This is a genomic window from Rummeliibacillus sp. TYF-LIM-RU47 (assembly GCF_008638315.1).
GTDB lineage: Bacteria > Bacillota > Bacilli > Bacillales_A > Planococcaceae > Rummeliibacillus > Rummeliibacillus stabekisii.
In genome coordinates, this window is sequence record NZ_VVIR01000001.1 from 860,108 (window position 1) to 917,778 (window position 57,671).

The 57,671-nt window shown below is 38.4% G+C and carries 59 protein-coding genes (2 of these 59 running past the window's edge); all 59 read left to right on the forward strand.

The annotated features are described in order from the left end of the window. Window positions 1–48, forward strand: the end of a protein-coding gene (gene fliJ, locus F0527_RS04180) for a flagellar export protein FliJ (protein ID WP_066785603.1). 402 nt of this gene lie to the left of the window's left edge; only the last 48 of its 450 coding nucleotides appear in the window; its start codon lies beyond the left edge, outside the window; it ends in the stop codon at window positions 46–48. Window positions 49–52: 4 nt separating this feature from the next. Continuing rightward, entirely contained in the window at window positions 53–667 is a 615-nt protein-coding gene (locus F0527_RS04185) for a MotE family protein (protein WP_150283900.1), read from the forward strand. A 44-nt stretch (window positions 668–711) separates the two neighbouring features. Beyond that, window positions 712–2,031, forward strand: coding sequence for a flagellar hook-length control protein FliK (locus F0527_RS04190; protein ID WP_150283901.1), 1,320 nt, complete (start codon window positions 712–714; stop codon window positions 2,029–2,031). A gap of 3 nt (window positions 2,032–2,034) precedes the next feature. Beyond that, entirely contained in the window at window positions 2,035–2,718 is a 684-nt protein-coding gene (flgD, locus tag F0527_RS04195) for a flagellar hook assembly protein FlgD (protein WP_150283902.1), read from the forward strand. Between the two features lie 12 nt (window positions 2,719–2,730). Beyond that, window positions 2,731–3,114 (forward strand): TIGR02530 family flagellar biosynthesis protein, encoded by a 384-nt coding sequence (locus F0527_RS04200; RefSeq protein ID WP_150283903.1) that lies wholly within the window; start codon window positions 2,731–2,733, stop codon window positions 3,112–3,114. Window positions 3,115–3,191: 77 nt separating this feature from the next. Next, a complete protein-coding gene (gene flgG / locus F0527_RS04205; RefSeq protein WP_150283904.1) occupies window positions 3,192–3,974 on the forward strand; it encodes a flagellar basal body rod protein FlgG in 783 nt (260 codons plus the stop codon). Window positions 3,975–4,042: 68 nt separating this feature from the next. Further along, on the forward strand, window positions 4,043–4,267 hold the full coding sequence (locus tag F0527_RS04210; protein ID WP_066785618.1) for a flagellar FlbD family protein: 225 nt from the start codon (window positions 4,043–4,045) through the stop codon (window positions 4,265–4,267). Next, window positions 4,254–4,682, forward strand: coding sequence for a flagellar basal body-associated protein FliL (fliL, locus tag F0527_RS04215; RefSeq protein ID WP_066785621.1), 429 nt, complete (start codon window positions 4,254–4,256; stop codon window positions 4,680–4,682). The genes F0527_RS04210 and fliL overlap by 14 nt, the downstream gene beginning before the upstream one ends. A 68-nt stretch (window positions 4,683–4,750) precedes the next feature. Further along, window positions 4,751–5,746 (forward strand): flagellar motor switch protein FliM, encoded by a 996-nt coding sequence (fliM, locus tag F0527_RS04220; RefSeq protein WP_066785624.1) that lies wholly within the window; start codon window positions 4,751–4,753, stop codon window positions 5,744–5,746. Beyond that, complete coding sequence (fliY, locus tag F0527_RS04225; RefSeq protein WP_150283905.1) at window positions 5,739–6,959, forward strand: flagellar motor switch phosphatase FliY; 1,221 nt, start codon at window positions 5,739–5,741, stop codon at window positions 6,957–6,959. The genes fliM and fliY overlap by 8 nt, the downstream gene beginning before the upstream one ends. 20 nt (window positions 6,960–6,979) lie before the next feature. Continuing rightward, window positions 6,980–7,342 (forward strand): response regulator, encoded by a 363-nt coding sequence (locus F0527_RS04230; protein WP_066785630.1) that lies wholly within the window; start codon window positions 6,980–6,982, stop codon window positions 7,340–7,342. Window positions 7,343–7,346: 4 nt separating this feature from the next. After that, the gene (locus F0527_RS04235; protein ID WP_150283906.1) at window positions 7,347–8,021 is read left to right on the forward strand and encodes a flagellar biosynthetic protein FliO; all 675 of its coding nucleotides are present in this window, start codon (window positions 7,347–7,349) and stop codon (window positions 8,019–8,021) included. Then, entirely contained in the window at window positions 8,014–8,682 is a 669-nt protein-coding gene (gene fliP / locus F0527_RS04240; protein ID WP_147194135.1) for a flagellar type III secretion system pore protein FliP, read from the forward strand. The genes F0527_RS04235 and fliP overlap by 8 nt, the downstream gene beginning before the upstream one ends. Window positions 8,683–8,695: 13 nt before the next feature. After that, on the forward strand, window positions 8,696–8,965 hold the full coding sequence (gene fliQ / locus F0527_RS04245) for a flagellar biosynthesis protein FliQ (RefSeq protein ID WP_150283907.1): 270 nt from the start codon (window positions 8,696–8,698) through the stop codon (window positions 8,963–8,965). A gap of 4 nt (window positions 8,966–8,969) precedes the next feature. Further along, on the forward strand, window positions 8,970–9,746 hold the full coding sequence (gene fliR, locus F0527_RS04250; protein WP_150283908.1) for a flagellar biosynthetic protein FliR: 777 nt from the start codon (window positions 8,970–8,972) through the stop codon (window positions 9,744–9,746). Between the two features lies 1 nt (window position 9,747). Further along, window positions 9,748–10,833: a flagellar biosynthesis protein FlhB gene (flhB, locus tag F0527_RS04255; protein WP_150283909.1), complete on the forward strand. Its 1,086-nt coding sequence runs from the start codon at window positions 9,748–9,750 to the stop codon at window positions 10,831–10,833. Window positions 10,834–10,853: 20 nt separating this feature from the next. Beyond that, window positions 10,854–12,887 carry a flagellar biosynthesis protein FlhA gene (flhA, locus tag F0527_RS04260; protein WP_066785647.1) on the forward strand — a complete coding sequence of 678 codons (2,034 nt, stop codon included), beginning with the start codon at window positions 10,854–10,856 and terminating at the stop codon, window positions 12,885–12,887. Then, entirely contained in the window at window positions 12,884–13,993 is a 1,110-nt protein-coding gene (gene flhF / locus F0527_RS04265; protein ID WP_150283910.1) for a flagellar biosynthesis GTPase FlhF, read from the forward strand. Before flhA ends, flhF begins: the two co-directional genes overlap by 4 nt. 2 nt (window positions 13,994–13,995) lie before the next feature. Continuing rightward, window positions 13,996–14,865 (forward strand): MinD/ParA family protein, encoded by an 870-nt coding sequence (locus F0527_RS04270; protein ID WP_150283911.1) that lies wholly within the window; start codon window positions 13,996–13,998, stop codon window positions 14,863–14,865. A gap of 27 nt (window positions 14,866–14,892) precedes the next feature. Continuing rightward, on the forward strand, window positions 14,893–16,008 hold the full coding sequence (locus tag F0527_RS04275) for a protein-glutamate methylesterase/protein-glutamine glutaminase (RefSeq protein WP_150284905.1): 1,116 nt from the start codon (window positions 14,893–14,895) through the stop codon (window positions 16,006–16,008). A 13-nt stretch (window positions 16,009–16,021) separates the two neighbouring features. After that, window positions 16,022–18,082 carry a chemotaxis protein CheA gene (locus F0527_RS04280; protein ID WP_150283912.1) on the forward strand — a complete coding sequence of 687 codons (2,061 nt, stop codon included), beginning with the start codon at window positions 16,022–16,024 and terminating at the stop codon, window positions 18,080–18,082. Between the two features lie 24 nt (window positions 18,083–18,106). Beyond that, window positions 18,107–18,553 (forward strand): chemotaxis protein CheW, encoded by a 447-nt coding sequence (locus F0527_RS04285; RefSeq protein ID WP_223823520.1) that lies wholly within the window; start codon window positions 18,107–18,109, stop codon window positions 18,551–18,553. A gap of 12 nt (window positions 18,554–18,565) precedes the next feature. Further along, window positions 18,566–19,198 carry a chemotaxis protein CheC gene (locus tag F0527_RS04290; protein WP_150283913.1) on the forward strand — a complete coding sequence of 211 codons (633 nt, stop codon included), beginning with the start codon at window positions 18,566–18,568 and terminating at the stop codon, window positions 19,196–19,198. Window position 19,199: 1 nt separating this feature from the next. After that, window positions 19,200–19,700, forward strand: coding sequence for a chemotaxis protein CheD (locus tag F0527_RS04295; RefSeq protein WP_150283914.1), 501 nt, complete (start codon window positions 19,200–19,202; stop codon window positions 19,698–19,700). After that, on the forward strand, window positions 19,700–20,032 hold the full coding sequence (locus tag F0527_RS04300) for a hypothetical protein (protein WP_150283915.1): 333 nt from the start codon (window positions 19,700–19,702) through the stop codon (window positions 20,030–20,032). The genes F0527_RS04295 and F0527_RS04300 overlap by 1 nt, the downstream gene beginning before the upstream one ends. Window positions 20,033–20,115: 83 nt before the next feature. Next, window positions 20,116–20,886 carry a FliA/WhiG family RNA polymerase sigma factor gene (locus tag F0527_RS04305; protein ID WP_150283916.1) on the forward strand — a complete coding sequence of 257 codons (771 nt, stop codon included), beginning with the start codon at window positions 20,116–20,118 and terminating at the stop codon, window positions 20,884–20,886. A gap of 18 nt (window positions 20,887–20,904) precedes the next feature. Beyond that, complete coding sequence (locus F0527_RS04310) at window positions 20,905–21,207, forward strand: hypothetical protein (RefSeq protein ID WP_066785668.1); 303 nt, start codon at window positions 20,905–20,907, stop codon at window positions 21,205–21,207. Between the two features lie 8 nt (window positions 21,208–21,215). Then, the gene (locus F0527_RS04315; RefSeq protein WP_150283917.1) at window positions 21,216–21,743 is read left to right on the forward strand and encodes a hypothetical protein; all 528 of its coding nucleotides are present in this window, start codon (window positions 21,216–21,218) and stop codon (window positions 21,741–21,743) included. 152 nt (window positions 21,744–21,895) lie between these two features. After that, entirely contained in the window at window positions 21,896–22,618 is a 723-nt protein-coding gene (rpsB, locus tag F0527_RS04320; RefSeq protein ID WP_066785674.1) for a 30S ribosomal protein S2, read from the forward strand. A 343-nt stretch (window positions 22,619–22,961) separates the two neighbouring features. Further along, on the forward strand, window positions 22,962–23,849 hold the full coding sequence (gene tsf / locus F0527_RS04325) for a translation elongation factor Ts (protein ID WP_066785683.1): 888 nt from the start codon (window positions 22,962–22,964) through the stop codon (window positions 23,847–23,849). 73 nt (window positions 23,850–23,922) lie between these two features. Beyond that, window positions 23,923–24,660: a UMP kinase gene (gene pyrH / locus F0527_RS04330; RefSeq protein ID WP_066785685.1), complete on the forward strand. Its 738-nt coding sequence runs from the start codon at window positions 23,923–23,925 to the stop codon at window positions 24,658–24,660. Beyond that, on the forward strand, window positions 24,660–25,217 hold the full coding sequence (gene frr, locus F0527_RS04335; RefSeq protein ID WP_066785687.1) for a ribosome recycling factor: 558 nt from the start codon (window positions 24,660–24,662) through the stop codon (window positions 25,215–25,217). Before pyrH ends, frr begins: the two co-directional genes overlap by 1 nt. A 242-nt stretch (window positions 25,218–25,459) precedes the next feature. Continuing rightward, the gene (locus F0527_RS04340; RefSeq protein WP_066785689.1) at window positions 25,460–26,245 is read left to right on the forward strand and encodes an undecaprenyl pyrophosphate synthase; all 786 of its coding nucleotides are present in this window, start codon (window positions 25,460–25,462) and stop codon (window positions 26,243–26,245) included. Between the two features lie 6 nt (window positions 26,246–26,251). Then, entirely contained in the window at window positions 26,252–27,046 is a 795-nt protein-coding gene (locus F0527_RS04345; protein WP_066785692.1) for a phosphatidate cytidylyltransferase, read from the forward strand. Between the two features lie 13 nt (window positions 27,047–27,059). Then, complete coding sequence (gene dxr, locus F0527_RS04350) at window positions 27,060–28,205, forward strand: 1-deoxy-D-xylulose-5-phosphate reductoisomerase (protein WP_150283918.1); 1,146 nt, start codon at window positions 27,060–27,062, stop codon at window positions 28,203–28,205. A 38-nt stretch (window positions 28,206–28,243) separates the two neighbouring features. Next, window positions 28,244–29,503: an RIP metalloprotease RseP gene (rseP, locus tag F0527_RS04355; protein WP_066785698.1), complete on the forward strand. Its 1,260-nt coding sequence runs from the start codon at window positions 28,244–28,246 to the stop codon at window positions 29,501–29,503. Between the two features lie 61 nt (window positions 29,504–29,564). After that, entirely contained in the window at window positions 29,565–31,271 is a 1,707-nt protein-coding gene (locus F0527_RS04360) for a proline--tRNA ligase (RefSeq protein WP_150283919.1), read from the forward strand. 96 nt (window positions 31,272–31,367) lie between these two features. Continuing rightward, window positions 31,368–35,702, forward strand: coding sequence for a PolC-type DNA polymerase III (locus F0527_RS04365; RefSeq protein WP_150283920.1), 4,335 nt, complete (start codon window positions 31,368–31,370; stop codon window positions 35,700–35,702). Window positions 35,703–35,832: 130 nt separating this feature from the next. Then, on the forward strand, window positions 35,833–36,315 hold the full coding sequence (rimP, locus tag F0527_RS04370; protein WP_066785707.1) for a ribosome maturation factor RimP: 483 nt from the start codon (window positions 35,833–35,835) through the stop codon (window positions 36,313–36,315). 20 nt (window positions 36,316–36,335) lie between these two features. Continuing rightward, the gene (gene nusA, locus F0527_RS04375; RefSeq protein ID WP_066785709.1) at window positions 36,336–37,490 is read left to right on the forward strand and encodes a transcription termination factor NusA; all 1,155 of its coding nucleotides are present in this window, start codon (window positions 36,336–36,338) and stop codon (window positions 37,488–37,490) included. Window positions 37,491–37,551: 61 nt separating this feature from the next. Further along, window positions 37,552–37,830, forward strand: coding sequence for an RNase P modulator RnpM (gene rnpM, locus F0527_RS04380; RefSeq protein WP_066785711.1), 279 nt, complete (start codon window positions 37,552–37,554; stop codon window positions 37,828–37,830). Next, a complete protein-coding gene (locus F0527_RS04385) occupies window positions 37,827–38,138 on the forward strand; it encodes a YlxQ family RNA-binding protein (RefSeq protein ID WP_066785714.1) in 312 nt (103 codons plus the stop codon). Before rnpM ends, F0527_RS04385 begins: the two co-directional genes overlap by 4 nt. A 14-nt stretch (window positions 38,139–38,152) precedes the next feature. Beyond that, on the forward strand, window positions 38,153–40,699 hold the full coding sequence (gene infB, locus F0527_RS04390; protein ID WP_150283921.1) for a translation initiation factor IF-2: 2,547 nt from the start codon (window positions 38,153–38,155) through the stop codon (window positions 40,697–40,699). Beyond that, entirely contained in the window at window positions 40,699–40,977 is a 279-nt protein-coding gene (locus F0527_RS04395; RefSeq protein WP_150283922.1) for a DUF503 domain-containing protein, read from the forward strand. The genes infB and F0527_RS04395 overlap by 1 nt, the downstream gene beginning before the upstream one ends. A 19-nt stretch (window positions 40,978–40,996) precedes the next feature. Further along, window positions 40,997–41,347 carry a 30S ribosome-binding factor RbfA gene (rbfA, locus tag F0527_RS04400; protein WP_150283923.1) on the forward strand — a complete coding sequence of 117 codons (351 nt, stop codon included), beginning with the start codon at window positions 40,997–40,999 and terminating at the stop codon, window positions 41,345–41,347. 89 nt (window positions 41,348–41,436) lie between these two features. Continuing rightward, entirely contained in the window at window positions 41,437–42,348 is a 912-nt protein-coding gene (gene truB / locus F0527_RS04405) for a tRNA pseudouridine(55) synthase TruB (RefSeq protein ID WP_150283924.1), read from the forward strand. 16 nt (window positions 42,349–42,364) lie between these two features. Next, window positions 42,365–43,315, forward strand: a complete 951-nt coding sequence (gene ribF / locus F0527_RS04410; RefSeq protein ID WP_150283925.1) for a riboflavin biosynthesis protein RibF — start codon at window positions 42,365–42,367, stop codon at window positions 43,313–43,315. A gap of 150 nt (window positions 43,316–43,465) precedes the next feature. Beyond that, window positions 43,466–43,735: a 30S ribosomal protein S15 gene (gene rpsO / locus F0527_RS04415; RefSeq protein WP_066785740.1), complete on the forward strand. Its 270-nt coding sequence runs from the start codon at window positions 43,466–43,468 to the stop codon at window positions 43,733–43,735. 315 nt (window positions 43,736–44,050) lie between these two features. Next, window positions 44,051–46,162 carry a polyribonucleotide nucleotidyltransferase gene (gene pnp, locus F0527_RS04420; RefSeq protein WP_066785742.1) on the forward strand — a complete coding sequence of 704 codons (2,112 nt, stop codon included), beginning with the start codon at window positions 44,051–44,053 and terminating at the stop codon, window positions 46,160–46,162. 105 nt (window positions 46,163–46,267) lie between these two features. Then, window positions 46,268–47,494: a M16 family metallopeptidase gene (locus tag F0527_RS04425; RefSeq protein WP_150283926.1), complete on the forward strand. Its 1,227-nt coding sequence runs from the start codon at window positions 46,268–46,270 to the stop codon at window positions 47,492–47,494. Window positions 47,495–47,569: 75 nt separating this feature from the next. After that, window positions 47,570–47,839 carry a YlmC/YmxH family sporulation protein gene (locus tag F0527_RS04430; RefSeq protein WP_066785752.1) on the forward strand — a complete coding sequence of 90 codons (270 nt, stop codon included), beginning with the start codon at window positions 47,570–47,572 and terminating at the stop codon, window positions 47,837–47,839. After that, window positions 47,836–48,642: a hypothetical protein gene (locus F0527_RS04435; protein WP_066785753.1), complete on the forward strand. Its 807-nt coding sequence runs from the start codon at window positions 47,836–47,838 to the stop codon at window positions 48,640–48,642. The genes F0527_RS04430 and F0527_RS04435 overlap by 4 nt, the downstream gene beginning before the upstream one ends. A gap of 1 nt (window position 48,643) precedes the next feature. Then, entirely contained in the window at window positions 48,644–49,231 is a 588-nt protein-coding gene (locus F0527_RS04440) for a dipicolinate synthase subunit B (RefSeq protein WP_066785757.1), read from the forward strand. Between the two features lie 80 nt (window positions 49,232–49,311). Then, entirely contained in the window at window positions 49,312–50,352 is a 1,041-nt protein-coding gene (locus F0527_RS04445; protein WP_150283927.1) for an aspartate-semialdehyde dehydrogenase, read from the forward strand. Between the two features lie 12 nt (window positions 50,353–50,364). Continuing rightward, window positions 50,365–51,258: a 4-hydroxy-tetrahydrodipicolinate synthase gene (gene dapA, locus F0527_RS04450; RefSeq protein ID WP_150283928.1), complete on the forward strand. Its 894-nt coding sequence runs from the start codon at window positions 50,365–50,367 to the stop codon at window positions 51,256–51,258. 209 nt (window positions 51,259–51,467) lie between these two features. Further along, window positions 51,468–53,141 (forward strand): ribonuclease J, encoded by a 1,674-nt coding sequence (locus F0527_RS04455; RefSeq protein WP_066785766.1) that lies wholly within the window; start codon window positions 51,468–51,470, stop codon window positions 53,139–53,141. Between the two features lie 144 nt (window positions 53,142–53,285). Continuing rightward, window positions 53,286–55,622 carry an FtsK/SpoIIIE family DNA translocase gene (locus F0527_RS04460; RefSeq protein WP_150283929.1) on the forward strand — a complete coding sequence of 779 codons (2,337 nt, stop codon included), beginning with the start codon at window positions 53,286–53,288 and terminating at the stop codon, window positions 55,620–55,622. Window positions 55,623–55,816: 194 nt separating this feature from the next. Then, complete coding sequence (locus tag F0527_RS04465; RefSeq protein WP_066785771.1) at window positions 55,817–56,545, forward strand: GntR family transcriptional regulator; 729 nt, start codon at window positions 55,817–55,819, stop codon at window positions 56,543–56,545. Window positions 56,546–56,608: 63 nt separating this feature from the next. Further along, a protein-coding gene (locus F0527_RS04470) for a BMP family lipoprotein (RefSeq protein WP_066785773.1) crosses the window boundary here: on the forward strand, window positions 56,609–57,671 show its 5' portion. The gene runs 5 nt beyond the window's last position; only the first 1,063 of its 1,068 coding nucleotides appear in the window; the start codon lies at window positions 56,609–56,611; its stop codon lies off the right edge, out of view.

Genomic DNA, 57,671 nt, shown 5'->3' on the forward strand with positions numbered 1-57,671 from the left:
TTGGACGAGCTATCTTCTATAGCTTATTACAACAAAGAAATCAGGTGAATATATGGCAAAGCAAAAGCCCAAAAAAAGAAGTGTACCTCAACAGAGCAATGAACAAACAATAGAAGAAAAAAACCCTGGTTTTTTCCAAAAGTTATTTTTTTGGGTCATTATTCCACTGCTATTTGTGTCTGCTGTGCTCCTGATTGTGGCAGAAGTTAGCGGAATTAATGTGTTTGAAAAAGCAAAAAATATGACAATTTCTTCTTCGCAAGACAATGAAGAGAATTTAACGAAAAGAAATTCACAAAATGAAAAGCAAATAGCCGATTTAAAAGCACAGCTCCAAGAAAAAGAAGCTGAAATAGCGAAGATGCAAGGTGAAATAGAAGATGCTAATAGTACAACTTCTAAAATGTCGATTGAAAAGCATCGTCTAGAAGTGCAATTAAAGAAGGCGGAAAACAATAAAAGTGAAACAACAAAGGAATTTGGCGATATTGTTACAACATACGAGAAAATGGCGCCAAAATCAGCTGCACCTGTTATAACAAACATGAAAGATAAAGATGCATTAAAAATCTTAACCAATCTTAAGCCGGATACACTCGCAGCTATTTTAGAAAAAATGCCAGCTGATAATGCTGCTCACTATACTTCGCTTTTATCCAAAAATTAGCACGAGCATGTTCCGCATGTTTTCGATGAGAGGAGGTGAACACATTGAATATTGACCGATTAGATTTAATTCAACCAGTAAAAGTAGAAAATGAAGGAACCAAACCTCAACAACAATCGGAGAGGAATTCCGGCTTTTTAAATGAACTGACCACAGCGACAGAAAAGACTGCAAGTAAAACTGAGTCAAATGTTGTTGAGATACCTAAAGAAGATGAAGAAAAAAATACTTTTCGTGTAAATTTGCAACAAGGTCTAGAAGGATTGTTAGGCGCAAGCCTAAAGCTTTCAAAAACACAGGCTCAAGTTGAAAGTAATGAAGTAAAACCAGATGATTTGATGCCAATTTTGCAAACAAACACGTTAGAAGAACTTGGTCAGCTCTTAAATGTAAAAATAGATGAAGATGAACTAACAAACGGACCATTAACGTTAGATAAAATACTTTCTTCACTAGGAATTCAAAATGAAGAGTTCCAAAAGACAATCAAACAATTAACAGAAGATGATGCAAAAGCACAGGACATTTGGGACTTGTTAGCTTCACTTGATCAGAACGCCTATTCTTTTATCCAAAAAATTGTCTCTTCTATTAATGGAGGAAAGGCTCCTGAATTGCCAAAGGCGCAAACATCAGAGTTACTCAAAGTTTTGAAAGTAGTAGCATTGGTTTCACAGAAAACAGATATGACGGTAAAGCAAGAATATTTAACATATCAAGCAAAAGAAATACTAAATGTTATTGCTGAAAAAGCAGGCCAACAAGCTGAACAAAGTAAAACTTCGAAGCTTACGTTGCCTAAATTGCAAAACACGCAAGATATGAATATAAAAACGAACTTAGAAGCGGCAGCAAATAATCAAGCAAGTACTGTTCAGCCGTTAACAAAAGAAATTACTTCTAACCATACAATTTCAATAGCTTTACCCGATAATAAAGCAGGGCAAGCTGAAACATTTGTGAAGGAATTCCAATCAATAATCGAACGAATGCAAATTTCAAAAAATATGGCTGGTACTAAACTGTTAATTAAGCTATATCCCGAAAACTTAGGATCCATTCGGGTAGAACTCTCTCAAAAAGATGGGTTACTGACAGCTCGTTTTCTAGCATCTACTGCTATTGGTAAGGACATGCTTGAAAGCCAAATACAGCAATTAAAGCAAGGGCTAGTCAATCAGCATATCCAATTAGATCGAATTGATGTGGCGCAAGCTTTGAGTGAGCCAGCAAGAAATGAAAAGGGCCAACAACAATTCCAGCAACAATCCTTTAAACAGCAAACAAATGACGATCAGCAGCAACCAGAAGAAAAAGAAGAGAGATCAAGCTTTGAGGATTTCTTAATGGAAATGGAGGTTTAATTATTGGAAGATGCTAAGGTGAATAATCAGTCTGTTAACACGAATTACTATTTATCCAATAAAAAAAATTCAACGAAGCAAACGGGTAATAGTTCATTAGACAAAGATGCTTTTTTGCAGCTTCTTGTGACACAGTTGCAAAATCAAGACCCGACAAGTCCAATGGATGATAAAGAATTCATCTCGCAAATGGCTCAATTTTCTTCATTAGAACAGATGCAAAATGTCGCCAAATCGATTGATTCTTTGTCAACCATCGCTCAACAATCGCAGCTTATGCAATACAACAGTTTTATTGGCAAAAGTGTTAATTGGCATGAAATAACGTCAAAAACGGATGAGGATGGCAAGCCTATCATCAATTCGGGTACGGGCGTTGTCAGTAAAATAACCTATGATGGTGATTCTGTGTTCTTAACTCTAGCAGACGGTAAAAAATTAACTCCTGCTAATATTTCTGAAGTAGTAGGTGATTCATCAACGGGTTCTGTTCCAAACTACTCAAGTTCCCTTGTTGAAGCTAGTATGCTAATAGGAAAAAATGTAACTTATAAAGATGAAAATGGTGATACAGATAAAACTGGCCAAATACAATCTGTGAAGAAATCAACTAATGGGGCTGTCATGTTTGTTTTATCTGATGGAAAAGAGATAAAAGAAGATCAGTTTACCTCTATCTCTGCCTAGGGAGGAGTAAATATGACGAAAATCAACTTTATCCCTCAACCATATCCGTTGCAAAAAGGTTTGCCGCCGAGAAATGTTCAAACAACAAAGCAAACATCAATCCAATCTTTTGGGGATCTTTTGGCAGAGCAGACAAATGGTCAGCTGAAAATTAGTAAGCATGCATCGAATAGGCTCAATGAACGCAATATTCATATTGATGAAAAGCAGTGGGCCAAAATTTCATCTAAAGTACAGGAAGCTAAAGCCAAGGGAGTCAATGAATCACTTGTTTTACTGAATAACGCTGCACTAATCGTCAGCGCGAAAAATGCAACCGTCATTACAGCCATGGACTTACAAGAAGCAGAAAATCAATTATTTACTAATATTAACGGAGCTATAGTGCTAAGCTAGGCAGGACCAGAAATGGATGCTTATGTATTGCCGAATGACAGAGGCAATACGCTTACTATGAAGGGAGAAAACATATTATGTTACGATCTATGTATTCAGGAATTAGCGGTCTTAAAAACTTTCAAACTAAATTAGATGTAATCGGCAATAACATTGCTAATGTAAACACGTACGGCTTTAAAAAAGGGCGAGTTGTTTTTAAAGACTTAATCTCACAAACTACTCAAGGAGCCACAGCACCTGGAGATAATTTAGGTGGTGTGAATCCAAAACAAGTAGGACTTGGCTCTCAAATCGCTACCATCGATACAATCCATGATGCAGGCTCTATGCAGACAACAGGTCGGACATTAGATGTCGCGATTGCAGGCGATGGCTACTTTGTCGTGAAAGATGGAGAAAATGAATATTATACAAGAGCAGGTAACTTTTATTTAGATAGCAATGGAACATTAGTAACAGGGGATGGGAAAAAAGTGGAAGTAGGAGGGGAAGTATCAATACCTACAACGGCAACACAGATAACAATAGGTAAAGATGGAACGGTCTCTTATATGGAAAATAATACACTGGTACAAGCTGGTCAAATTCAGATTGCTCGATTTGCGAACCCTGCTGGATTAACAAAAGTAGGCGGTAACTACTTCCAAGCGTCTAATAACTCTGGTGAAGCTCAAATCGGTAATCCGAACGAAGAAGGAAGAGGAACTATTGAATCTAGTTTCCTTGAAATGTCCAATGTAGATTTATCTGAAGAGTTTACGGAAATGATTGTAGCTCAACGTGGTTTCCAAGCAAATTCCCGTATTATCACTACGTCTGATGAAATCCTACAAGAACTAGTGAATTTAAAACGATAATATAGTTAGAACAATTTTAAAATGAGGAGGGGGCTGGGCCGGCTCTATTCACCCGGCCCTTATATCCTATGATTTCTTTAACAAAGCTTAATAAAAAAGCATTTTCATTGAATGCTTTATACATAGAATCGGTCGAAGAGTTTCCTGATACAACCATCACGTTAACAACTGGGCGAAAATATGTGGTATTAGAATCCAAAGAAGAAGTACAACGCAAAATAATCGCGTTTTACCGCTCGGTTCAACTTTTATCAAACCCGCATCTAAGAGGTGAGAAAGATGAAGAAGAATAAACTACTAACAATCATGTTGATTATCCTTGTTTCCATTACATTGTTAGGTGTTGTCGCTGTAGTTGTTGTGACACAATTAAATAAAGGGGCAGAGCCTAAAGTGGAAAGTATTGATGATGTCGTAGCATCATCGGTAGATATTGAAGAAATTACTACCAATATTAAAGAAGATAATTATGTTAAAATTGCTTTAAAAATACAAACATCAAATAAAGATGCAGCAGCAGAATTAACAAAACGTGATTTTCAAGTGAAAAGCATCCTTATTGATGAGCTTTCTGAAATGTCCAGAGAAGATTTGGAAGGTAAGAAAGGCAAAGAATTATTGGAAAGTACTTTAAAAACAAAAATTAATGAATTAATGCAAGAAGGAGAAGTTCAGCAAGTATATATAACTTCTTATATTATTCAATAAAATTTCTTAATTTACTTTGCCGGAAATAGACATTAAAAGCTTTATTTAATTTGTTTGGAGGTGATCGAATGGCAGGAGATGTGTTATCGCAATCTGAAATTGATGCACTGCTATCAGCTTTGTCTACAGGAGAGATGTCAGCAGATGATATTAAGAAGGAAGAGGAAGCGAAAAAGGTAAAAGTATATGATTTTAAACGTGCACTTCGTTTTTCGAAAGATCAAATTCGCAGTTTAACACGTATACATGAAAATTTTGCACGTTTGCTTACCACTTTCTTTTCTGCTCAGCTTAGAACATATGTACAAATTACTGTTGCATCCGTAGACCAAATCCCATTCGAAGAATTTATCAGATCCATTCCGAATATGACGTTGATTAATGTATTTGAGGTACCTCCGTTAGACGGTAATATCTTAATGGAGATCAATCCAAATATCGCATATTCTATGTTGGATCGTTTAATGGGAGGAAGCGGCTCAAGCCATAGTAATGTAGATAACCTCACTGAGATTGAAACGAAAATTATGACAAACCTTTTTGAGCGTTCTTTTGATAATTTAAGAGAAGCATGGGCCAATATAGCAGACATTGACCCCATATTAAATGAATTGGAAGTTAATCCGCAATTTTTACAAATGATATCACCGAATGAAACGGTGGTCGTCATTTCTTTTAACTCTATAATAGGTGAAACAAGTGGCATGATTAATATTTGTATACCACATGTTGTCTTGGAGCCCATTGTTCCAAACCTATCTGTCCGCTACTGGATGCAATCTAATAAAGCAGATGTTTCACCAGAACAAACCGCGATTATTGAAAAGAGGGTGAAACAATCTGAATTAGAAGTGGTAGCTCAGCTAGGTGATACTGATATTAGCATTGAAGATTTTCTCACACTTCAATATGGTGATGTGTTGCAGTTAGATCAAAAAATTAGCGATCCGTTAACTTTAAGTGTTGGAGGAATCCCTAAATTTACAATACAGCCTGGTACCATTAAGAAAAGAATGGCTGTCCAAATTATTGATTCTTTGAAAGGAGGAGACGACGATGAGTGATGACATGTTGTCGCAAGAAGAAATTGAAGCCCTACTGAGAGGTGAGTCAATTAATAATAACGATGATAACGTCGATAATGATGCTTCAGCGACCGAAACGTATAATGTGACAGACTATTTAGATCCAATGTCACAAGATGCGCTTGGCGAAATTGGAAACATTTCATTTGGTAGCTCAGCTACTGCCCTTTCATCATTATTGGGCCAGAAAGTTGAAATTACAACACCATCTATTACGATGATTAACCGCACGAATCTTGAAGCGGAATTCCCTCACCCGTATGTAGCTATTCAGGTCGAATATACTACTGGTTTAATAGGAATGAATTTATTAGTCATTAAACAATCAGATGCAGCAATTATTGCTGATTTGATGTTAGGAGGGGACGGGCAAGCACCCGCCGAAGATCTAGGAGAGATTCATTTGAGTGCAGTGCAAGAAGCAATGAACCAAATGATGGGTTCTGCTGCTACGTCAATGTCTACTATCTTTAATAAAAAAGTAGATATTTCACCGCCGATGATTGACCTCATGAATATCTCTAACAATGAGGGGACAGAAAATATTCCAACAGATGAATTGCTCGTAAAAGTCTCATTTAGATTAAAGATTGGCAATTTAATAGATTCAAATATTATGCAGTTACTGCCTTTAGAGTTTAGTAAATCTCTTGTCCATCAATTAATGAATCCTGAACAGGAAGAATCGGCTGTAACGGCGACAGAACTTCCCGAAACAACGATGCAGCATCAGCAAGAGGAAATTCATGCTGCACCAGTTAATACACAGCAAGAAGAACGACCAGTACAACAAAATACACAACCGCCGATGAATCATCAGCAGACACAAGAAGAGCCGTATATGATACAAGCGCGAGAACAGAGACAACCTGCAAACGTACAGCAAGCACAATTTGCTAGCTTTGAAAATACGAATTTGAAACAATCAGAAGCTAGAAATTTAGATATGTTGCTTGACATACCATTGCAAGTTACTGTTGAATTAGGTCGTACGAAACGTTCTGTAAAGGAAATTTTAGAACTAGCTAGCGGTTCCATTATAGAGCTGGATAAATTAGCTGGTGAACCAGTTGATATCCTAGTCAATAGTCGTCTAATTGCAAAAGGAGAAGTAGTTGTAATTGACGAGAATTTCGGTGTGCGTATTACAGATATCTTAAGCAAAGCAGACCGGCTCAATAATCTGAAATAGAAGTAAACGGGGGAATAAGAATGTCAAAACGTATTTTAATTGTAGATGACGCAGCATTTATGCGAATGATGATCAAGGATATCCTAACGAAGAATGGGTTTGAGGTTGTCGGAGAAGCTGGAGATGGAGCACAAGCTGTCGAAAAGTATGCCGAGTTAAAACCCGATTTAGTCACAATGGATATTACAATGCCTGAAATGGACGGCATTGCTGCATTGAAAGAAATTAAACAAAAAGATCCTAGTGCTATTATTATCATGTGTTCAGCTATGGGACAACAAGCTATGGTAATCGATGCAATTCAAGCGGGTGCAAAAGACTTTATCGTTAAGCCTTTCCAAGCAGATCGTGTAATCGAAGCTATCCAAAAAGCGTTAGGTTAAGTAAATGCGCTCTAAGTTACTTCTAAAAATAATGTTATATTTGACGGCATTATTTTTAATTACAAACCTTACTACGCCACATGTATCTATTGTTCATGCAGCATCGCATGATTCAGTTGATGATTGTTTGAAAAACCGGGATACATGTAAGAATGATACTTTGGCGCCTGTCTCGGATGATGATTCCGGGACAGCTGTCGGTTTGTCGGCATGGGATTATATTAAAATGATGCTAGCTCTCGGCTTTGTAGTAGTCCTCCTTTACGGGGTGCTAAAGCTTGTGAACAGTCGAAATAGTAAATATCAACAAAATCAACTTATGCAAAATTTAGGTGGCATTTCATTAGGGCAGCAAAAATCTGTACAGCTCTTAAAAGTTGGACAAGCGCTCTATATTGTAGGCGTTGGCGAAAATGTTAATATGCTGAAAGAAGTGACGGACCAAAATGAGAAAGAACGTCTGCTAGAACTATACAATGAACGGCAGGAACGTTCCTCACAAATGCCATATATACTGGAACTTTTAAACAAAAAAAAGGGACGGAAAAATAACCATCAAAAGGATCTTGCAAATCTGGACTTCAAAGGAGAATTAGAAGAACAGTTGCAAGAAATGAAAGAGCATCGCAATCAACAACTAGAAGAATGGAAACAAAAGGAGAGTAGAAAAAATGAATGATTTTATCCATTATTTCTCTGATAGTGATCCTTCCAATGTTTCATCTTCTGTAAAGCTATTGCTTACGCTGACAGTTTTATCTTTAGCACCAAGCATTTTAATTTTAATGACCTGCTTTACTAGAATCGTCATTATTTTATCGTTTGTGCGTACAGCTCTAGCCACACAACAAATGCCACCAAATCAGGTGATTGTTGGTTTAGCGCTATTTTTAACTTTTTTCATTATGGCACCTACATTTCAGGATGTTAATAAACATGCATTGCAACCATTATTTGATGAAAAGATAACATTAGATGAAGCATACTCAAAAGCTAGCAAACCATTTAAAGAGTTTATGAGCAAGCATACGAGACAGAAAGATTTAGACCTATTCTTAAAGTATTCTGGTGCGAAGGAACGTCCAAAAACGATTGAGGATATTCCACTTACAACAATGGTGCCTGCTTACACCATCAGTGAATTAAAAACAGCCTTTCAAATGGGTTTTATGATCTTCATTCCGTTTTTAGTTATTGATATGATTGTTGCAAGTATATTAATGTCCATGGGGATGATGATGTTACCGCCAGTTATGATTTCATTGCCATTTAAGATATTGTTATTCGTTTTGGTAGATGGTTGGTACCTGGTAGTAAAATCGCTTTTAGAAAGTTTTTAGGGGATGAGTATATATGTCAGCTGAAATGGTAATTAAAGTCGCGGAAGAATCAATTAAAATCATATTGCTCGTCTCAGGACCACTTTTGCTTGTAGCACTTGTCACAGGGCTTTTGGTTAGTATTTTCCAAGCTACAACCCAAATACAAGAACAAACGCTAGCTTTTGTGCCGAAAATTGTCGCTGTGTTAGTGGCCCTTATTTTTTTTGGCCCTTGGATGCTTACAAAAATGACATCCTTTACGAAAGACATTATTGCAAATCTCGGCCGCTTTATAGGGTGATTTGATGGAAGAACTATTACCTAAAATAAGCGTATTATTGCTCATACTTGTTCGGATATCTTCTTTTTTTATGATTGTGCCTTTTTATTCTTACCGCACAATTCCTGCGAAAGTAAAAATTGCTATTGCATTAGTACTTTCATGGATGATGTATTACACCATGGACATTAAGCCTTTTGAGATCAATGGAGACTACGTATTGCTGATATTAAAAGAAGCTGTTGTTGGCCTTTCTATAGGTCTAATGGCTTATATAATAATGACGGCAATTCAAATTGCAGGCGGTTTTATCGATTTTCAAATGGGTTTTGCAATCGCGAATGTCATAGATCCTCAAACAGGTGCACAAACACCACTAATGGGACAATTTTTTAATACACTTTCACTCTTAGTTCTTATCGGCACAAATGGACATCATTTAATATTAGACGGAATTTATTATAGTTATCAATATATACCGATGGACAGTGTGTGGCCGGATTTCGGAGGAAATAATACGCCGGTGTTTGTTATGAAAACATTCGCAAGTGCATTTGGGATTGCTTTTCAAATGTCCATTCCAATTGTTGCTACACTATTCCTTGTAGATATTGCATTAGGTATAACAGCGAGGACTGTTCCACAATTAAATATATTTGTGGTTGGTTTTCCAGTTAAAATAGGTGTAAGTTTTATTGTATTAATTGTCACGATGAGCGTAATGGTTATGGTTATGCAAAGGCTATTTAATATGATGCTTATTGCAATGCGAGAATTTATGGCGTTATTAGGTGGGGGATAGAATGGAATGGCTTCAATTAGACTTGCAATTTTTTGCAGGTGAAAAAACGGAAAGAGCAACACCTAAAAAAAGACAAGATGCCAGAAAGAAAGGACAAGTACTAAAGAGCCAAGATGTTACCAGTGCTATCGTCCTGCTATCTGTTTTTCTATTTCTACTCATTGGTGCTGGATCCATGCGCGATAGAATCCTTTCTTTTTTTAAACAAACCTTTTCTAAATACATGCTTATGGATTCTTTATCAATAGAGGTTGCCATACAGATTTATAAAGATGTAGTTGTCGAAATGGCATATGTTTTATTGCCGATTATGGCCATTGCTGTTGTAGCAGGAGTAGCAGGAAACTTTTTGCAATTTGGCCTACTCTTTACGACAGAGCCATTAAAATTTGACTTAACAAAGTTAGATCCTATTAAAGGTTTAAAAAGAATTATTTCCGTAAGGTCAATAATTGAATTACTAAAATCTATTTTAAAAATTTCTTTGATTGGTTCAGTAACAACAGCCATTCTCTGGATGAATATTGATGAAGTATTAAGTCTTTCTTTTAAATCGGCAGGAGCAACCTTAAGAACAATAGCAAAACTGACTGTACTAATGGGGATTGCTGCTTCTACCGTTTTATTAATTATAGCTATACTTGATTATCTTTATCAGAAATTTGACTATGAAAAAAACCTAAAAATGTCTAAGCAGGACATTAAGGATGAATATAAAAATTCAGAAGGTGATCCGCTTATTAAGTCCAAAATTAAGCAAAGACAGCGCGAAATGGCTATGAGGCGGATGATGCAAGAAGTACCGCATGCCGATGTGGTGATTACTAACCCGACACATTATGCTATTGCATTAAAATATGATGACCAAACAATGGATGCACCGCAAGTCATTGCTAAAGGAACAGATTTGATCGCCCAAAAAATTAAGTTAATCGCGAAAGAAAATAATGTTGTGATGGTAGAAAATCGCCCGCTCGCACGTGCAATGTACGATCAAGTAGAAATCGGAAAGCATATTCCAGATGAGTTTTTTAAGGCCGTAGCTGAGGTGTTAGCGTATGTATATAGAATTAAGCAAAAAATTTAAGGGCCAGAGGGAGAGATAATATGAAATTTCGCGATATTGCGGTATTAGCAGCGGTTATTATGATTGTAGCGATGCTCATCATCCCTTTGCCGCCATGGTTATTAAGTTTTTTAATCATTGTGAATATAACACTTGCATTACTTGTTCTGTTAACAGCTATGAATATGAAGGAAGCATTAGAATTTTCTATTTTTCCTTCGCTCTTATTATTGTTAACGTTATTCCGATTAGGACTGAACGTCTCCACTACACGTGCAATTCTAACTGGTGGAGATGCAGGAAACGTAGTAGAAACTTTCGGAACATTCGTTGTCCGTGGTAATGTTCTGGTAGGGTTAGTGGTCTTTGTTATTTTAGTTATTATTCAGTTTATCGTTATTACAAAAGGTTCAGAACGTGTATCAGAAGTAGCAGCACGTTTTACATTAGATGCAATGCCTGGTAAACAAATGGCAATTGATGCTGATTTGAATGCAGGTTTAATTTCTGAAACGGATGCAAGAGAACGCCGTGAAAAAGTGAGTAATGAAGCTGACTTCTATGGATCAATGGATGGTGCCACTAAATTTGTAAAAGGTGATGCCATTGCAGCGATTATCATCGTAATGATCAATTTAATTGTCGGATTAGTAATCGGTATTGTACAAATGGATATGGAATTTTCGGATGCAGTCCATTTATTTACGACTTTAACGGTTGGTGATGGACTAGTTTCGCAAGTGCCAGCATTATTGATTTCAACTGCGACTGGTATCGTTGTTACTCGAGCAGCATCAGAGGGTAATCTAAGTACAGATATTACTGGACAGCTCTTTACAAATCCTACATTGATTTATATAGCAGCTGGTACTATTTTTACTTTAGGCCTAGTAACGCCGATAAAATTTATCTATACCGTTCCTGTGGCTGCTATTCTTGCATTTATCGCCTATCGACTGAAAAATGCACACAAAGAAGATATTGAAGAATTAGAACAAATCGAAGAAGTAGAAACAACAGACAATTTAAAAAGCCCTGAAAATGTTGTTAATCTATTAAATGTAGATCCCATTGAATTTGAGTTTGGTTATGGGTTGATTCCTCTTGTTGATGCAACGCAAGGTGGAGATTTACTAGATCGTGTTGTTATGATTCGAAGACAATTGGCCCTTGAATTAGGGATTGTCATTCCAGTAGTCCGAATTCGCGATAATATTCAGCTTCAGCCTAATGAATATCGAATTAAGATAAAAGGCAGTGAGATGGCACATGGAGAATTGCTTCTTGACCATTATCTAGCAATGAGCCCAGGCGATGATGATTCGATTGAAGGAATTGATACAGTAGAACCGTCATTTGGGTTACCAGCTAAATGGATTACAGAACAAGTGAAGGAAGAGGCTGAGATGCTTGGTTATACAGTTGTTGACCCGCCTAGTGTTGTCTCTACGCATTTAACGGAAGTGATTCGTGCAAATGCAGCTCAATTATTAGGCAGACAAGAGACTAAACAATTGATAGACCATTTACAAGAGACAGCACCAATATTGGTTGAAGAAACAACGCCAACTCCGCTGTCTATAGGTGAGATCCAAAAGGTTTTAGCGAAGCTTTTGGCGGAAAATGTATCTATACGGAATTTGCCCATTATATTTGAAACATTGGCTGACTACTCCAAGTTAACATCTGATGTGGATGTATTAACAGAGTATGTAAGGCAGTCATTAGCACGACAGATTACGACGCAGTATTCAAATGGCGAGCAAGAGCTGAAAGTGTTGACTGTTTCAGCTAAAGTAGAAAAAATGATTGCAGATAGTATCCAACAAACAGACCATGGAAATTATTTGGCAATGGATCCGAATGACTCTCAAGCTATATTAGAGTCCATTGCAAAAGAAGTGGAACGTATTGCTTTGTTTGAGCAATCACCTCTTATCCTTTGTTCGCCTGCTGTACGCATGTATGTAAGGCAGCTAACAGAAAGGTATTTTCCACAAATTCCAATCCTATCATATAACGAATTAGAAGCATCGATTGAGATTCAAAGCGTTGGGGTGGTGAATGTAGAATGAAAATGAAGAAATATACTGCATCAACGATGGCTCTTGCAATGAAAAAAGTGGAGCAAGACTTAGGCGATGATGCAATCATTGTAAGTTCGAAAGTTGTCTATTCAAAGGGCTTCTTAGGAATGTTTAAAAAAAAGAGTATAGAAGTCATCGCGGGTAAGGAACCAATAAGAAAGACTACAAGCGTTTCTATTCCTGAAATAGACGATTTGCCGAAAGATGCAGTACTTCCTAATGAACAATCAGAGAAAATTAATAAAGAGCTGGCAGATTTAAAATCTTTAGTTAAAACGATACAAAGACAATCGGTCAGTTACCAATATCCTGATGAATATGAGGAAATCATTCAACGACTAGAGCAGCAAGAGCTAAATCCTGAGCTCATCACAGCAGTAGGTGATGAGCTCTTTCAAGTGAAGAAAAATGGAAACGAGAAATTAGCGAAAAAGGACTATAAAGAGCTAGCTAAAGAAGAGCTTATTAAATTATTACAGGGGCTCCCATTTGGAGGACTCTCGTATAACAAAAAATATATCAATGTTTTAGGTCCGACTGGTGTCGGCAAAACGACAACCATTGCGAAAATGGCCGCACTTGCTGTTTTGCAGAAAAAGAAGAAAATTGGTTTTATTACAACAGATACTTATCGGATTGCAGCGATTGAACAATTAAAAATCTATGCGAACTTACTTCAATCACCAGTAGAAATAGTTTATAGCAAAGAAGATTATGAACAAGCACTAGTCAAATTTGATTCATTGGATATTGTTTTTATTGACACAGCGGGAAGAAATTATCGAGAGGCAAAATATATCAATGATTTACGTGAACTAATAAATATAGAAGATAATATGGAAAATTATCTGGTGCTCTCTTTGACAGCGAAAGAACAGGATATGACAGAGATTGTAGATCAATTTTCAGAGATACCTATTGAAAAGTTCATATTTACTAAGATGGATGAGACAATTTCCATTGGCTCAATGCTCAATTTAATGGTTAAATATAAGAAGGGACTTGCTTACTATACGAATGGTCAGGAAGTACCAGAGGATATTGAGGAAGCTACTGCTGAAAATATAGTCGAATTGCTCATTCAAGGAGATTAGTTATGAAAGATCAAGCTCAATCATTAAGAATGAAAATGCAGCAAAATGCCCGGTTAGGAAAATCAATTGCCGTTGTGAGCGGAAAAGGTGGGGTAGGAAAGAGCAATTTTACTACTAACTTTTCTAATATGCTAATGTCCTATGAAAAAAAAGTGATTATTATTGATATGGATATTGGAATGGGAAATGTCCATATTTTATTAGGTAGAAGTGCCCGCTATAGCTTAAAAGATTACTTGCAAAGCGAAGTGACACTTGAAGAAGTGATATATGATGGACCCAATAATTTGAAGTATGTCTCTGGAGGGACGGGATTAGCAAGCATTTTAGAATGGACAGATGAAATGGTTGATCGTCTGCTTCTTGCTTTTGCAAAACTGCAGAAAGACTATGACTATATCTTATTTGATATGGGAGCTGGCGCCACTAACTGGTCTTTAGATTTACTAAATGCGGTGGATGACATTATTGTCATTTCTACCACAGAGCCGACATCCATAACAGATGCATATTCTATGATGAAGTATATTCATTTTAAAGATCGAGAAAAAAATTTCTATTTGCTTTGTAATAGAGTAATAACAAATGAGGAAGGAACCGATACATTAATTAGACTTAAACAAACAATGGCGCGTTTTTTGTCAAAAGACGTAACAATATTAGGATCCTTGCCTGAAGATCCTATAGTTCCGAAAGCTGTAAAACAACAAGAGCTTTTTACAATCTTATATCCCAATAGCAAGATTGCTAAAATAATGGAAGATATTACGAAGCGATATATAGAAGGGCATGCTTATGACGGTTTTATAACGCAACAGCCAAATAAGTTTATTTCTAAATTAAGAAGTATTTTTTTAAAAGGGCGTGATTAGTTGTCTATTATTCATTCCAAATCATTAATGATTGTCGATGATTCAGCATTTATGAGAAAGTTGTTGTCTGACTTTTTTGCAGATCATCCATATATTCGGGTTGTTGGCACAGCGAGAAACGGAATGGATGCAATAAAGAAAATTCAAATGCTGAAGCCTGACATTGTCACAATGGATATTGAAATGCCATTAATGAATGGCCTTGAAGCTTTAAAAATTATTATGAAAGACCACCCACTGCCTGTGATTATGTTGTCTAGCGCTACCCAAAGCGGGGCAAAAAGCACGTTTGAAGCGATGGATGCCGGTGCAGTAGATTTTATTCCAAAGCCAAGCGGCGCTATTTCACTTGACTTAAAAGATATTAAATCGGACATTATCCGTATTGTAGAAAATGCAGCTACTGTCCATGTGTCTAAGTTGACGAAAAAAAGAGAACCAATAGGTGAAAAAATCAACATTTCAAAAAATTTATTGGGAGATCAAAAAACAGTAAAGCCTTTAAATGAATCAAATGTTAAAACCCAAACGATAACATCATCAACACAAAAAAGTTGGCATACCAATGCTAAAAAAATCGTATTGATTGGCACTTCAACAGGAGGACCGCGTGCACTGCAAGAGGTCATCCCCTATTTGCCTCAAGATATGAAAGCACCTGTCATAATCGTTCAGCACATGCCGATGGGCTTCACCAAATCATTAGCTAACCGGTTGGATCAATTGTCCAAAATACGAGTGAAGGAAGCAGAGCAAGGAGACATTTTGCAAAACGGTGTGGCATATATAGCTCCTGGAGGTTATCATCTTCGCCTTAGGAAAGTCGCGAAAACATATGCAATTGAACTTGACAATGTAGAACCACCAAATGGAGGTCATCGTCCTTCTGTCGATATTATGTTCGATAGCGTCAGCCAGTTTAATGATCTCGACAAAATAGCTGTCATCATGACAGGCATGGGGTCTGACGGGACAAAGGGCTTGCAGGCTCTAAAAAGAAACGGAAATGTGAAAGCAATCGCCGAATCAGCTAATACAAGTGTTGTATATGGGATGCCGAAAGCTGCCTATGCGACAGGTTTGGTAGATGAAGTAGCAGATTTACACGATATTTCAAAAACAATAATGAAATATTTGACTTAAGGGAGGACTCTTCATGGATACAAATCAATATTTAGAGGTCTTTATAGATGAGAGTAAAGAACATCTTCAATCATGTAACGAAAATTTGCTGGCTCTAGAACAAAATCCACATGATTTAGCTATCGTAAATGAAATTTTTCGGAATGCCCACACATTAAAAGGGATGTCTGCCACAATGGGATTTGAAGACCTAGCAGACTTAACTCACAAGATGGAAAATGTATTAGACGGTATCCGCAATGAAAAAATTACAGTAACGCCGGAAATTCTGGATGTGGTATTTGAATCCGTGGACCATCTTGAAGCAATGATTGATGATATCTCTGGCGGAGGTAATGGAAAAAGAGATGTTACGAGCACTGTACAAAAATTAAAAATGATTGAGAATGGTGAAGAAATCGTACAAGCTTCTGAAGCGAAAGAGGAAGTACAAGAATCTGGAGCATCTTCAAATGATGCTTTGCAATTCGATGAATTTGAATTAACAGTGCTTCAGCAATCTCGCGAGCAAGGTTTTCATACATATGAGATTACCGTCTTGCTACGTGCTGACTGTCTTTTAAAGGCTGCCCGCGTTTATATGGTATTTGATATTCTTGAAAAATTGGGTGATGTGGTGAAATCTTCGCCATCTGTAGATAAGTTGGAAGAAGAACAATTCGACCAAGAATTCCACGTTGCATTTATAACTAAAGAGCCAGTTAACGACTTACAAAGTAAGCTAATGAAGGTTTCTGAAGTTGAACAGATTACTATCACACCAATTGATGAATCAAAGGCGAATGAAGAGGCGGCAGCTACAACGGTAGCAGAAACAGCAGAAGTAGTTTCTAAAGATGAAAAACCAACCAAAGAGACTACGGCCCAAAAAGCAGCAAACTCAGTACCAAATAATAAGGTTTCAGAGAAGAAAAGTGCCCAAGGTAGTAAAACAATCCGTGTTAACATTGAGCGATTGGATATTTTGATGAACTTATTTGAAGAGCTTGTAATCGATCGTGGGCGTTTACAATCAATTGCTGGTGAATTAAATCATGGCGAGTTGAATGAAACCGTAGAAAGAATGGCACGCATTTCTGGCGACTTGCAGAATATTATTTTAACCATGCGCATGGTGCCAGTTGAAACAGTATTTAATCGTTTCCCCAAAATGGTACGTCAGTTAGCCCGTGATTTGCATAAACAAGTCAATCTTGAAATCATCGGGGCAGAAACTGAATTGGATAGAACAGTTATTGATGAAATAGGTGATCCGCTTGTCCATTTAATTCGAAATGCTTTAGATCACGGTGTAGAAGATCCAGAAGTACGTAAGAAAGCTGGCAAAACAGAACAAGGCAATATCGTTTTGCGCGCTTATCATAGTGGTAACCATGTGTTTATCGAGCTTGAAGATGATGGTGCAGGAATCAATAGAGAACGAGTTTTAGAAAAAGCGATTGCTAAAGGAATTGTTACAGCTGATGCTGCAGAATCAATGTCAGATCAACAAGTGAATGAATTAATTTTGTCTTCAGGCTTTTCAACAGCTTCGGTTATTTCTGATATATCTGGTCGTGGAGTAGGTTTAGATGTAGTTAAATCTACAATCGAGTCATTAGGCGGTAATATTACGATTGAATCTGTAGAAGGCAAAGGTTCATTATTCTCTATACAGTTACCACTGACTCTATCGATTATTTCAGTGATGCTTGTTGAAATTGAAAAAGAAATTTATGCTATTCCGCTTTCATCTATTATTGAGACATCAATTATTCGGAATTCTGACATTATGAATGCGCATAATCAAAAAGTAATCGATTTTCGCGGGAAAGTTGTGCCGTTATTATTCCTTGATGAATTCTTTGATGTACCTCGCCCAGAACCAAAGGATGATGAATTCCATTCTGTAGTTCTTGTGCGAAAAGGAGAAAAAATGGCAGGATTAGTGGTCGATTCGTTTATAGGCCAGCAAGAGATTGTGTTGAAATCATTAGGAAATTACTTAACAAATGTATTTGCCATTTCGGGGGCTACTATCCTTGGAAACGGCCAAGTAGCATTAATTGTAGACTGTAATTCACTAATTAAATAATGTTTAGAAGGTTAGGTGAGCACTTTGGAAAAAGCAGTAGATATGGATAGTGTGAAAATTATTGTGTTTCAATTAGGGGAAAAAGAGTATGCCATTCCAGTGAACCAAGTGCAAGGCATTGAAAAAGCGATGCATATTACGCGCGTACCCAAAACGCCCAGCTACGTTAAAGGTGTCATTAATCTAAGAGGTGTGGTAACACCAATTATTGATTTGCGCGACCGGTTCAACGTGAAATCAACGGTAGAAAATGATGACACACGCATTATAATTATATCCCTAGATGATATGGAAGTAGGTTTTATTGTAGATGCTGCCAATGATGTGATGGATATCCCGACGAGTTCAATTGAACCTCAGCCTGAAGTGGTCGGCTCATTCGAGGAAGAATTTATATCAGGCGTAGCAAAGACAGATAAAAGGCTTCTTATTCTATTAAATTTAGAGAAAGTACTTCACACCTTAAAATAAGGGGGCATTTTCTTGTCTTTTAAAAATAATATTACCTCCGTTCATTTAGATGTATTGAAAGAGATTGGAAATATAGGAGCAGCGCATGCAGCTACTGCTCTTTCTAATTTATTGAATACAAAGATTGATATGAAAGTTCCATATGTTAAAATGGCTTCATTTAATGAAATTATGGAATTTGTTGGCGGTGCAGAAAGTGTTGTTGTAAGCATTTATCTTCGAATCGAAGGCGATGCAACCGGAGGGATGTTCTTCGTCCTAACAGTTGAACAAGCCAACCATTTTATTCGTAAATTAATACACGATGACAAGTTTGACTTTCAAGATACAAATGTATCGGATATGGGCATTTCAGCTATGCAAGAGCTTGGCAACATATTATCAGGTTCTTATTTATCATCCTTATCTGATTTTACAGGGTTAAAGATTCAGCCTACCCCACCTGCGCTGACAGTAGATATGTTCGGTGCCATTATAAGTTATGGGTTAATTGAACTTTCGCAAATTGGCGACCATGCAATAGTCATTGATACGACGATTTTTGAAGAACATATGGAAGGCTCAGAATCCGTACATGGACATTTCTTTTTATTGCCGGATCCTGAATCTTTCGAAACAATCTTTAGTGCATTAGGGGTTTTGTAAAATGATAGAAAGCGTGAGCACCGTAATAAAAGTTGGAATTGCACAAATGGATATAGTCAAGTCGCCTCACACGATCCGCACATCAGGGCTAGGTTCATGCGTTGGCGTCGTTTTATACGATGAATTTAAGGGTATTGCTGGGTTAATCCATGTAATGTTGCCGGATTCATCCCTTTCACGAAGCGATTCTCTAAATGTAGCAAAATTCGCTGATACGGCAATACCAGCCATGCTTGAGCAGTTAAAAAGAGAGGGCGTTTATCCTTTTCGGTTAAAGGCCAAAATTGCAGGAGGCTCCCAAATGTTTCAATTCGCTACAAATAGAGAATCAATGCGAATCGGGCCAAGAAATGTAGAAGCAGTCAAACAACAACTGAAAAATTTCTCTATTCCTATTGTAGCTGAGGATACAGGCGGTAACAGCGGCAGAACGATTGAGTTTAATACAGCCAATTCATTATTGCAGATTCGCACGGTCAACCAAGGAGTGAAGGAGATTTAATGGCGGGTTCTATTTTTTACAATTGGTGGGCAGCACTAGTTGCTTTCACGATTTACTTTTTTTACAACCTTCAATCGGGTGATACACCCACTCAAATTCTTATCCAAACATTTATCATTGCGTTAGTCGTTTTTGTTGCTTCTTTTCTTGTGCGTTATTTGATCGCTTTTGTTATGTACACACCAACTGAAATTGAACAAGAAGAAAATCCAAGCGATGAACAAATTGAAGTCAATGAAGATATGGAAAAAGCTGATCTAGAAGTAAATACAGAAAGCCAAGCAGAGGAGCTGGCGAAAGCCGTGAAGACTATGATGGCGCAAGATGAATAATATTAAAAAGGGAGCATATAATTTGGCTCCCTTTTATAGTAAGTATTTGATATAATATGGTTAAATATTAGGGGGGATACGAAATGCAAACAACCACACAAGAAGAACAGAAACTTTGGCAAAACTGGGTAGCAACACGCGATCCTCATGCAGGTGATCTACTAATAAAAAAATATACACCCCTCGTTTCGTATCATGTACAGCGAATAGGTACAAATCTACCAAAGAATATCTCAAAAGATGAATTAACGAGTCTTGGAATGATGGGGTTGTTTGATGCACTTAATAAATTTGATATTAACAGAGATTTAAAGTTTGATACATATGCCTCTTTTCGTGTTCGTGGCGCGATTATCGACGGCCTACGAAAAGAAGATTGGCTTCCACGCTCTGCGAGGGAAAAGTCTAAAAAAATGGAGCTGCAAATTGAGGCAATGGAGCAACAATTAGGGCGCCATGTTACCCCTGAGGAAGTTGCAGAGCAATTAAATATAAATGTTGATGATGTGTATCAGACGATGCAAGAACATTTTATGTCTAATATATTGTCAATTGACGAACATAACACAGACCAAGATGATACTGAGATAAAGTCTTTTGCGATCAGGGACCATCTTACAAAAACACCTGAAGAGGAAGCTGTACGAACAGAACTTTTACAGGATTTAGTTGAAAGTATTTTAAAATTAAATGAAAAAGAACAGCAAGTCCTTAGCTTATTTTACACAGAGGAATTGACACTTACTGAAATTGGGGAAATGCTTCATCTCTCCACTTCCCGCATTTCACAAATCCATTCAAAAGCAATCTTTAAGTTGCGCAAAATATTATCTGGAGAAATGCCAAATGAATAGCCGATAGGGGACAGAAGGATGAGTTTAAAATTTGTTGAGTTGCAAATAGCCTTGCCTAAAACCTTTGAAGCGGGCAAAGTATCGGAACAACACCAGCAGCAAGCCCTGTTAGGACAGGAATTAGCAAGCAGAGCACATCAAAAACAAGAAGCTAGAAAGAGGACATCTGTCTCAGAATCCAGTCCAACTGGAAAAGCTAAAAAGGAAGCTGTCGCTCATAGAACTGAGTCTGCCTCCCAGGAAAATAATGAAAAAAATAGCGCTAAGGTCAATGATTTAACGCATCCTTTTGCAGGACATTTAGTAGATTTTAAAGGGTAGGTAAAAATATGGTAATAGGTATAGTCTTTTTGTTTATCACTCAAGTTTTAAGCTTTTATTTTATTGCATTGCTTTATGTCAAAATTTCTCGTTTAAGAGATATAGAAACTCATCAGACAAAAGTGAGAGATGAATTGGAGGCTTCCCTTGGTGCTTATTTAGCGGAGATAAGAGATGAGAATGACCGTCTCATTGCAGAGTTGGCAACCAAAACACATCAAACGTTTGAAAACAGTACGAGCATTGAAAAAGAAGCTCAGAAGAAGGAACACCCTCTAGTAGAAGAAAGTAACTTCAATAACTTTAAAATGCCACGGAATAGCGTGGCAAAGGCCTACCAAAAAAATACTAAAAAAAATACGCCAAAAGCAACTTTTCAAGATCATTTGGCCGTAAACATGGAACAGCCCAAACCATTAACAATGGAAGAAACGGTAAAAGAATATTATCGTAACGGGAAGTCTGTGGATGAAATTGCAAAGCTCCTTCAAAAAGGAAAAACTGAAGTAGAGTTGCTTTTAAAGTTTGGGCAATAATATTTCTTGCAGAATACCAGGTGATATGATATATTATCAAATGGTGTTACATTACACACGTATTCTGATATAGGAGAAGGTGCTCGAATCTCGAGTTGCTCTTATAAAGGACGAATGCGGCGGACAAAAAAACCATATCAGGAGGAACTATCATGTCAGTAATTTCAATGAAACAATTACTAGAAGCTGGTGTACATTTCGGTCACCAAACACGTCGTTGGAACCCAAAAATGAAAAAATATATTTTTGTGGAACGTAACGGAATTTATATTATCGACTTACAAAAAACAGTTAAAAAATTAGAAGAGGCTTACGACTTCATGCGCCAAGTTGGCGAAGACGGCGGTAAAGTACTTTTCGTTGGTACTAAAAAACAAGCTCAAGAAGCAATTAAAGAAGAAGCAGAACGTTCAGGTAACTACTATATCAACCAACGTTGGTTAGGTGGTACTCTTACAAACTTCGGTACAATCCAAAAACGTGTTGCACGTTTGAAAGAGATCGAAAGAATGGAAGAGGACGGAACTTTTGAAGTTCTTCCTAAAAAAGAAGTTGTTCAACTTAAAAAACAACACGAACGCCTTGTTAAATTCTTAGGTGGTATCCGTGACATGCACGCTCTACCTGACGTTATGTTTGTTGTAGACCCTCGTAAAGAACGTATTGCAGTAGCGGAAGCTCGCAAATTAAACATTCCGTTAGTAGCAATGGTTGATACAAACTGTGACCCAGATGAAATCGACTACGTTATTCCTTCAAATGACGATGCGATCCGTGCTGTAAAATTAATTACTTCAAAAATGGCAGATGCTTTAATCGAGTCTAAACAAGGCGAAGAAGAAGCAGTTCCAGCTGAAGAGGTTGCAGCTGAGTAATTTCTGATTAAAAAACAGGTGATAAGCGGCTAAACCCTCTTATCACCTTTTTTTGAGAATAATAAAAATAAAGTGGAGCTTTGCTTGCTTTATAAACCAATGAACGCCTAATAGAAAACGGTCGTTACTTTTTTGGTAAGGGTACCAATCTATTAAAGCAGAAAGTTGGTTTAATGCTAATTATTGGGGTATTCTTAAATAAACACACAGTGTACTGATGTCTCTTTATTTGCTGGATTATATAATTTAAGGAAATATTGCATTAGCATCTACACCGGACGTTGGACTTAAGTTCCCTATATAGCTGGAATAATTCATGTGAATTTATAAGGAGGAATTTTCAATGGCAGAAGTAACTGCAAAAATGGTTAAAGAATTACGCGAAAAAACTGGTGCTGGTATGATGGATTGTAAAAAAGCATTAGTAAAAGTAGATGGAGATATGGAAGCGGCAATCGACTTCTTACGTGAAAAAGGTCTTTCTTCGGCTGCTAAAAAAGCAGATCGTATCGCAGCAGAAGGTACAACTTACATCGAAGTAAAAGGCAATGACGCTGTACTTTTAGAAGTAAATGCTGAAACAGACTTTGTTGCTAAAAACGAAGGATTCCAAAAATTAGTTAAAGAATTAGCGGATCACTTATTAGCTGCAAAACCAGCTACTCTAGAAGAAGCTATGGATTCAAAAATGGAAAACGGTGCAACTGTTGCTGAACATATTTCCCAAGCAATAGCTACTATCGGTGAAAAAATCACTCTTCGTCGCTTTACAGTTGCTTCAAAAACAGATGCAGATGCATTCGGCGCTTACTTACACATGGGCGGACGTATCGGTGTGTTAGCTGTTCTTGAAGGTACTACTGATGAAAACGTAGGAAGAGATGTTGCAATGCATATTGCTGCATTAAATCCAAAATACATCGCTCATGATCAAGTTTCTGAAGAAGAAATCGCTCATGAACGCAAAGTATTAACTGAACAAGCACTTAACGAAGGTAAACCTGAAAACATCGTAGCAAAAATGGTTGAAGGCCGTCTTCGTAAATACTTCGAAGAAATTTGCGTACTTGACCAAGCATTCGTTAAAAACCCAGATCAAAAAGTGGGCGACTACATCAAATCTGCTGGCGCTACTTTAACTTCTTTCGTGCGCTATGAAGTTGGCGAAGGAATTGAAAAACGCGAAGACAACTTTGCAGAAGAAGTAATGAGCCAAGTAAAAGGCAAATAATATATTCGTATGAATAGCAAAAAAGCAGGGAGCACATCTTTTTCGTGTTCCCTCTTTTTCAAGAAAAAGCATGATGGAGGTTCCAAAGAGTATGCAGCAGTACAAAAGAGTAGTCATTAAACTTAGCGGAGAAGCGCTTGCCGGAGAAGAAGGATTTGGCTTATCTCCTAAAATCGTCAAATCAGTTGCAGAGCAAGTGAAAGATGTAGTAGAGCTTGGAGTAGAAGTAGCATTAGTAGTAGGTGGCGGAAATATTTGGAGAGGCAAAATTGGTGCTGAAATGGGCATGGAGCGGGCAAATGCTGATTATATGGGCATGTTGGCCACTGTAATGAATGCTTTAGCATTGCAAGATTCACTTGAAAATCTAGATGTACCTACTCGCGTACAATCATCAATTGTTATGACGCAAGTTGCTGAACCTTATATTCGCAGAAAAGCAGTTCGCCATTTAGAAAAGAAACGTGTTGTCATTTTTGCAGCAGGAACAGGAAATCCTTATTTCTCTACTGATACTACTGCAGCTTTACGTGCAGCTGAGATTAATGCAGATGTCATTTTAATGGCTAAAAATAATGTAGATGGCGTATACTCTGCAGATCCAAGAATAGATACAGAAGCAGTGAAATATGAACAACTAACATACTTAGAAGTTATTCAGCAAGGACTACAAGTAATGGATTCAACAGCATCCACTCTTTGTATGGATAATGATATCCCACTTATTGTGTTCTCTATTACTGAAAACGGTAATATTAAGCGCGCTGTGTTGGGAGAAAACATTGGAACAATCGTGAGGAGGAACCCATAATGTCGAAGGAAGTTTTGGCGAAAGCTGAAGAGAGAATGGACAAAGCAATACAAGCATTTAGCCGCGCACTAGCAACAATTCGTGCAGGCCGTGCAAATGCTTCTTTACTAGACCATGTAAATGTAGAATACTACGGTGCTGCAACACCTATTAATCAGCTTGCTGGCGTCTCTGTGCCAGAAGCACGCCTTCTAGTAATCCAACCATACGATAAATCTGTACTAGGCGAAATTGAAAAAGCTTTATTGAAGTCTGACATTGGCATTACACCAACTAACGATGGTAACGTCATCCGTCTTTCAATTCCTGCTTTAACAGAGGAACGCCGTAAAGATCTTGTGAAATTAGTAAAAAAAGAAGGCGAAGATGCGAAAGTTGCTATTCGTAATGTACGCCGCGATGCAAACGACGATTGCAAAAAACTAGAAAAAAGTGGCGAAATTACTGAAGACGATTTGCGTGGATATTCTGAGGATATCCAAAAATTGACTGATGCTAATATTGAAAAAGTAGATCAAATTGCTAAAGAAAAAGAAAGCGAAATCCTATCCGTTTAATCATAGAACCTTGTCTTTTTCAAGGCGTCCTATAACTCAGGGACGTCTTTTTTGTTTTACATGCTCCTTATGAAGAAAGCGCATTTAAGTGATACATAGCTTTCCCTAAAACCTATCCATTTAGATTGGCTCTAAGTTTTAGGCTAAGCATCTTTTTTGTTTAGATTAAGGAAATTAATTGTTATTTTTGGTATGATAGAGGAAGTATACGTTCCGATTTGTAAGTTAGTGGAGGATTCTAAATGTTAGATAAATTCGGATGGAAGAAAACTGAAAAAAAAGACCTGTCATTGCAAGCGCAAATGGAACTGATTCAAATGCAAGAGGTGCCAAAGCATATCGCGATTATAATGGATGGTAATGGTCGCTGGGCAAAAAGCCGGGCTTTACCACGCTTTATCGGGCATCGTGAAGGCATGCATAATGTACGTGTGATTACAAAAGCTGCGAACGCCATTGGGGTTGGAGCGATTACACTATATGCTTTTTCTACAGAGAATTGGAAAAGACCATCAACTGAGGTAGATTTCTTAATGCGTTTACCTGAAGAATTTTTGGCTGACTTCCTGCCCGAGTTAATGGAGTTAAATATTCGGGTTGAAATGATTGGCGAAATGGATGGGTTGCCTTCGCATACAAGTCGAGCTGTGCAAAATGCAATGGATAAAACGAAAGATAATACAGGCATGGTGCTTAATTTTGCATTTAATTATGGTAGCCGCAGGGAAATGGTTCTTGCAGTACAAAAGATCGCAAGCCTTGTACAGCAAGGTGATCTTAACATGGCATCAATAACTGAAGAAACAATTTCTGAACAATTAATGACGTCAAGTATTGGAGATCCAGATTTACTAATACGTACAAGCGGTGAATACCGAGTAAGTAACTTTTTATTATGGCAACTCGCATATACGGAGTTCTTTTTTTCTGATATACACTGGCCAGAGTTTAAAGCGGAGCATTTGTACAGTGCAATAATTGATTACCAAAAACGCAATCGCCGTTACGGGGGATTGAAAGGAGAATAATGAAAGTTGAAACAGCGGATTATCACAGCAATTATTGCTGCGCTTTTATTTATTCCATTCGTGGTATACGGAAATTTGCCGTTCACACTATTAGTGTATGTGATGGCAGCGATTGGATTATATGAAGTTTTAAAAATGAGAGGAATAGCTTTACTGTCAGTTCCCGGCATTATTACGTTACTGCTACTATTTGTAGTCTTAATGCCGAAACAATGGAGCTTAGAACTACAAGAAGCTACTTCTTTTTCGCAAATGGAATACATGTTTATAGCAGCAATTCTATTGCTGATTTATACTGTCTTTGTAAAAAATAGTTTTACTTTTGATGATGTAGGATTCTTGGTAATCAGTGCATTGTATGTAGGGATTGGCTTTCATTACTTCATTACTGCAAGGGTGGAAGGATTGGCATTTGTTGTTTATGCATTGGTCATCGTGTGGACAACGGATTCTGGCGCCTATTTTGTCGGAAGAAAATTAGGCAAACGTAAATTATGGCCGGAAATTTCACCGAATAAGACTGTTGAAGGCTTTTTGGGTGGCATTGTGGTTGCAGTCATTGCAGCTTTAATATTCCAGGCAATTGTAAAGCTAGATTATTCATATGTCACAATTATACTTGTTTCCATTGTTGCGTCCATATTTGGCCAGTTAGGGGATTTAGTAGAATCCGCTATTAAACGGCATTATGACGTGAAGGATTCCGGTAAAATCCTTCCTGGACACGGTGGCATTTTGGATCGTTTTGATAGTATCTTATTTGTTTTGCCACTGCTTTATTTTTTACACTTTATTGGTTAAGGGTGATTAGTAGATGAAACGTATCAGTTTATTAGGCGCAACAGGCTCAATTGGATTACAAACATTAGACATTGTGAGGGAACATCCTGATCAATTTTCAATTGTAGCTTTTGCTGCTGGTAAAAATATCGAGCTTACAAAGGAAATAATAAAAGAGTTTAAGCCTAAGTTGGTATCTGTTCAACTAGAGGAAGATGCACAAAAACTTGCAAAAGAATTTCTAGACTCAGAATTCACGTATGGTGCTCAAGGGTTAATAGATGTAGCTACATATACTGACAGCGATATACTATTGAATGCTGTCTTAGGCAGTATTGGACTAGAAGCTACTTTGGCAGCGATCCAGCAAAGAAAAATGATTGCAATTGCGAATAAAGAGACACTTGTCACAGCAGGACATTTGGTCATGAGTGAAGCTAAGAAATACGGTGCACCGATTTTGCCAGTAGATAGTGAGCACTCAGCACTTTGGCAATCAATGCAGGGTGAAAATCCAAAAACTGTCTCAAGACTTATCTTAACGGCTTCTGGCGGTAGTTTTAGAGATCAAACACGTGATGAATTGGCGAATGTTACAGTTAAAGAAGCTCTAAATCATCCAAATTGGTCTATGGGAGCAAAAATTACAATTGATTCTGCTACATTGATGAATAAAGGTTTGGAAGTCATTGAAGCAGCGGTGTTGTATGATATGCCATACGATAAAATTGACGTATTAATCCATCGAGAAAGCATTATTCACTCGATGGTTGAATATCATGATACAAGTGTGATGGCACAGTTAGGTACACCGGACATGCGTACACCAATCCAATATGCTTTAAGTTATCCAGATAGGTTGCCGCGCTCTAATGCTGAAAGGCTGGATTTAGCGAAAATTTCTCAACTGCACTTTGAAAATGTTGACTTAAAGCGTTTCCGCTGCCTTGATTTTGCTTATCAAGCAGGTCGGATGGGAGGCTCTATTTTAACGGTTATGAACGCTGCGAACGAAGCAGCAGTGGGTGCCTTCTTACAAGGAAAGATCAAGTTTCTTGAAATAGAAGACATCATCGACAGAATGATGAACCAACATGAGAATATTAGCAACCCAGATTTAGAAACTATTTTACAAGTAGATAAAGAAACGAGAAAAACGATTCAAACCATGCTAAAATAGCAATAGTAATTTTATAATGCATAAAAAGGTGGGATTACATGCAATCAATCATTGCATTTATTGTGGTATTCGGTTCCATCGTGTTTTTCCATGAACTTGGTCATTTCATCTTCGCAAAGCGTTCAGGCATATTAGTGCGTGAGTTTGCAATTGGTTTTGGTCCTAAAATAATTGGGATCAATAAAGGCGAGACATTATATACTGTTCGTCTATTGCCAATGGGTGGTTATGTCCGTATGGCGGGAGACGATGCAGATGTCATTGAATTGCAACCAGGTTATCGTATTGGAATGCTTCTAAACAACCAAAACGAAGTAACTAAAATCGTTTTAAATCAAAACAAACAATTGCCGGACATGCTATTTTTAGAAGTAGAAAAGGCAGACCTTCAAAAAGAATTATGGGTAGAAGGTTATGACGAAGATGAAAAACTTGTCCGTTACCATATTGCCCGAAATGCAGTAATTGAAGAGAATGGCAGCGAGCTGATCATTGCTCCATACGACCGCCAGTTTAATTCAAAATCGGTCGGCAAACGTGCGATGACTATTTTTGCAGGTCCGTTGTTTAATTTTATTTTATCTGTTTTCATTTTTATCATTATTGCTTTTATTACAGGTGTACCGACATATGAACCTGTAATAGCGGGTGTTGTAAAAGACAGCCCAGCAGCTGTAGCAGGGATGCAAAAGGGAGATGTTGTGACATCCATTGATGGCAAATCAATCGATTCATGGCAAGAACTTTCAGATGCCATCCAAAAAAATCCAAAGAAGGATCTAACGTTGGATGTAACACGTGGAGATTCTCATAAAACTCTTACAGTGACGCCAGAAAAGAAAGATATTGAAGGACAGTCAATCGGTCAAATTGGCGTACAATATCAAAGCCCTGTCGAAAAGAATCCAGTCAAAGCATTATTGTTTGGATTCACTGAGACCTACCACTGGATTATCAAAATATTTACGATACTAGGTGCCTTAATAACTGGCGGTTTTACGATTGATGCCTTGTCGGGTCCTGTGGGTATCTATAAGGCAACCGAAGAAGTGGCTAAATATGGTGTTGTCAATATTATGAATTGGGCTGCAGTATTAAGTATTAACTTAGGAATTATGAACTTGCTTCCACTACCTGCTCTAGATGGAGGACGCTTACTATTCTTCGGATTTGAAGCATTACGGGGCAAGCCTGTCGATCGTCAAAAAGAGGGCATGGTTCATTTCGTAGGGATCGTTTTATTAATGATTCTTATGATTGCTGTAACTTGGAATGATATTCAACGCTTTTTCTTTTAGCGTATTAAATAGAGCTTCAATATAATAGACAATTAAACAGAGCTCAAAGTGAGGTTAAATCATGAAACAAAGTAAAACATTTATACCAACTTTGCGCGAAATACCTGCTGATGCTGACGCCTTGTCGCATCAGCTCTTATTACGTGCGGGTTTTATCCGTCAACATGCGAGTGGAGTATATTCATATCTGCCACTAGGTTTTAAAGTGTTGCAAAAAATAGAGGAAATAGTTCGTGAAGAAATGAATGAAGCTGGCGCTGTTGAATTGTTATTGCCATCCTTGCAACAAGCTGAGTTATGGCAAGAATCCGGTCGCTGGGATGCTTATGGACCAGAGCTTATGCGTTTAACTGATCGTCACGAACGACCTTTCGCTTTAGGGCCAACACATGAAGAGGTAATTACTTCATTAGTACGTGATGAAATAAATTCTTATAAGAAGCTGCCATTGACTTTATATCAAATTCAAACAAAATTCCGGGATGAAAAGCGCCCACGTTTTGGATTACTGCGCGGTCGAGAATTTATCATGAAGGATGCATACTCCTTCCATTCAACTGAAGAAAGCCTTGATGAAACCTACCAGGATATGGTGAAAGCTTATACAAACATTTTCACTCGTTTAGGATTGAACTTCCGTGCTGTAATAGCTGACTCCGGATCAATTGGTGGTACGGACACACATGAATTTATGGTGCTGTCTGAAATAGGAGAAGATACGATCGCATATTCAGATGAAACTGATTACGCGGCAAATATAGAAATGGCAGAGGTGAATGTTGAATACACGCATTCAGATGAAGAGATGGGTACACTTGAAAAAGTGGAAACGCCAGATCAAAGAACAATAGAAGAAGTAGCAAACTATTTAGAAGTTTCACAGGAGCAATGTATTAAAACACTTGTTTTTAATGTTGATGATGAGTTAATAGTGGTTCTTTCCCGTGGAGATCATGAGATTAATGAAATAAAATTAAAACATGCACTAAATGCAGAGTCAGTGGAACTAGCTGAGGAACAAGCTGTATTTGAATTATTAAATTGTCATGTGGGATCACTTGGACCTGTGAAACTGCCGGTCAACGTGAAAGTAATAGCCGACCATGGAATTAAATCAATTCGCAATGGTGTTTGCGGTGCAAACGAAGATGGCTTCCATTACAAAAATGTGAACCCAGGAAGAGATTTTGCTATTGACCATTTTGAGGATATCCGTTTTATCCAAGTAGGTGACCCTACACCTGATGGACAAGGAACAATCAAATTTGCTGAAGGTATTGAAGTAGGGCATGTCTTTAAATTAGGTACAAAATACAGTGATGCAATGAATGCTGGCTTTTTAGACGAGAATGGACGTAAGCAACCATTTATCATGGGTTGTTATGGAATCGGTGTTTCTAGATTACTAGCAGCAGTTGCAGAGCAATTCCAAGATAACTATGGCTTTATGTGGCCGAAACAAATTGCGCCATATGATATACATCTCATCTCAGTTAATGAAAAAGATGAAGCGCAAAAAACATTAACAGATGATCTTTATAAATTGCTTCGTTCTTATCGTTATGATGTATTATATGACGACCGAAAAGAACGAGCTGGCGTTAAATTTGCGGATGCGGATTTAATTGGCTTGCCTGTGCGTGTCACAGTAGGCAAAAAAGCTTCTGAGGGTATCGTTGAAGTGAAATTCCGCCAATCTGGTGAAACGTTTGAATGGGCAAAAGAAGAATTGGTGGATCGTTTGAACAACTTCTTTCATGCCGAATAGTAGTATGTGACTTGCGTTTTAGGGAGAAAGTACAAATTGTACTTTCTTTTCTTTGTTTCAAAGAGTGTTAATAAAATTTAACAAAGAGGTGAAATGATGGCTAACGAACAGGATGCAAGACAAAGATTTCAATTGCTCTTGCAACAAATCAATATGACGGAAGATGTGGTTATGCCATTTTTTGAATCAGCTGAGCTAGAACGCTTAACTGTGCATAAAAAAGACAAAGTTTGGCGTTTTTCAATAAAGCTTCCGCATATATTGCCGTTTCAACTGCTACGCGATTTCCAAATGCGTTTAAAACAAGCTTTTTCATCTATCGCAGATATCCAGATAACCATTGAAGCAACAAACCAACAGTTAACACAAGATTTAATTTCTGATTATTGGTTGATGATTGTAGAAGAAATAGACGAAATGTCTCCTCCGCTTCGTGAAGGTCTCGCGAAGCAGGTCCCAGAATGGAATGGACAGAAGATTATGCTCAATTGTCAGCATGAGTTTCAATTAATGACATTGAAGTCAAAATATGCAGATGTTTTATCCATGACCTATAAACAGTATGGGTTTCCTCATATGGCCGTTGATTTTCAGTTAGTCGAATCGACTGAGGACTTGGCAGAACAGCAACGCCAGTTCCTAGAACAACGGCAGCAAGAAGAGATAGCTTTTGCAAAAAAAGCTGTTATGGATATGCAAAAACGTGAGAAAGAGCGTCAGCATAATCCTGAGGGAGTGGATTTATCCGATAGACCATTCCAACTAGGCGTTCCTATTAAGCACGATGAACCGATTATGGACATTCATCAGATACAAGATGAAGAACGGCGTGTAGTAATCGAAGGATATGTATTTGATGCGGAGGTCAAAGAATTAAGAAGTGGACGATCACTTCTTACATTGAAAATGACTGATTACACAGATTCTATCTTAGTCAAGATGTTCTCTCGCGATAAAGAAGATGCAGCCTTGATGCAGTGTGCAAAAAAAGGAATGTGGCTAAAAGTACGCGGCTCTGTGCAAAACGACACATTTGTCAGAGATTTAATCGTCATGGCCCAGGATATGGTAGAGATTAAACCCGTTTTGAAGAAGGACCAGGCAAAAGAAGGCGAAAAACGTGTTGAGCTTCATCTACATACGCCAATGAGCCAGATGGATGCAGTATCTTCAGTAGATGCTCTTGTCGGTCAAGCTGCAAAGTGGGGGCATGAAGCGATTGCCATTACAGATCATGCAATCGTCCAATCTTTCCCTGATGCCTATAATGCTGGGAAAAAACATGGGATAAAGATTATCTATGGATTAGAAGCAAATTTAGTGGATGATGGCGTACCTATAGCATATGATGAACAACATCGTCTACTAGAAGATGACACTTATGTTGTTTTTGACGTAGAAACAACCGGTTTGTCTGCAGCGTATGACACTATCATTGAGCTGGCAGCAGTAAAAATCCGAAATGGTGAAGTAATAGACAAGTTTGAAAGCTTTGCGAACCCTCATCATCCACTATCAACAACAACAATAGAGTTAACAGGTATTACGGATGATATGGTCAGAAATGCTCCAGAAGTGGTTGAGATGATTAAAGAGTTCCATGCTTTTATCGGTGACACCATATTAGTAGCACATAATGCATCTTTTGATATAGGCTTTCTATATGAAGCATATAAGAAAGCGGGCGTTGATGAGTTTCATCACCCTGTAATCGATACATTAGAGCTGGCCCGTTTCTTGCATCCTGAGCTTAAGAACCACCGTTTAAATACATTGTGTAAAAAATTCGGCATTGAATTAACACAGCACCACCGCGCTATTTATGATACAGAAGCAACGGGATACCTATTACTTCATTTATTAAAAGAAGCAGATGCAAAAGGTATCACATATCATGATGATTTTAATAAATATATCGGTGAAGGAGATTCTTACAAAAGGGCACGTCCAACACATTGTACACTCCTCGCTGTTGATAACGACGGTTTGAAAAATTTATTTAAACTTGTCAGCGAATCGCATGTCAATACATTTTATCGTGTACCCCGAATCAAGCGGTCGTCGCTTCAACGGTTGCGGAAAGGTTTACTAGTAGGTAGTGCCTGCGATAAGGGTGAGTTTTTTACAGCTGTCATGCAAAAGTCTATGGAAGAAGCGATGGAAGTAGCGAAGTTTTATGACTATTTAGAAGTCCATCCAAAAGGAGTATATTCTCCGCTTATCGAAGCAGAGCTAATACGAGATGAATGGAATTTAGAAGATATTATACGAAAAATCGTTAAAATCGGTAAAAAATTAGGCAAACCTGTAGTTGTAACAGGAAACGTTCATTATTTGACTGAAAATGATGCGATTTTCCGGCAAGTGCTCGTTCGTTCTCAAGGTGGAGCTAACCCACTAAATCGCTATAAATTGCCAGCAGTTCATTTTAGAACTACAGATGAAATGCTAGAAGACTTTGCTTTTTTGGGAGCAGATGTGGCAAAAGAGATTGTCGTAACCAACTCCCAAAAAATCGCCAATATGATTGGTGATGTTGTGCCAGTTAAAGATGAGCTATACACACCAAAAATTGAAGGTGCTGACCAGACAGTACGTGAAATGACGTATAAAATGGCTCATCAAATATATGGTGAAACGCTACCGGAAATAGTTGAAGCCAGATTAGAAAAAGAATTAGGTTCTATCATTGGCCATGGCTTTGCGGTTATCTATTTAATCTCACATAAGCTGGTAAAAAAATCATTGATTGATGGCTATTTAGTGGGCTCCCGGGGCTCCGTAGGCTCTTCGCTTGTAGCGGCTATGATGGAGATTACAGAAGTAAATGCATTGCCTCCACACTATATTTGCCCGAACTGCAAGCAATCAGAATTCTTTAACGATGGCTCTGTTGGCTCAGGATTTGACTTGCCGAACAAAGATTGCCCGTCATGCGGAACTCCCTATAAAAAGGATGGACACGACATACCTTTCGAAACATTCCTTGGGTTTAAAGGGGATAAGGTGCCTGATATTGACTTGAACTTTAGTGGTCATTATCAACCCCGGGCACATAACTATACTAAAATATTGTTTGGAGAAGATTATGCATATCGTGCCGGAACTATTGGTACAGTTGCCGAGAAAACGGCTTATGGCTATGTAAAAGGCTACGCATCAGACAACAATTTAAATTTTAGAGGTGCAGAAGTGGATCGGCTTGTCCAAGGATGCACAGGCGTCAAAAGAACAACCGGTCAACACCCAGGCGGCATTATAGTCGTACCTAACTATATGGATATCTTTGATTTTTCACCATTCCAATATCCTGCTGATGCGCAAGATTCTGAATGGAAAACAACTCATTTTGATTTCCACTCTATTCATGATAATATACTGAAACTGGATATTTTGGGACACGATGATCCGACTGTTATCCGTATGCTACTTGATTTAACAGGAATTGATCCAAAATCTATTCCGACAGATGATCCTGAAGTAATGAAAATATTTACAGGTCCAGAATCGTTAGGCATTACGCCCGAGCAAATTAACTGTAAAACCGGTACATTGGGCATTCCAGAGTTTGGTACGCGATTTGTACGGCAAATGTTAGAAGAAACGAAACCGTCTACGTTCTCTGAGCTTGTTCAAATTTCCGGGTTATCACACGGGACAGATGTATGGCTCGGTAATGCAAGTGAGCTAATAGAAAATGGTACTTGTGTGTTATCGGAAGTAATCGGCTGCCGAGATGACATCATGGTGTATTTAATTTACCAAGGACTAGAACCATCGTTAGCATTTAAAATTATGGAGAGTGTGCGTAAAGGGAAAGGGCTAACAGAAGACATGGAAGCAGCAATGCGGAAAGAAAGTGTTCCGGAGTGGTACATTGATTCATGTAAAAAGATAAAATATATGTTCCCTAAAGCGCATGCTGCCGCATATGTATTAATGGCTGTTAGAATTGCCTATTTTAAAGTTCATTTCCCGATTGTATACTATTGTGCATATTTCTCAGTCCGTGCAGACGATTTCGATTTAATCGCTATGGTCAATGGTTCACAAATGATAAAATCACGCATTGAAGAAATCGAAAGCAAAGGTTTGGATGCTTCTCCAAAAGAGAAAAACTTGTTGACTGTTTTAGAACTAGCGCTTGAAATGTGCGAAAGAGGTATGGCGTTCCAGAAGGTAGATTTATACAAATCAAAGGCAACGGAGTTTGTTATAGAAGGCCAGACGTTAATTCCGCCATTTAATGCTATTCCAGGCTTAGGGAATAACGTGGCATATGCTATTGTCAAGGCAAGAGAAGATGGTGAATTTCTTTCAAAAGAAGATTTACAAATTCGAGGTCGTGTTTCCAAGACATTGATTGAGTATATGGATAAATTGGGCTGCTTAGAAGGAATGCCAGATGCCAACCAGCTGTCCCTCTTCTAGCCCTAGTTGCATTCAAGGTGCGATTGTGTTATAATTTAGACAATTATTTGTTGATAGAACGACAGCAAAAGAGTGGGATATCCCGCTCTTTTCTCTTGTTATGACAACAAACTTTAGTCAGGAGGATTGTATGAGCAAGGTTACAACAGAAGTGGAACAATTAGTAACACCAATAGTAGAAAGCCTGAACCTTGAATTAGTCGAGATTGAATTTGTGAAAGAAGGCAGAGAATGGTTTCTACGCGTTTATGTGGATACTCCTGAAGGAAGCATAGATATAGAACAATGCGCACAAGTAAGCGAATTGTTGAGTGAGAAACTGGATGAAGTGGACCCGATTGAACAAAATTACTTTTTGGAAGTTTCCTCACCAGGAGCGGAACGTCCATTAAAAAAAGAAGCGGATTTTGTAAAAGCAGTTAATCAGTTTGTGCATATAAAATCATATGAGCCGATTAATGGCATGAAGGAATTTGAAGGTTATCTAGAATCATACACAGATGAAGGCGCTGAGCTTGCAGTAAAAATTAAAACTAGAAAAATAAAAGTTCTCATACCGAAAGATAAAATTGCCAAAGCCCGTTTAGCAATTGACTTTTCAGCAGAACGTTAACTTAGGAGTGAAATTGGACAATGAGTAAGGAATTAGTCGGTGCGTTCGCTGCACTTGAAGCAAAAGGTATCTCAAAAGATGTCATCGTTGAGGCGATTGAAGCGGCACTCATTAATGCGTATAAAAAGAACTTCAATCAAGCGGCAAATGTCCGTGTAGATTTAAACTTAGATAAAGGCTCAGTACGTTTGTTTACACGTAAAGACGTTGTAGAAGAAGATGATATAGAAGACGATCACCTACAAATTTCTATAGAAGAAGCGCAGAAAATTAACCCGGCTTATGAAATTGGGGATGTAGTGGAAGAAGAAGAAACACCGCGCAATTTTGGTCGTATTGCAGCTACAACTGCTAAACAAATTGTGACACAACGTTTCCGTGAAGCAGAACGCGGTATTGTCTATGAAGAGTATGTAGACCGTGCTGATGACATTATGAACGGTGTAGTCGAACGTTTAGATCCTCGTAATATCTATGTGGGAATTGGCAAAATTGAAGCGGTTCTTCCGCAAAGCGAGCAAATTCCTGGTGAAGTATACAAACCGCATGATCGGATAAAAGTATATATTACAAAAGTAGAACGCACATCCCGTGGACCACAAGTATTCGTTTCACGTACGCATCCTGGATTGCTACGTCGTCTATTTGAACTTGAAGTGCCGGAAATTTTTGAAGGCACAGTAGAAATTAAATCGATTGCCCGCGAAGCAGGCGACCGTTCTAAAATTTCGGTTGTGGCACATAACGAAGAAGTGGATCCTGTGGGTTCATGCGTTGGTGCAAAAGGAGCGCGCGTACAAACGATTGTCAATGAACTACACGGCGAAAAAATCGATATCGTGGAGTGGTCTGAGGATCCAGTGGTATTTGTAGCAAATGCACTAAGCCCTTCACAAGTACTAGATGTCCAAGTAAATGAAGAAGAAAAATCTACTACAGTTGTTGTGCCAGATTACCAGTTGTCTCTAGCAATCGGTAAACGTGGTCAAAACGCAAGATTAGCAGCTAAATTAACTGGCTGGAAAATCGATATTAAAAGCGAAACAGATGCGACTGAATTAGGCATTTATCCACGTTCAGAAGAGCAAATTGTCCAAACTGCTGATATCTATGAACAAGAGATAGATGAAGAGCCACTAGAAGAAATTGAAGTGGATCTATACAAAGAAGACTAACAAGGGATTTTGACGTCAGTGTCTTCAATTAACCCAAATGTCAAAAGAAAGGTGAATTCTGATGCCGACCAATCGTAAAATACCTTTAAGAAAATGTATTGCTACCGGAGAGATGTTTCCGAAAAAAGAAATGATTCGCGTGGTCCGTTCCAAAGAAGGAGAAGTAACTGTTGATCCGACTGGAAAAAAATCGGGGCGCGGCGCATATGTTTCGAAATCGGCTACAGCGATTCAAGCCGCAAAAGATAAAAATGTGTTTGAACGCCAACTTCAAGTGGAAATTCCAGCACATATATACGATGATCTATTAGCAATTGTTCAAAAGGAAACTCGAATATGAATCAAGAACAAGCAATTTTAAATTTGCTAGGTATAGCCGCAAGCGCACGCAAGGTGGTAACCGGCGAAGAACAGGTAGTAAAAGAAGTAAGAAATCAGCAAGCTAAGCTGGTTATTTTATCGACAGATGCTTCGAAAAATACTAGAAAGAAGCTAACCGATAAATGCCATTCTTTTCACGTTGAGCTACACGAATTTTCAACAAGGGATGTTCTCGGACACGCCCTTGGTAGGGAGGCGAGAGTTTCCGTAGCAATAATGGACAGCGGTTTTGCAAGAAAGCTGTCTCAGCTACTCAACGAAATCTAACCGGGGGTGAGTACATGACAAAATTACGCGTTCATGAATATGCGAAACAAGTAAGCCAGTCAAGTAAAGAAGTGATTGATCAGTTATCTAAGCTCCAAATTGATGTGAAGAATCATATGTCCATGTTAGAACCAGAAACGATTAGCAAATTAAATCATGTATATAAAAAAGGCACTCAACAACAGAGTGTACAGTCAAACCCAACAAAAGGGCAGCCAGGAACTCGTCCTGCAGCAAGAAAAGAGCAACCCTCTTCTAGTCCTGCTCAAACAAAACAAAATAATAACCAAGGAAGTACTATGAATAATAATTCAACTTCAAAAGACAACTCAAAACAAAGACCATCAACAAATAATAATCAAAACCGAAGCCAAACGAATAATCGTGGTGGCCAAACAAGCAACACGCAAGGTGGCAACCGTCCAAACAATAATTCAAGAGGTGGTAGCCAAACGAGCAACACGCAAGGTGGCAACCGTTCAAACAATAATTCAAGAGGCGGCAGCCAAACAAGCAACACGCAAGGTGGCAACCGTCCGAATAATAATACAAGAAGCGGTAGCCAAACAAGCAATACGCAAGGTGGCCAACGTTCTAACAATAATGCTAGAAGCGGTAGCCAAACAAGCAACACACAAGGTGGCAACCGCCCTAATAATAATGCAAGAGGCGGCAACCGAAGCAATAATGCACAAGGTGGCAACCGTAACAACAACCAACGACGCAAACCGGGCATTCACGGTGGACAACGCCGCAAGAATCGTCCACAGCCAGCACCACAACCAGCAGTTAAAAAAGAATTGCCAGAAAAAATCACGTTTTATGAATCACTTAGCGTTGGTGAATTAGCTAAAAAATTAGGCCGTGAACCATCTGAAATCATTAAAAAATTGTTCATGCTTGGTGTTATGGCTACAATCAACCAAGAACTTGATCAAGATGCAATCGAATTAATTTGTGCAGACTATGGGGTTGAAGTAGAAGAAGAAGTACGCATTGACGCTACAGATTTAGATACTTACTTCGAAGAAGATGAGAATGAAAATACTGCAGACATTAAAGAACGTCCGCCAGTAGTTACAATTATGGGTCACGTTGACCATGGTAAAACAACATTGCTTGACTCTATCCGTAACACTAAAGTTACAGAAGGCGAAGCGGGTGGTATTACACAACATATCGGTGCATATCAAGTGGTTGTCCAAGGCAAAAAGATTACTTTCCTAGACACACCTGGACATGCTGCTTTCACAACTATGCGTGCGCGTGGAGCTAAGATTACCGATTTAACAATCCTTGTTGTGGCTGCTGATGATGGTGTTATGCCTCAAACGATTGAAGCAATTAACCACGCAAAAGCTGCTGAAGTTCCAATCATCGTAGCAGTAAACAAAATGGATAAACAAACAGCAAACCCTGATCGTGTTATGCAAGAATTAACAGAACATGGTTTGGTTCCAGAAGCTTGGGGCGGGGATACTATCTTTGTACCGATTTCTGCTTTGTCTGGCGAAGGTATTGACCAATTGCTTGAAATGATTTTGCTTGTTTCTGAAGTAGGCGAATTAAAAGCAAATCCTAAACGTCATGCTATTGGTTCTGTTATTGAAGCACAATTAGATAAAGGCCGTGGCTCTGTAGCAACATTATTAGTTCAAAACGGTACATTAAATGTAGGAGATCCAATTGTTGTTGGTCATACGTATGGTCGTGTACGTGCAATGGTCAACGATCTTGGTCGCCGCGTGAAAAGCGCAGGTCCATCTACGCCTGTAGAAATTACTGGCTTAAACGAAGTACCACAAGCAGGAGATCGTTTCGTTGTATTTGAAGACGAAAAAACAGCTCGTCAAGTAGGGGAAGCTCGCGAATCGACTGCTATCCAAGAAATGCGTACTGAAAAACAACGCGTTACACTTGATAACTTGTTTGAACAAATGAAACAAGGCGATATGAAAGAATTAAACTTAATTGTCAAAGCAGATGTTCAAGGTACAGTTGAAGCAATGGCTGCTTCATTGATGAAAATTGATGTAGAAGGCGTTAATGTGAAGATTATTCATACAGGCGCGGGCGCTATTACTGAATCTGACATTTCACTTGCAGCTGCTTCAAATGCAATTGTAATTGGTTTCAATGTTCGTCCTGATGTCAATGCAAAACGTGCTGCAGAAGCTGAAGGCGTAGATATTCGTCTTCACCGCATTATTTATAAAGTAATTGAAGAGATTGAAGCTGCGATGAAAGGCATGCTAGATCCTGAATATGAAGAAAAAGTAATCGGTTCTGCAGAAATTCGCGAAACCTTTAAAGTTTCAAAAGTTGGTACAATTGCCGGCGGTTATGTAACAGAAGGTAAATTAACTCGTGACAGTGGTGTACGTGTGATTCGCGAGGGTATTGTTATCTTTGAAGGTGTGTTAGATTCTTTAAAACGTTTCAAAGATGATGCAAAAGAAGTTGCAAGAGGGTATGAATGTGGTTTTACTATCAAAGACTACAATGACCTTAAAGTAGGCGACCAAATCGAAGCCTTCGTCATGGAAGAGATTAAACGCTAATGATGGCGTATGCAGAGTGTGAATTTTTTGTTCCTGCTGCACATTCGCTAAAAGAAAAACGTGCTGTTTTGCAGTCTATGACTATGCGTGTAAAACAGAAATACAATATCTCTATTGCAGAGATAGAACATCAAGATGTTTGGCAAAGAACGCTTCTAGCTATTGTTTCTGTTGCTTCTTCACAACAAGCAGCGGAAAGAGAGCTAGAGCGGGCTATCGCTTTTCTTGAGTCAAATCCGGAATGGCAATGCCTTCACATTGATCGGGAGTTTATATAAGAAATTGAGGTGAACGTTTATGTCAATGCGCTCAACACGTGTCGCTGAACAAATGAAAAAAGAATTGGCAGATATCATTAGCCGTAAAATCAAAGATCCAAGAGTTGGATTTGTAACTGTAACGGATGTAGAGGTAACTGGTGATCTTCAGCAAGCGACGGCATATATTACTTGCCTAGGAACTGAAAGAGAACGCCAGGATACGTTAAAAGGGCTTGAAAAGGCGAAGGGTTTTATTCGCTCTGAAATTAGCCACCGCATTCGTCTGCGAGTTACACCTGAACTTTCTTTCGCTTTTGATTCTTCAGTAGAATATGGCAATCGAATCGATTCATTGCTGCGCCAACTGAACGATTCACAAGACCAATAGACAAAAGCCTGCAATTAGAGCTTGCAGGCTTTTTCTCTTAAAAAATGTATTAAATTATTTGGTGTAATGTTGGCAAAGGAGTGAGTTACATGCATGGTATTTTACCATTATGGAAAGAAAAAGGCATGACTTCACACGATTGTGTATTCAAGGTGCGAAAAATTTTACATACAAAGAAAGTCGGGCATACCGGCACATTAGATCCCACTGTTGAAGGTGTGCTGCCAATTTGCATAGGAAATGCTACAAGGCTTGCTGAGTATTTGACGAATGCCGGAAAAACCTACGAGGCTGTAATTGAAATTGGCGTTTCTACTACTACAGAAGATGCCGAAGGAGAGATAGTGGAAGAAGATTTATCGGAAAAGCAAATTAGCCGCAATGAGCTGCTTCAGGCTTTACAATCGCTTACCGGCACAATCAATCAAACCCCACCTATGTATTCTGCCGTAAAAGTAAATGGGAAAAAGCTTTATGAATATGCAAGACGGGGCGAAACTGTTGAACGCCCAACAAGGCAAGTGACCATTTATGAATTGGAGTTATTAGACCATTCTACAGAATATAAGGGTGAAAAAATTCGATTTGCTGTTCGTATAAGCTGTAGCAAAGGGACCTATATTCGAACGCTTGCTGTGCAGATTGGTGAAGCGTTAGGATATCCTGCTCATATGGCTTCATTAGTACGCATTAAATCAGGTACCTTTACAAAGGACGATTGTGTTACATTATCCGAATTACAAGAAAAAGTGGATGCAGGCTTGCTTCAAGAGTGCATGAAGCCATTGGAATTTGCACTTTATGAATATCCACAGATAGAACTTACTGGGTCTATTGAAAAGTCCATTAAAAATGGACAAGTTCTGCTAATGCATCCTGCGCTTAATGAAAATGATAAAATTGTTTATATGAAAGACAATTCTGCAGTTGCTGTGTATATAAAGCATCCAGAAAAAGATGGATTCATGAAACCAGAAAAAATGTTTCCAAACGTGGATTAGGTAGGAGGAAATTGTTATGAAAGTGATTCATCTCATGTATCCGCATCAAATCAATTCGCCGGAAGTTCAAGGCCCTTACTCACTAGCCATTGGTTTTTTTGACGGGATTCATCTTGGTCATCAAGCGGTTATAGAAGAGGCAAGAGCACAAGCAAAAGCGAAAAACCTAAAATTAGCTGTGATGACATTTGATCCACACCCTTCCATTGTGTTGGGAGGCCGAAAAGAACAAGTGTTTTATATCACACCTTTGAAACAAAAGCTTGAAATCCTGAAAAAATTGCAGGTTGATACTGTGTTTGTTGTTCGCTTTACCTCTGATTTTGCCAATTTAAATCCATCTGAATTTGTTGATATATTTATTCGCGAGTTAAATATTAAACATGTAAGTGCTGGCTTTGATTATTCTTTTGGCAAAAAAGGTAGCGGCAAAATGGAAGATATGAAACAACTTAGCAATGGCGATTACGAGGTATCTATTGTGGATAAAAAACAGTTTGAAGAAGATAAAATTAGTTCTACACGGATTCGGAGTGCCTTAAAAGAAGGAGATATGGAATCCGTTCGCCACTTGTTGGGACGACCATATCAAATCCCTGGCATTGTGGTTCATGGGGATAAGCGAGGCAGAGAAATTGGATTTCCAACTGCCAATGTTCAAGAAGCAGAAGGTACTTTCATACCGGCAACTGGTGTCTATGCAGTAAAGATTGAAGTACAGAATGAGTGGCATAATGGTGTATGTAATGTCGGCTATAAACCGACTTTCAAAAATCCAGATGAAAAGAATTTAACGATTGAAGTGTTTATTGACCAGTTTGATAAAAATATCTATGGTGAAGAAGTGAAAGTGGATTGGTATAAGTACTTGCGAGGCGAAAGAAAATTCAGTGGAATTGAGGCATTGAAAACCCAAATTGAAGCTGATAAACAACAGGCATTAGAATACTTGCAATCATTAGTTTAAATCAATTATAGTTGCATGAGTAACCTGTTTATGTTACTATTTTCTAAGTGATCCGCTTCTAGCGGCGCTGAACCATTACTTGGCTCTACGAATCACCAACGAGTTGCTCAGTAATAGGGGATATTTTTTAATCAGTAGGAGGTGAATAGGATGGCACTAACACAAGAACGCAAAAACGAAATCATTGCTGAATACCGTACACACGAAAGTGATACTGGTTCACCAGAAGTTCAAATCGCTGTCCTTACGGAAGAGATTAACAACTTAAACGAACATTTACGTGTTCACAAAAAAGACCACCACTCACGTCGCGGTCTATTCAAAATGGTCGGTCGTCGCCGTAACTTATTAAAATATTTACGTGAAAACGACGTACAACGTTACCGTGAAATTATTACAAAACTTGGCTTACGCCGATAAAATGAAACAACAAACAGCGAGGGATTCTGCCCGCGCTGTTTGTTAGTTCAATCATTCGAAACTTACTCCATCTTCATTGTGTACAAGTTGCACAATTGAAGTAAAGTAGGAGCCGAGATTAAATGCATGAGATGAAAGCGGGCTTGTCCCGCTTTTTCTTTATGTTTAATAAAATTCCAGCCATCTATAGCGAATAAAAGCGGAATGTAGAGAAATGTTTCGCAAAGCGCATTTATTTTTGATAAACTACAAGTAACTACATAACATAAGCTTATATGTAATTTAGGTTTTCTTTTTAAGAGAGGAGTTCAATAGATGAACGAAAAAAAAGTTTTTACCTATGAATGGGCAGGACGACCATTGCAAATCGAAGTCGGCCAGCTTGCAAAACAAGCAAACGGTGCAGTAATGGTACGTTACGGCGAAACAGCTGTACTATGTAATGCTACTATGTCTAAACACCCAAAACAAACAGATTTCTTCCCTTTAACTGTGAACTATGAAGAAAAACTTTACGCAGTCGGTAAGATTCCTGGAGGTTTTATTAAAAGAGAAGGCCGTCCATCTGAACGTGCTGTTTTAACATCTCGTTTAATTGACCGTCCAATCCGTCCATTATTCCCAGACGGTTTCCGTAATGAAGTACAAGTTACCTCAATGGTTATGTCAGCAGATCCAAACTGCAGCAGCGAAATGGCGGCTATGGTTGGTTCATCATTGGCTCTTATGGTATCTGATATTCCATTCGACGGACCAATTGCAGGTGTACAAGTTGGTATGATTAATGATGAATTTATCGTTAATCCTACTGTTGAACAATTAGATCAATCATTGATTAATCTTACTGTAGCAGGTACCAAAGATGCGATCAACATGGTGGAAGCTGGTGCACTAGAAGTACCAGAAGAAACAATGCTTGAAGCAATCATGTTCGGTCATGAAGAAATCAAAAAGCTTATTGCCTTCCAAGAAGAAGTAACGAAGGAATCAGGTAAAGAAAAAATTGAAGTAACATTGCATGAGTTAGATCCACAATTGACTGAAAGCATTACTTCTCAATTTGAAACTCAAATGAACGCAGCGATTCAAACGCATGAAAAACATGCGCGTGATGAAGCGATTGAAGCAGTAAAAGCTGAGGTAATCGCACAATTTGAAGAACAAGAAGCAGACGATGCTACATTGAAACAAGTTGGTCAAATTTTAGATAAGATGGTCAAAGAAGAAGTCCGTCGATTGATTACCGAAGAAAAAATCCGCCCAGATGGCCGTAAATTAGACGAAATCCGTCCATTATCTTCAGAGACTGGATTGTTGGCGCGTGCTCATGGTTCAGGATTATTTACACGAGGACAAACACAAGCGTTATCAATCTGTACGCTTGGCGCATTAAGCGATGTTCAAATTATTGATGGTCTTGGTGTAGAAGAGTCAAAACGCTTTATGCACCATTATAATTTCCCTCAATTCTCAGTAGGGGAAACAGGACCAATGCGTGGTCCAGGACGCCGTGAAATCGGTCATGGAGCACTTGGAGAACGTGCATTATCCGCGATTATTCCAGACGAAAAAGATTTCCCTTACACAATTCGCTGTGTATCAGAAGTATTGGAATCAAATGGTTCAACATCACAAGCAAGTATCTGTGCATCTTGCCTAGCATTGATGGATGCAGGTGTTCCAATTAAAGCCCCAGTAGCAGGTATTGCGATGGGTCTTATTAAAAAGGGCGATTATTATTCCATCTTAACGGACATTCAAGGTATGGAAGACCACCTTGGCGATATGGACTTTAAGGTAGCTGGAACAGCAAAAGGTGTAACAGCACTTCAAATGGACATTAAAATTGATGGATTATCTCGTGAAATTCTAGAAGAAGCATTAGTGCAAGCAAAACGCGGCCGTATGATTATTTTAGAATCTATGTTGGCTACAATCGCTCAACCGAAAGAACACTTATCTGCATATGCACCTAAGATTCAGCAGATTCATATCAACCCTGATAAAATCCGCGATGTAATTGGGCCAGGGGGTAAACAAATCAACAAGATTATTGAAGAAACAGGCGTGAAAATCGATACAGAGCAAGATGGTACGATTTCAATTGCTTCTTCAGATGAAGATATGATTAAACGCGCTAAAGAAATAATCGAAAACATTGTGCGTGAAGCAAAAGTCGGCGAATACTATATGGGTAAAGTTAAACGTATCGAAAAATTCGGCGCATTCCTAGAAATCTTCCCTGGTAAAGATGGCTTGCTTCATATTTCTGAAATTCAAGAAGAACGCACAAAAGCTGTCGAAGATGTCTTGAAATTAGGTGATGAGCTATTGGTGAAAGTCATTGAAATCGATCGCCAAGGCCGTGTCAACTTATCACGCAAGATTGTTATTAAAGAAGAAAAAGAACGAGCAGAACAACAATAAGACTGTTTCATTTAAAAAAGTTAAGCAGTTAAAGAATATATTATGTCTGCAATGAGGTTGTCTAATTAAACGACAGCCTCTTTTTTATATAAAGGAGGAAGATTATTGAGGACTAAACATATATGTAAAAATGGCGTTAGAGTTCTTGTTGAAAAACGTCCATACGTTAGATCGGTGTCCATGGGCATTTGGGTAAATGTAGGTTCCAGAGATGAAAGTCCTGAATTAAACGGAATCACACATTTCATTGAACATATGTTGTTTAAGGGTACATATACTAGGACAGCAAAAGAAATAGCCGAATCCTTTGATCGTATTGGAGGGCAATTAAATGCCTTTACGTCTAAAGAAAATACGTGTTTTTATGCCACCACTTTGGATATCCATGCAGTTGAAGCACTGAAGATTTTAGCGGATATGTTTTTCCATTCATCCTTCGATCCGCAAGAAATTGAAAAAGAAAGGCAAGTAATTTATGAGGAAATGCTATTAGTTGAGGATACGCCAGATGATGAAGTAGATGAAAGGCTTTGGCGGACCATGTTTCCTGAAGATCCAATTGGTGCCCCTATCCTAGGAACAAGAGATACATTGGAAAACTTCACAAAAGAAACGCTAGAAGATTTTATGGAGGCACATTATACGCCTGAACGCATAGTAATCTCCATTGCCGGCAATGTCCCTGATCAACTTTTGGACACAGTTGCCGCATTATTTGGCGATTTTGAAAGAGACTCAGAAGTCCCTCAGATTGCTACAATACCAAGATTTGATCCAGGTGTGACTATCAAGCGTAACCATGCAGAACAATCACATTTATTACTTGGATACTCATCACTTTCAATAAAAGATCCAAATCTCATGAGTCTCCTTGTCATGAATAATATAATCGGAGATACAACGTCATCAAGGCTTTTTCAACAAGTGAGAGAAGAGAAAGCGTTAGCTTATTCAATTTATTCGTATTACTCTGCTTACCAAGATACTGGCGCTTTTATGATTTATGGCGGTACATCTCCTAAGCAATTGGATCTTTTGGAAGAAACTATTTTGCAAATAACAGATAACCTAAAGGAAAATGGCGTAACAGCTAAAGAAATAAGGTACGCAAAAGAACAATTAGAAAGCAATTTTTTGTTAAGCCTTGAAACCACTAATGATGTCATGCATCGAAATGCAAAAAATGAATTGATCTATGGAGAGCATAAATCGATTGAAGTAAATTTAGAAGAACTGCAGGCAGTAAATGAAATAAGTGTGAATAACATGATACAAGATATACTAGAAAAACCATTTGCTAAATCGATTATTCAGCCAACTAAGAGACTTTAATATGCCTCTTAGTTTTTTTATGCACATGCATATGTATAATGACATACACTATTATGACGGAGAAGGAGGGGTTAAATGCTTTTATCTGAGCTCGCGGATAAAGAACTAATCCAGATGAGTGATGGAGTCCGCTGCGGGTTGCTTGCGGAAACAGAGTGTTTATTAGATCCGAAAACTGGGCAAATTTATGGATTTGAATTAGTCCAAAGAGGTTATCGCTTGCCATTTCAATCAAAAGATCAAAAACCGCAGTCCTATATTCCATGGACAGAAATTTCACTGATTGGCGAAGACCGAATTTTATTCAAAAAAACACAACCACTGAAATCGGGGTACACAAAATGATAAATGAAAAATGGTTAATCCTTGGAAGAGATTTGCGGTTCAAAGAATTGGCCCTCTATTTGTCACTAGATTATGAGCAGGTTATATACAAATATACAGACAAGTGGAATGAGGAACTCCAACAAATCATTGAGACGGAAAAGCCTGAGCGGATTGTGTTGCCAATCCAAGCGCCAGAAATTCCTCGCGGTGCATTCGAAGGCCTCCCATCGAATGCTGTAATATTTGTCGGTAAAAGCAATCAAAGTCTACAACAGGAATTTCTGCAATTAAAAGAGGATCAGGTGATCTATTATCTGCAGGATGAATCGTATATATGGCTGAATGCTAGATTGACCTCTGAAGGTATGTTGCGAGCCTTTTATGATTTAGAAAATACTTCAGTATTTGACAAATCGTTTTGTATTACAGGATTTGGCCGTGTAGCTAAGATGCTTGCCTACATGTTCCATAAATTGGGCGCAAATGTTCATATTTTGGCAAGATCCAACAGCCAAATTCAAGAGGCCATTGCCTATGGCTACGTTGCAGATCAATTGATACCCGAGAACATAACAGAACACGATTACTTAATTAATACAATCCCGAATAAATGGTTTACTGTAGATTTCTATAATGCATTAGAAAAAAAATTGAACATATTTGATGTAGCATCATCACCAGGCTGCCTTAATATAGAAGAGAGAGAGAAGCTTATTTATACATTCCTTCCTGGTTTGCCCGGCAAGTATTTCCCACAAGATGCAGCAGACTTGCTTGCACAGGTGATTGTACGAAAAAATAACGAACTAAAGGAGGAATAATATGCTACAAGGCAAACGGATTGGGTTAGGGATTACTGCTTCCCATTGCACGTATGCAGACGTAATACCTAAAATCACTTCTCTCACTGAATTAGGGGCAACCGTTGTCCCGATTATCACGCATTCTGTTTTAACAGCGGCGACTCGTTTTGGTACAGGAGAAGAATGGATTGAGAAAATAGAGAGCTTGGCAGGCAATGAGGTGGTAAAAAGCATTGCGGAGGCGGAGCCATTTGGACCATCAAATCCTTTAGATTGTATGGTCATTGCTCCGATGACAGGGAACTCTATCAGTAAATTTGCTAATGCCGCAACTGACTCTCCTGTATTAATGGCGGCGAAAGCAACGCTAAGAAATGGAAGCCCAGTAGTTCTGGGGATTTCAACGAATGATGCGCTAGGACTTAATGGAATAAATGTTATGAAGCTATTAAACACAAAAAATGTCTTCTTTATCCCGTTTGGGCAAGATGATCCTATCAATAAGCCAAATTCTCTTATATCTGATTTTACGTTGATGGCAAAAACAGTAGAAGCCTCATTAAATAAAGCACAATTGCAACCATTATTGATTCAATATACTAAATAATTTAATTATTATATAAATAACTAGGCAAGTATGATACAATAGCGCCATTACTTGGATGATTAGCTGAGGAGCGATGTATAATGACGAAAAAATATACAGTAGCAGTAGTAGGTGCCACAGGGGCAGTAGGTACAAAAATTATTGAACAATTAATCAAACGTAAATTCCCTATGGCACAATTAAAACCTTTAGCGTCAAAGCGCTCTGCCGGAAAAGAATTAGCAGTAGGCAACGAGCGTTATAAAATAGAAGAAGCTACCCCGGAAGCATTTGAAGGGATAGATTTTGCCTTTTTTAGCGCTGGGGGATCCGTTTCTAAGGAACTTGCGCCTGAAGCTGCAAAACGTGGAGCAATCGTAATTGATAATACAAGTGCATTTCGAATGGATCCAGATACGCCTCTTGTAGTGCCTGAAGTAAATCCTAATGATCTTGCAACACATCAGGGCATTATAGCCAATCCAAATTGTTCAACCATACAAATGGTCGCAGCACTACAGCCAATCCGGCAAGCATTTGGTTTGAAGAAAGTAATCGTATCTACATATCAAGCTGTATCCGGAGCAGGAATCAGTGCCGTAAATGAGCTAAAAGAACAAAGCGTCCATTTTGATGAGCCAGCAGGAGTGGAGGCCCAAATCTTACCTGTAAAAAGCGATAAGAAGCATTATCCTATTGCACGCAATGTGATACCGCAAATTGACATATTTACAGAAAATGGATTTACTTTTGAGGAAATGAAAATGATTAATGAAACCAAAAAAATTCTGCATGATGAAGCATTACCAGTAGCGGCAACTTGTGTACGCGTGCCAGTAACAGTAGGGCACTCTGAATCAGTTTATATTGAAATTGAGCGAAATGATGTGTCGGTAGAAGAAATAAAAGAGATCCTCAAAACAGCTCCTGGGATAGCATTACATGATGACCCTGTAACACAGCACTATCCTATGCCACTATATACAGATGGTTTGGATGATGTATTTGTAGGTCGAATTCGCAAGGACTTAGCAGAAGACACAGGTTTTCATCTATGGATTGTAGCTGATAATTTGTTGAAAGGAGCTGCGCTAAACTCTATCCAAATCGCTGAAAAAATGATTGAAGATGGACTAAAGTAAGGAGGCAGCTGAGTGAATATTGGTCGTATTGCGACAGCTATGATTACACCGTTCCATGAAGATGGGACCATTCACTACGAAGAGATTGCTAGATTGATTGACCATTTAATTGCGAATGGGACAGATTCAGTTGTTGTCTGTGGAACGACAGGTGAATCTCCCACTTTAAGTTTTGAAGAAAAAATCAGAATATTTCAGTATATTGTGCAAAAAGCTAATAAGAGAATCCCAGTCATTGCAGGAACAGGAAGTAACAATACAAAAGAATCAATACTGTTAACACAGCAGGCAGAAGCTGCAGGCGTTGACGGCATTATGCTAGTGGCACCGTATTATAATAAACCTAGCCAACAGGGGATGTACGAACATTTTGCAGCTATTGCGCAGGCGACTACTCTGCCGGTTATGCTTTACAACATTCCGGGAAGATCTGTTGTTAATATGACACCAAAAACCGTTCTTGCATTAAGTGATATTCCAAATATACAAATAGTCAAAGAAGCAAGTGGAAGTTTAGATCAAATGGCAGAAATTTTAGCGGATGCACCACAAGGATTCCAAGTATATTCTGGAGATGACGGTTTAACATTGCCGTTACTTAGCATCGGAGGATCCGGCATTGTATCTGTAGCTTCCCATTTAGTTGGATATGATATGCAAAAAATGGTGAAGGCATATTATGATGGTGAGCATGAAAAAGCTGCCCGCATTCATCAAGCGCTTCTGCCCCTTATACGGGCACTATTTGCAACGCCTAGCCCTTCAACTTTAAAATATGCCTTAGCAAAGCAAGGATTAGGTACTGAGAGCGTAAGGCTGCCTATTATTCCTTTAACAGCTGAGGAGAAGAGGGCATATGATCATGCTTGGAGAGAATATGAAGAAAAGCAAAAGAGTTTTGACTAAGGTGTTGTATAAGACAAAAAAATTTTCATAACTAAACTCGGCAGTGATTATAACGGAATGAATGATTTAGAAGGTCCACATTTGAACGAACACAGATGATTCGAGAATGGGTGACATTGACCCATTCTTTTTTGTTTGTGAAAACGCTCAACTATCTATATAATGGGAGTAAGTGGTTTGTGTTCGGGATTAATTTAGGAGGAAAACAAGTGGCAAAAACAATAACAAAAAATGAAGTAATACGCGTCATCCCATTGGGCGGCGTGTGTGAAGTCGGCAAAGCAATGTACGTTATCGAAATTGATGAAGAAATCTTTGTCGTGGATAGCGGCCTTATGTTTCCGGAAGACGAAATGTTAGGCATTGATTATGTCATACCAGACATATCTTACTTAGTCGAAAATAAATCACGTGTAAAAGGTATTTTCTTAACACATGGACATGAAGATGCCATCGGATCTGTCGCATATTTACTACAAAAAGTGAACGCGCCGGTTTATGGATCTAAATTGACGATCGCTTTAGCGAAAGAACATTTGAAAGAATTGCCTGCACCATATCAAATTAAGTTTTTTGAAGTAACGAGCAAGAGTCGCATGAACTTCCAAACGACTTATGTGACATTTTTCCATACTACACACAGTATCCCAGATTCATTGGGTATTGCTTTCCATACAAGTGAAGGTGCTATTGTCCATACAGGCGAATTTAAGTTTGACCAATCAGCAAAAGGCAAATATAAGCCAGATCTTGCAAAAATGGCAAACTTGGGTGAAGAAGGCGTCTTTATCTTGATGTCTGATTCTACTGAAGCAGAACGTCCTGGCTATACAATTCCCGAAAATGTTGTACAGGAGAAGTTAGCAAAAACTTTTCATAATGCAGAAGGCCGCATTTTAGTTGCGCTATATGCTTCTAATTTTATCCGTATCCAGCAAGTATTTGATCAAGCAACTGATGCTGATCGAAAGATCGCTGTTATAGGTAAAAGCTTAGAGCATGCATTTGAAGTTGGTATGCGTCTGGGTTACTTATCTGTTGATCCTGACAGAATTATCCCAGCAAATAAAATGAATGATTATGCAGATGAAGAAATTGTGGCGATTATAACAGGAAATCAAGGTGAACCACTAGAAGGATTAGAAAAAATTATCCGCAAACACCACCGCGATATCCGCATTAAAAATACAGACACAGTTCTTATTACTTTCACACCTTCACCAGGGATGGAAGTCCAAATCGCAGACACAATGAACAGCCTTGCAAAAGCAGGAGCAAAAGTATTGTCTGCTGATAAAAAAGTGCATGTTTCAGGGCACGGCTCGCAAGAAGATTTGAAATTAATGCTGAATTTAATGCGACCAAAATACTTTATCCCAATTCAAGGCGACTACCGTATGTTAATAGCTCACTCAAAGTTGGCGCAACAAACAGGTATGTCTAAAGCCCAAATTTTTATTGCTGATAAAGGAGATATCGTAGAATATAAAGGCGGCAAAATGCGTATGAGTGGCCGTGTCACTGCTGGAAACGTGTTAATTGACGGTATAGGCGTAGGCGATGTAGGCAATATTGTATTACGCGATCGTAAATTGCTTAGTCAAGATGGTATATTCATTGTAGTTGTGACCATCAACCGCAAAGAGAAAAAAGTTGCTTCTGGTCCAGAAATTTTATCAAGAGGCTTTGTATATGTAAGAGAATCAGAAGAATTATTAAGTGAGTCTTCTGAATTAGTTCGCGCTGTTGTCGAAAGTTATGTGAATAAAGGCTCGTACGAATGGACAAGTATAAAACAAGAAATCCGTGACACGCTAAACTCTTATTTATTCCAAAAAACCAAAAGAAGACCAATGATTATCCCTATTATTATGGAATATTAGCGTTATGCGGGAAAAAGGATTTCCTTACCTCTTAAAAATGGTAGGAAATCCTTTTTCCGTTTTATTATGTACATGATAAAGATATTTTTCCAAAACAAAAAGATTGTAAAAAACCTTAATCAACGAAAGAAAGTAGGTGGTTGCATGGCAAAAAAAGCAACGAAAAAGAAACCTGCAAAGAGTAAAAAAACAGTCAGCAAAAAAACGAAAAAAGGTACGAAGACGCAACCATTGGTATATGAAATCATAGGATTAATACTAATTGGCCTTGCGATTATTATTTTTTTTGAGTATGGAATTGTAGGGAAGGCGTTCCAATACATTGCCTTATTTTTATTTGGGAATTGGGCTATCATCGTTCCTTTCTTGTTCATCGTGAGTGCGTTGTTACTAATGGTCAAACGCACAATTCCTAATCTGAAAAACCGCCTGATCGGTGGTGTCTTACTAATTACAGGCGGATTAACGTTATTCAGCCACATTTCCTTGTTCGAGCAACTGTTTAATGGTCAAGCCTTGCACAATAATTCGGTTTTAAAAGAAACATGGAGAGTGCTTGTTACTTCAGGGGGAATTAAAGAACATTCTCATGCATTAGGAGGCGGTATGATTGGGGCAATCCTTTTTGCTTGTTTCTTCGCTCTATTTGATGCAGCAGGCGCCAATATCGCAGGATGGCTAATGGTGTTAATTGGACTTCTTTTAATTACTGGTAAAGCCCTAATACCTTATATCGCTGGCAAATGGCCAACAATTAAACAGTCAATTATGGAAATGAAAGAAGAGTCCGAGGACACTGTAAGCAGGCGCCAAGAAGCAAAGAGTAAGAAAAAGACAGAGAGAAAAAGAAAAGCTGCGGTGTCTGAAGAGGAAACTATCGAGCATACCGTTAATGATGAAGAATATCATGCAGCAACAATCCCCGAGCAACCAAAAGAACCAATCATTTCTGCCTTTACGCAAAGAATTCAACAACAAGATCAGCCTGTACCAGATATTCCTGAAGAAGAACCTGAAACTGCTGCAGATACAATTGATGCTGCTGTAATATCTGCGGCAGAGGTAGAGAATGAGGCGTATCAATTACCAGCTATGGCTACTTTAAAATTGCCGCCGCATACGGATCAAAGCGGCGAATTTCAATTAATTCAAGGGAATGCTAAGAAACTAGAGCAAACATTCCAATCATTTGGTGTGAAAGCCACAGTTACCCAAGTTCATTTAGGCCCTGCGGTAACGGAATATGAGGTATTGCCAGACAGAGGCGTAAAGGTTAGCAAAATCGTAGGATTGCAAGATGATTTAGCTTTAGCACTGGCTGCTAAAGATATTAGAATAGAGGCGCCAATACCAGGAAAATCAGCTGTTGGTATTGAAGTTCCTAATAAAGAGGTCGCTATAGTTAGCCTAAGAGAAGTGCTAGAATCCAAAGAAAACAATAAGCCGGATGAAAAGTTATTGATCGGTTTAGGAAGAGATATTACCGGTGAAGCAAAACTTGCACAGCTAAACAAAATGCCGCATTTATTAGTAGCAGGATCGACGGGGAGTGGGAAGTCCGTTTGTATTAATGGCATTATTATTAGTATTCTTATGCGTGCAAAACCTCATGAAGTAAAAATGATGATGATTGATCCGAAGATGGTAGAATTGAACGTTTATAATGGAATCCCACATTTATTAGCGCCAGTTGTGACAGATGCAAGAAAAGCGTCACAAGCGTTGAAAAAAGTCGTGGATGAGATGGAAAGACGCTACGATTTGTTCTCACATACGGGAACACGCAATATAGAGGGATATAATGCACATATAGAACGTTTTAATAAAGAAAACGGAGAGAAGCATCCCAAGATGCCGTTTATTGTGGTTATTGTTGATGAGTTAGCCGATTTGATGATGGTAGCCTCAAGTGATGTGGAAGATTCAATTACACGCTTAGCGCAAATGGCTAGAGCAGCAGGCATACACCTCATTATCGCAACACAAAGACCAAGTGTGGATGTCATTACAGGTATTATTAAAGCTAACATCCCATCGAGAATAGCATTCGCTGTATCTTCCGCAATCGATTCTCGAACTATTCTTGATATGGGAGGAGCGGAACGCTTGCTTGGTCGGGGGGATATGCTATTTTTACCAGCTGGGCAGTCGAAGCCGGTACGCGTACAAGGGGCTTTTGTCTCAGACCAAGAAGTAGAACAGATTGTAGACTTTGTTATAGCACAGCAAAAAGCCCAATACCAAGAGGAAATGATTCCAACTGAAGAAGAGGAAATTACAGACTTGGATGATACAGATGACCTCTTTGAAGAAGCTGTTAATTTGGTAGCAAGCCAAGATACTGCATCTGTATCCTATCTGCAAAGAAAATTAAAGATAGGATACGCTAGAGCCGCTCGTATCATGGATCAGATGGAGGAAAGAGGCATTGTCGGACCAGCTGAAAAAAGCAAACCAAGAGAAGTATTAATCGGAAAATAGCACGTCCGGCAATTGTGAATTTTCTAACAATGTAACGAAAAATAGCAAATTCAACAATTTTTAAAAATTTATTAACTGTTTTAACACAGTTTTTTTCGAAAGTTATTTATTTCGTTATTTAAAAGTGTTATAGTATGACTGATTAGTAGGAATGTTTTACGTCAGATGTCTGATCTCTACTGGTGGTGGTTAATTTGACAATAAAGTCTGACCAGCGTCATCTCTATCTTCAAGTGATCGATCATCTTAAGGCAGACATAGAAAAAGGGATTTATAAAGAAAATGAAAAACTACCATCTGAATTTGAGTTGTCGAAGACACTTGGGGTAAGTCGTGCGACGCTTCGGGAAGCACTAAGACTTTTGGAAGAAGAAAATATTATTGTTAGAAGACATGGTGTGGGAACCTTTGTGAATCCAAAGCCCATATTTACTTCAGGCATTGAACAGTTATCAAGTATTTCTTCTATGATAGAAGATGCAGGTATGCAGCCCGGTACAGTCTATTTAAACTCTACCGAGCTGCTTCCGAATGACGAAGATTTAAAACGCTTTCAATGTGATGCTGGCGATCCGATAATCACGATTGAACGGGTCCGTACAGCTGACGATAACCCTGTGGTATATTGTATCGACCAAGTACCTTCAAACTATTTGCCGAAAGATTTTTTGAAAAGACGCAATCTATCGATATTTCAAGCATTAGAAGAATCAGGGGACATACATGTTGCTTATGCGGTCACTTATATTGACCCGATTGGCTATCATGGTCACGTTTCACCTATCTTAGAATGCGGACGCGAGACAGCGCTCTTGTTGCTGAAGCAGTTTCATTATGATGAACAAGAACGGCTGGTCTTATATTCGAAAAACTATTTTAGAGCTGATAAATTCAGCTTCCATGTAATACGTAAACGCGTATAAATGTATTCATTCCTGCTATCGTCAACAACAAATTTATTAATTTACTTTTTGGGAGGATTTCAAGTGAAAAAGCGTAAAATTGGTTTAGCACTTTCTGCACTTCTAGCTTCTGGTACATTGCTTGCGGCATGTGGATCAGACAAAGGGGACGAATCGAAAAAAAGCGGTAGCGATAAAGATAAATTCTCAGTAGCAATGGTTACTGATATCGGTGGTATCGATGACCGTTCATTCAACCAATCAACTTGGGAAGGTATCGAGAAGTTTGGTGAAGAGAATGGAATGAAAAAAGGTAACGGTGGCTTCGATTACCTTCAATCAGCTTCTGAAAGTGATTACAATACAAACCTTAACAACCTTGTTCGCCGTAATTTCGATTTAGTATATGCTGTAGGTTTCAATTTGCATGATGCTACATCTGAAGTTGCAAAACAACAAAAAGACGCTAAATTTGCCATTATTGACTCAGTTATTGAAGGTCAAGATAATGTTGCATCAATCATGTTCCGTGCTAACGAAGCTTCATACCTAGCAGGTGCTGCAGCTGCTTTACAATCCAAAACAGGTAAAATCGGATTTATCGGCGGTGTAGAAGGCGATATCATCGGTGGCTTCGAAGCTGGCTTTGTTGCAGGCGCTAAAGCGGCAAATCCAAAAGTAAAAATTGATATCCAATATGCAGGTTCATTCGGTGATGCTTCTAAAGGTCAAGCAATTGCAAAACGTATGTATGATTCAGGTACAGACATTATCATGCATGCTGCAGGCGGTACAGGAAACGGCCTATTCACTGAAGCAAAAGAACGCAAGAAAAAAGATGCTAAGGCTGATGTATGGGTAATCGGTGTAGACCGTGACCAATACGATGAAGGAAAAGTGAATGATAAAACAAACATCACTTTAACTTCTGTTCTTAAACGTGTTGATACTGCTGCTGAAAAAGTATCTAAAGATACTAAAGACGGCAAATTCCCTGGCGGCAAAACAATTACATTTGGTCTAAAAGACAAAGGTGTTGACTTAGCTGACGACCACGGCGTATTTACTGACGACACTAAGAAGAAAATTGATGAATTCAAAGAAAAAATTATTAGCGGCGACATTACAGTTCCAGAAAAACCTGAAA

Bases quoted from the DNA above. Each gene is read 5' to 3' on its own strand.
- F0527_RS04185 (WP_150283900.1), top strand. From the start codon at position 53: ATGGCAAAGCAAAAGCCCAAAAAAAGAAGTGTACCTCAACAGAGCAAT.
- F0527_RS04200 (WP_150283903.1), top strand. From the start codon at position 2,731: ATGACGAAAATCAACTTTATCCCTCAACCATATCCGTTGCAAAAAGGT.
- flgG (WP_150283904.1), top strand. From the start codon at position 3,192: ATGTTACGATCTATGTATTCAGGAATTAGCGGTCTTAAAAACTTTCAA.
- F0527_RS04210 (WP_066785618.1), top strand. From the start codon at position 4,043: ATGATTTCTTTAACAAAGCTTAATAAAAAAGCATTTTCATTGAATGCT.
- fliL (WP_066785621.1), top strand. From the start codon at position 4,254: ATGAAGAAGAATAAACTACTAACAATCATGTTGATTATCCTTGTTTCC.
- fliM (WP_066785624.1), top strand. From the start codon at position 4,751: ATGGCAGGAGATGTGTTATCGCAATCTGAAATTGATGCACTGCTATCA.
- fliY (WP_150283905.1), top strand. From the start codon at position 5,739: ATGAGTGATGACATGTTGTCGCAAGAAGAAATTGAAGCCCTACTGAGA.
- F0527_RS04230 (WP_066785630.1), top strand. From the start codon at position 6,980: ATGTCAAAACGTATTTTAATTGTAGATGACGCAGCATTTATGCGAATG.
- F0527_RS04235 (WP_150283906.1), top strand. From the start codon at position 7,347: ATGCGCTCTAAGTTACTTCTAAAAATAATGTTATATTTGACGGCATTA.
- fliP (WP_147194135.1), top strand. From the start codon at position 8,014: ATGAATGATTTTATCCATTATTTCTCTGATAGTGATCCTTCCAATGTT.
- fliQ (WP_150283907.1), top strand. From the start codon at position 8,696: ATGTCAGCTGAAATGGTAATTAAAGTCGCGGAAGAATCAATTAAAATC.
- fliR (WP_150283908.1), top strand. From the start codon at position 8,970: ATGGAAGAACTATTACCTAAAATAAGCGTATTATTGCTCATACTTGTT.
- flhB (WP_150283909.1), top strand. From the start codon at position 9,748: ATGGAATGGCTTCAATTAGACTTGCAATTTTTTGCAGGTGAAAAAACG.
- flhA (WP_066785647.1), top strand. From the start codon at position 10,854: ATGAAATTTCGCGATATTGCGGTATTAGCAGCGGTTATTATGATTGTA.
- flhF (WP_150283910.1), top strand. From the start codon at position 12,884: ATGAAAATGAAGAAATATACTGCATCAACGATGGCTCTTGCAATGAAA.
- F0527_RS04270 (WP_150283911.1), top strand. From the start codon at position 13,996: ATGAAAGATCAAGCTCAATCATTAAGAATGAAAATGCAGCAAAATGCC.
- F0527_RS04275 (WP_150284905.1), top strand. From the start codon at position 14,893: ATGATTGTCGATGATTCAGCATTTATGAGAAAGTTGTTGTCTGACTTT.
- F0527_RS04280 (WP_150283912.1), top strand. From the start codon at position 16,022: ATGGATACAAATCAATATTTAGAGGTCTTTATAGATGAGAGTAAAGAA.
- F0527_RS04295 (WP_150283914.1), top strand. From the start codon at position 19,200: ATGATAGAAAGCGTGAGCACCGTAATAAAAGTTGGAATTGCACAAATG.
- F0527_RS04300 (WP_150283915.1), top strand. From the start codon at position 19,700: ATGGCGGGTTCTATTTTTTACAATTGGTGGGCAGCACTAGTTGCTTTC.
- F0527_RS04305 (WP_150283916.1), top strand. From the start codon at position 20,116: ATGCAAACAACCACACAAGAAGAACAGAAACTTTGGCAAAACTGGGTA.
- F0527_RS04310 (WP_066785668.1), top strand. From the start codon at position 20,905: ATGAGTTTAAAATTTGTTGAGTTGCAAATAGCCTTGCCTAAAACCTTT.
- F0527_RS04315 (WP_150283917.1), top strand. From the start codon at position 21,216: ATGGTAATAGGTATAGTCTTTTTGTTTATCACTCAAGTTTTAAGCTTT.
- rpsB (WP_066785674.1), top strand. From the start codon at position 21,896: ATGTCAGTAATTTCAATGAAACAATTACTAGAAGCTGGTGTACATTTC.
- tsf (WP_066785683.1), top strand. From the start codon at position 22,962: ATGGCAGAAGTAACTGCAAAAATGGTTAAAGAATTACGCGAAAAAACT.
- pyrH (WP_066785685.1), top strand. From the start codon at position 23,923: ATGGAGGTTCCAAAGAGTATGCAGCAGTACAAAAGAGTAGTCATTAAA.
- frr (WP_066785687.1), top strand. From the start codon at position 24,660: ATGTCGAAGGAAGTTTTGGCGAAAGCTGAAGAGAGAATGGACAAAGCA.
- F0527_RS04340 (WP_066785689.1), top strand. From the start codon at position 25,460: ATGTTAGATAAATTCGGATGGAAGAAAACTGAAAAAAAAGACCTGTCA.
- dxr (WP_150283918.1), top strand. From the start codon at position 27,060: ATGAAACGTATCAGTTTATTAGGCGCAACAGGCTCAATTGGATTACAA.
- rseP (WP_066785698.1), top strand. From the start codon at position 28,244: ATGCAATCAATCATTGCATTTATTGTGGTATTCGGTTCCATCGTGTTT.
- F0527_RS04360 (WP_150283919.1), top strand. From the start codon at position 29,565: ATGAAACAAAGTAAAACATTTATACCAACTTTGCGCGAAATACCTGCT.
- F0527_RS04365 (WP_150283920.1), top strand. From the start codon at position 31,368: ATGGCTAACGAACAGGATGCAAGACAAAGATTTCAATTGCTCTTGCAA.
- rimP (WP_066785707.1), top strand. From the start codon at position 35,833: ATGAGCAAGGTTACAACAGAAGTGGAACAATTAGTAACACCAATAGTA.
- nusA (WP_066785709.1), top strand. From the start codon at position 36,336: ATGAGTAAGGAATTAGTCGGTGCGTTCGCTGCACTTGAAGCAAAAGGT.
- rnpM (WP_066785711.1), top strand. From the start codon at position 37,552: ATGCCGACCAATCGTAAAATACCTTTAAGAAAATGTATTGCTACCGGA.
- F0527_RS04385 (WP_066785714.1), top strand. From the start codon at position 37,827: ATGAATCAAGAACAAGCAATTTTAAATTTGCTAGGTATAGCCGCAAGC.
- infB (WP_150283921.1), top strand. From the start codon at position 38,153: ATGACAAAATTACGCGTTCATGAATATGCGAAACAAGTAAGCCAGTCA.
- F0527_RS04395 (WP_150283922.1), top strand. From the start codon at position 40,699: ATGATGGCGTATGCAGAGTGTGAATTTTTTGTTCCTGCTGCACATTCG.
- rbfA (WP_150283923.1), top strand. From the start codon at position 40,997: ATGTCAATGCGCTCAACACGTGTCGCTGAACAAATGAAAAAAGAATTG.
- truB (WP_150283924.1), top strand. From the start codon at position 41,437: ATGCATGGTATTTTACCATTATGGAAAGAAAAAGGCATGACTTCACAC.
- ribF (WP_150283925.1), top strand. From the start codon at position 42,365: ATGAAAGTGATTCATCTCATGTATCCGCATCAAATCAATTCGCCGGAA.
- rpsO (WP_066785740.1), top strand. From the start codon at position 43,466: ATGGCACTAACACAAGAACGCAAAAACGAAATCATTGCTGAATACCGT.
- pnp (WP_066785742.1), top strand. From the start codon at position 44,051: ATGAACGAAAAAAAAGTTTTTACCTATGAATGGGCAGGACGACCATTG.
- F0527_RS04430 (WP_066785752.1), top strand. From the start codon at position 47,570: ATGCTTTTATCTGAGCTCGCGGATAAAGAACTAATCCAGATGAGTGAT.
- F0527_RS04435 (WP_066785753.1), top strand. From the start codon at position 47,836: ATGATAAATGAAAAATGGTTAATCCTTGGAAGAGATTTGCGGTTCAAA.
- F0527_RS04440 (WP_066785757.1), top strand. From the start codon at position 48,644: ATGCTACAAGGCAAACGGATTGGGTTAGGGATTACTGCTTCCCATTGC.
- F0527_RS04445 (WP_150283927.1), top strand. From the start codon at position 49,312: ATGACGAAAAAATATACAGTAGCAGTAGTAGGTGCCACAGGGGCAGTA.
- F0527_RS04460 (WP_150283929.1), top strand. From the start codon at position 53,286: ATGGCAAAAAAAGCAACGAAAAAGAAACCTGCAAAGAGTAAAAAAACA.